This window comes from Burkholderia mayonis, assembly GCF_001523745.2.
In the GTDB taxonomy this organism is placed as follows: Bacteria; Pseudomonadota; Gammaproteobacteria; order Burkholderiales; family Burkholderiaceae; genus Burkholderia; species Burkholderia mayonis.
On record NZ_CP013387.1, the window covers coordinates 115,344 to 173,014 of the forward strand.

Consider the following 57,671-nt stretch of genomic DNA (forward strand, 5'->3'; position numbering starts at 1 on the left):
GCGGACGATACGCAGATTGTTCTCAACGGTAGTTCGGGCAACATTTATTTCCGGACGGGCGGCGTGAACGGCAACGTGTTGACGATGTCGAATGCGACCGGCGGCGTATTGCTCAGTGGCCTCGCTGCCGGTGTCAATTCGACTGATGCAGTCAACATGTCCCAGTTGACCTCGTTGTCGACTTCGACGGCAACCAGCATCGCTTCGATTTCGACGAGTCTTCTTTCAGTCGGTGTGGGCGTCGTGACACAAAATTCATCTACCGGGGAGATCGACGTCGGTGCAAATACGCCGGGCACGACGGTGAATTTCGCAGGTGGCCAGGGCGCGCGTACGCTGACGGGCGTTGCCGCTGGTGTCAACGATACCGACGCTGTCAACGTCGCGCAGCTCACGTCGCTGTCGACCGCCAGCTCGGCGCTGGTCACGTCGCTGTCGACGGTTACGTCGGCGAGGCTTTCCACCGCCGATAGCGGCATCGCGTCGTTGTCGACGTCGCTGGTCAGCACGGCGAGCGACCTGACGTCGCTGTCGACGGCCACGTCGGCGGGGCTTTCCACCGCCGATAGCGGCATCGCGTCGTTGTCGACATCGCTGCTCGGCACGGCGGACGACGTCACGTCGTTGTCGACGAGCCTCAGCACGGTCAATGCGAATCTGGACAGCCTGCAGACGTCGATGGGGAATGCCGTGTCCTACGACGATTCGTCGAAGTCGACGATCACCCTCGGCGGCATGGGCGCCACGACACCTGTCCTCCTGACGAACGTGGCAGCCGGTACGATTTCCGCAACCAGCACGGATGCAGTGAACGGTTCGCAACTCTACACACTCCAGCAGAATTTCGCGCAACAGTACGATCTGCTGACGTCGCAAGTCTCGTCGCTCAGCACGTCGGTGTCGGATCTGCAAGGCAGTGTCGCGGCAAGCGCGGGAACTGCATCGGGCGACAACAGCACCGCAAGCGGAAATAACGCGACCGCGTCGGGTACAAACAGCACGGCCACTGGCGACAACTCGTCGGCGACAGGCGATAACAGCACGGCGAGCGGCACGAACTCGACGGCGACCGGCGAGAACAGCACGGCGACCGGTACGGACTCCGCGGCGTCGGGCAACAACAGCACGGCGAACGGTGCGAACTCGACCGCGTCGGGCGATAACAGCACGGCGAGCGGCACGAACTCGACGGCGACCGGCGACAACAGCACGGCGAGCGGCACGAACTCGACGGCGACCGGCGAGAACAGCACGGCGACCGGTACGGACTCCGCGGCGTCGGGCAACAACAGCACGGCCAACGGTGCGAACTCGACCGCGTCGGGCGACAACAGCACGGCGAGCGGCACGAACTCGACGGCGACCGGCGAGAACAGCACGGCGACCGGTACGGACTCCGCAGCGTCGGGCAACAACAGCACGGCGAACGGTGCGAACTCGACCGCGTCGGGCGATAACAGCACGGCGAGCGGCACGAACTCGACGGCGACCGGCGACAACAGCACGGCGAGCGGTACGGACTCCGCAGCGTCGGGCAACAACAGCACGGCCAACGGTGCGAACTCGACCGCGTCGGGCGATAACAGCACGGCGAGCGGCACGAACTCGACGGCGACCGGCGACAACAGCACGGCGAGCGGCACGAACTCGACGGCGACCGGCGACAACAGCACGGCGAGCGGCACGAACTCGACGGCGACTGGCGAGAACAGCACGGCGACCGGTACGGACTCCGCAGCGTCGGGCAACAACAGCACGGCCAACGGTGCGAACTCGACCGCGTCGGGCGACAACAGCACGGCGAGCGGCACGAACTCGACGGCGACCGGCGAGAACAGCACGGCGACCGGTACGGACTCCGCAGCGTCGGGCAACAACAGCACGGCCAACGGTGCGAACTCGACCGCGTCGGGCGATAACAGCACGGCGAGCGGCACGAACTCGACGGCGACCGGCGAGAACAGCACGGCGACCGGTACGGACTCCGCAGCGTCGGGCAACAACAGCACGGCCAACGGTGCGAACTCGACCGCGTCGGGCGATAACAGCACGGCGAGCGGCACGAACTCGACGGCGACCGGCGAGAACAGCACGGCGACCGGTACGGACTCCGCAGCGTCGGGCAACAACAGCACGGCCAATGGTGCGAACTCGACCGCGTCGGGCACGGGCTCGACGGCGACGGGCGAAAACGCTGCCGCAACGGGTGACAGCTCGACGGCGATGGGCAACAACGCGTCGGCATCGGGCACGGACAGCACGGCGAACGGCGCGAACGCAACCGCGTCGGGCGACAACAGCACGGCGAACGGCGCAAACTCGACCGCATCCGGCACGGGTACCACGGCGACGGGCGAAAACGCTGCCGCAACGGGCGACAGCTCGACGGCGACGGGCAACAACGCGTCGGCGTCGGGCACGGACAGCACGGCCAACGGTGCGAACTCGACCGCATCCGGCACGGGCTCGACGGCGACGGGCGAAAACGCTGCCGCAACGGGTGATAGCTCGACGGCGATGGGTAACAACGCGTCGGCATCGGGCACGGACAGCACGGCGAACGGCGCGAACGCAACCGCGTCAGGCGAGAACAGCACGGCGAACGGCGCAAACTCGACCGCATCCGGCACGGGTACCACGGCGACGGGCGAAAACGCTGCCGCAACGGGCGACAGCTCGACGGCGACGGGCAACAACGCGTCGGCATCGGGCACGAGCAGCACGGCCAACGGTGCGAACGCAACCGCGTCGGGCACGAGCAGCACGGCCAACGGTGCGAACGCATCCGCCACCGGCGATTCGAGCACGGCGCTGGGCGGAAATGCGGTTGCATCGGGCACCGACAGCACCGCGACGGGTGTCGGCGCGGTCGCCTCCGGCACGAACAGCTCCGCGTATGGCGCGAGCTCGAGCGCGACGGGTAGCGGCAGTGTCGCCATCGGTCAGGGTGCGGTGGCGTCGGGATCGAATTCGGTCGCGCTGGGTACCGGTTCCGTCGCGTCGGAGGCCAACACGGTGTCGGTCGGTTCCGCAGGCAACGAGCGCAGAATCACTAACGTCGCGGCCGGCGTCAATGCGACGGATGCCGTCAACGTCGGCCAGTTGAACAGTGCCGTTTCGGGCATCCAGAATCAGATGACCGGCATGCAAGGCCAGATCGACTCGCTTGCGCGCGATGCCTATTCCGGTATCGCAGCCGCTACCGCGCTGACGATGATTCCGGACGTCGACCCGGGCAAGACGCTGGCGGTGGGCGTCGGCACGGCCAACTTCAAGGGCTACCAGGCGTCCGCGCTCGGCGCGACCGCCCGCATCACGCAGAACCTCAAGGTGAAGGCAGGCGTCAGCTACAGCGGCAGCAACTACGTGTGGGGCGCCGGCGCATCGTATCAGTGGTAATCGCATGACGACCCGCGGGCCGGTGCTTGACGCCTGGCTCGCCGGGTCTTGCTTGGTCACCGCATGCGGGGCGCGCGGTGACTTTTTTTGACGAGTTTCGTTGTTTCTCGTTTCAAGCGTAGCCGTCCACGTACGCGGCGTCGTTCGGGACCGGGCAGGCTGTACGAGCCGGCACGTGTCGGACGCCTTTGCTTGTCGAATTTGCAGATTTGCAGGCCGCTCGGAACGCGCCGCCATGCTCGCGGACCAGAGTACGTGTATCAATGAAGGATTTGACGCATGCATGAAATGCAGCAGTTGCGTATTGGTATTTCGATCGACACGCGCACGCAGGACATCTGGCAGAACGGCTTGTATCAGAACGCAGTCTTTCTTGCCGCGGCCTGCCTGCGTCTTCCCTTCGTCGACTTCGTCGAGTTGATCGACGTTGCTCCACATGCCGAGGCGACGATGCTCGAAACGTCCGTCGCCGGAGAACTCCGGATCATGCCGGCGCGCGAAGCGTGCCATACGGTGGACGTCATCATTGAGCTCTCGGGCGTATTCGAACGTTCGTGGCTCGAATTGATGCGGGCGCGCGGCAAGAAGCTGGTGCTATATCAGGCGCGCCAACCCTACGCGCAACTCGCGGAACCGCCGATCTTCGGCCGACGCGGCGAGAATCGCTGGGGCATCCAGTTCGACGAGATCTGGATGCCGGGCATCGTCTGGGACAGCGCGTTTGCGCCGATGCTACGCACGGCGTACCGCTGCGACGTGTTCGACGTGCCGTTCATCTGGCATCCTGAATTCGTGGACCAGCGTGCGGAGAGGCTTCGGAATCATGGGCTCAAGTACGGAAGCTTGGCGGATTCGGGCACGGTCGGCCATGGCGTCGCGGCGCGTGTTGCAGTATTCGAGCCGAACGCGTCCGTGGTCAGAAGCTGCATCGTCCCGATGCTGATCTGTGACGCGGCCTATCGCCGCGATCACACCGCGGTGCGACACATGCACGTGCTGAATACGCAGCACATGAAGGATCATCCGACGATGCTTCATTTTGCTGCTTCGCTCGACATCGTCAAGGATGGCGCGGCCTCGTTTCATGGCGTGCACGACGTCGTGAGCTTCATGCCGCAGTTTGCCGACTTCGTCGTCGCGCACGAATGGCGCAGCGCGCCCAACTACACGGCGCTCGATCTGCTGTACGGCGGCTATCCGCTGATTCATAACGCCGAATGGATGAGGCAGGCCGGTTACTACTATCCGGACGCCGACATCGAGGAAGGCGCCCGGCTCGTCGGTCGCGCGGTCGCGCATCACGCGGAATTCGTCGACGACTACGAATTCCACTCTCGCTCGATCTTTACCGCCGTCGATCCGTTGCGCCAAGACAACCTGGACGCATATGCCGAACGATTGAAGCGGCTGTGCGCGTCTTCTCGAGCACTGGGGTACAGATGAGCAACGTCACATCGAATTCGCTTCCGTCTCGCAAGCTGCGAGTCGGCGTCACGATACATGCGCAACAGGGCGAGCAATCGCTGTGGGACAACGGCATTTACCAGAACTGCATTTTTTTGGCCATGCTGCTGGCGCGTTCGCCCGTCGTCGCCGAAGTCTATCTCGTCGTCTGCGGTCCCAAAGGTCGCATGGAGCGGGCGAAGCACTTCCTTGCCGACTCTCCGGCGCCCCTGATGGACGTAGCGGACGCGCTCGTGAATCTCGACGTCCTGATCGAGATGAGCGCGCAGCTCGACCGGGACTGGAGCGTCGAGTTCCGGAGGCGTGAGGGCAAGATCGTATCGATGCGCGTCGGCAACGATTACGTCATCGATACTGAGCGCGCGACATTCGGCAAACCGAGCGGGATGCTCGTCACCGGCGCGCCGTATCACATGGTATGGACACTGCCGCAGTACGAAACAATCGGCTTGCCCTACTATCAGCACGCGCTGCGCGCGCCGGTGCGGTTATTGCCGCATCTATGGAGCCCTGTCGTGCTGGAACGCGAAATCGCACGCTTTCCCGCCGGCCTTTCGTTCGGGTATCGGCCGGGACGCCGGCGTTGGCGCGCTGGCATCTTCGAGCCCAACATGTGTGTCGTCAAAACGAGCTTCATCCCGATACTCTGTTGCGAAGGCGCGCACCGCGCATACCCGGACATGCTGGAAGCGGTCAAGGTTTACAACACGCTTCATCTGAAAGACGAGCCTGCCTTCGCGGACTTCGCTCGCGCACTCGATGTCGTCAAGCACGGCATCGCATCGTTCGAAGGCCGTTACCCGTTATGTCGCGTTGTCGCGTCCGACGTCGACGCGATCGTCACCCATCAATGGGAAAACGCGCAGAACTACGTCTATTACGAGGCGCTCTACGGCGATTACCCGCTGGTGCACAACTCGCATCTGATCGGCGACTGCGGATATCGGTATTACGACTTCGATTGCGAAGGCGGCGCTGCCGCGTTGCAGCGCGCTTACGCGCTTCACGACGCCCATCTCGGGCACTATCGACGAACTGCGCGCCGTTTCCTGCGCGGCCTCGCGCCGGACCACGAAGAAAACGTGCGCGCCTATACCGAGGCGATTGTTTCGCTATACGAAGGTCCGTGAGTGGAACGGGCTGCGTTCGAGCGTTGTCGGCCGCAGCGACGTGCGCCGAATCCGCGGACGAGAGCGGCGGGATTTCCTTCCGGGCGCCGCTCGTCCGCAACGCGAAAGTGGACGCGGAGACGCGCACCGGGTTGGCTGCGACCGGCCACGCGCGACACGGTTTCGCCGCGGGCCGGCTGGCGGAATGTCAGGGATGCAAAGCAAGGGATGCTTTGTCATGCCGGAGACGCACCGCCTGGGGCGCGCCGAGATCGTTCCGTTCAAAATTCTAACTTCTTTGATATTCGCTCGACGCGCCTTCGCATATAAATGGATATCGGCTGCAACAAGGCGGCCGCAAAAAAAAGCATGCGATGCATCCGATTAAGAAAATAGCGGCACGTTAATTCGGAGGCGACCGTCGATCGACAACGGGATGTCGGTGTCGGAGCAACAGTTCGGCAGCGGACGCCATTCCGCCGCACGCGCGTTCGAAGGTTCGGTCGCGAATCGTACCGGATTCGGATTCCAAAAGAGTCGCGAATATCGTACGCGCTTCCAGAAGCGCGCGCTTTCGTCGCGACGGGCTCGCAGACCGTTTTCCCGTGGAGGCAACCGACTTGGCGGTCGTCGATCGCCGCTCGATGCGTCTTCTTTCTTTGAAATTCTGTTATTTGCGCTGTCCGGATGCGCGTTCATCTTCGTGAAATCCAGGCGTGAAAATACATGAAATTTTAAATCATGTTAATTCTCGCTCGATTCGACGAGAAGGCGCATTTTTCTCTGGATCAGGATCGTGTTGGACAAGTTGCGCCGGTTGATTTTCGCGGCGCGGTCGATGGGAGAGTCATATGCTGGATCAGAGAGCGTCGATTGAGTGGGCGACTCACTCGCATGCGCGTTCCGAGGACACGTGGGACAGGATTTCCGTATGGCTTCTTTTTTTGATGCCTGTCGTTTTTATCGCGTTCTGCGTACTCTTGCTCTCGCTTTGGTACATCGATATTCTGAACGGATGGCTGATCGTGGCTTTCGCTTTGCTCATCGAAGCCATGTTGATCGGCATCGGTTTTTTCGTTTTCATGATGGCGGGAAGATCGCGCTGGCGGTGGTACGGACGCGACGCGAAAACTGCCTTATGCTGCACGGGGCAGCCGGCGGATGCGGACTCGCCGCTTCCGGTGGGATTCGACGGCGTGAAGACCGTTCACTGCATGTTCAAATCAGGGCAGATCGGCGCGTTTCGGGTAAGCTGTTACAACACGAATTGCCCGCTCATGCGTGAAGCAGAGGAAGCCGAACGGTGATCCCGGCACGCGAGGCTCACCCATTCGAACGGAACGCCGCCGTATGAAAAATGAAAGCGAATCGAAATATCGAATGCGTAGCGGACGCGCCCGTGATTTGAAGTCGATTCACGGCGTGAAGCGGCGAGCCGGACAAACGCCAATGTCGTGACTTCGAGCAAATCCTGCTCGAGAAGTATACGCAGGAAAGCAGGCAATCGTTATCGTTTTGCATGGAATGCGCATGACGGCGCGCCGGACATCTTCGGGCGCCGGGTCTGCGCCTTCCGCTTTTTTCGGAGCCGCCATGTCCAACGTTGCCCTGCAGACAAGAAGAGTCGTCGTAGCCGACGATCACCCGATCGTTCTCCGTGCGGTGACGGACTACGTAGACTCGCTGCCGGGGTTTCGGGTGGTGGCGTCGGTCTCGTCGGGGGATGCGCTGCTATCCACGATGCGGGAGCAGGAAGTCGATCTCGTCGTCACCGATTTCGCGATGCATCGAGCGGACGACGACAAGGACGGCTTGCGCCTGATATCGCATCTGATGAGGGCGTATGAACACACCCCGGTCATCGTGTTCACGATGCTGACCAATAGTGGCGTGATCAGCCAGCTGTGCCGCATGGGCGTGGCGGGGCTCGTCGGCAAGGAAGAGGAGATCGCCGAGCTCGGGCGGGTATGTCTCAACGTCGTGCGCGGCACCGGCCAATCGTTGTCTCCGGGCATGGCCCATCGGCTCGCCGTCGCCGGCAGTATCAAGCCCGGCGAGGCCGCGTTCAACGCATTGACGCCGAAGGAACTGGAGGTCGTGCGGCTGTTTACGGGCGGCATGTCGCTGACGGACATCGCCCGGACGCTGAATCGCTCGCTGGGGACGGTCTCGACGCAGAAGCGTTCGGCGATGCGCAAGCTCCACGTCGACACCAACGTCGATCTCATCAACTGCGCCCGAGAGCAAGGACTGCTTTGATGCAAAGACTTCTGCGAGAGCTCGACGGGTCGCCGCTCAGGAAATTCTATTCGCTCGAGTCCAATCTGAAGCGCGAGCGCCGCGTCTTCTCGATCGTCATCGTGCTGCTCGTCTCGGCGGCCCTCAGCGTCGCGGCCATGACCGTCACCGGATTGTTTCAGACCGCCTTCCGTCAGGAAGAGCAATCCGCGCGCATCCACGAAAAGGAAGTGGTCGATGTCTTCCTGCAGCGCCGCATGATGTTGACGACGGCGAGTCTCGTGCTGCAACTGCGGATGAACGGCGCGCCGTCGGCGCTGAACGTGCTGGCGCCGAATACGTGCACGCCGATGACCCACAACGCCCGCGACGACGCAATCCTGCGTGAGAGTTGCGATTACACGGTGCAACTGCTGACCAACTCGGGGCAGACGCCGAGCGTCGAGATGATTACGGCCGACGGTTCGGTCGGCTACGGGTATCTGTTTCCGACGGGCGACCTGGGTGCGCTTCGCTCCGGCACTCCGTCGGAAATCGTTTCGGCCGTGCTCGAGCGGTACAGGAAACGCGGCGTGGATCCGCTGGACGCCGCGCGCAAGAAGCCGATTCTCTGGTTCGCTGTTGGAAGCGGGGGCCGTGGCGAAGAGCTTCACATGATCGGCGCGTCCGTGGTGTTCAAGAACGACAAGCTTTATGCGCTCGTTCTGACGAGCGTGGACCTGTACAGCCTGGTTTCTCCTATCGAGCGCGCCGGCCGCGTTCAGCAGCCGGTCGTCGTGGATTCGGACGGCGTGCCGCTCGTGGAGGCGGACGACGCGGAAATGGTCCGGAAAGTCGACGAACGCCTCGTCGGGAAACAGGACGGCCTGTATCACTGGATTCCCGGCTTCGGATGGGCGCTTCGCCGTCCCGCGCTGTTCGCGGGTTTCGGGCACATGATGTATCTGCTTCCGCTCGGGCTGCAGCTTCGGTCCATGAGATACGAGCTGTGGCTCGTCGGCGGCGCCACGCTCGTCCTGATCGTGTTGTTGTTCGTCGCATTCCGATATTGGAACTATCGGTTTTTGACGCGAATCTATGCGGAGGCGTCGCGTGCGCTCGAAAGCGAGATGCTCAACCATCTGCTGGTTCATGCGACGCCGGTGGGGCTGTGCATCGTGCGGCGGGCGACGCTGGAAATCGTCGTCGCCAATCCGATCGCGCGTACGATGCTCGGCTTGCGGATTTCGGACAGGCATCTGCCGCAGGAACTTCAGAGCGCGTTCGAGTCGTCGCTGGCCGAGCAGGAAGCTCAATCGGACGATGCGCGCATTTTCCAGTTCCCGTTCTCGCTGTCGCGCACCGGACATTCGGCCGTCCACATCGAAATCACGTACGCGCCCGCGACGTTGAATGCGCAGGGCGTGTTCTTTTGCGCGATCACCGACATGACGGCGCACCATCAGGCGGAAATCCTGCTGCGCGAGGCGAAGTTGACGAGCGACGCGGCGGCCAAGGCGAAGGTGGCGTTCTTCGCATCGATGAGTCATGAGATCCGCACGCCCCTGTCGTCGCTCGTGGGCAACATCGAGCTGATCGCGCGCGGTCCGCTCGCGCCTGAGCAGCAGGCGCGAGTGAAGGCGATGGAGACGTCGGCCCGCGGATTGATGCAGGTCGTCAACGACGTCCTCGATTTCTCCAAGATCGACGTCGGCGAGCTGAGCCTGATGGAGGAGTGGTCGAACATCTCCGATCTGCTCGACCGGCTCGCGCTCTCGCATGCGCCGCTTGCGACGCAGCAGGGATTGAAGTTCTACATGGTGTTCGAGCGGAACCTGCCTGCGCGGCTTTACTTCGATCCGGTTCGGGTATCGCAGATCGTGAACAATCTGCTAAGCAACGCGCTGAAGTTCACGCCGTCGGGCAAGATCGTGCTGCGCGCCGGCTGGCACGCCGGCGAGCTCGAAATCAGCGTGACGGACTCTGGCATCGGCATCCCGGACGACCTGAAACACCGGCTGTTCCTGCCGTTTACGCAGGGGGACAGCAACCGGCTGAGGCAGGCGCGCGGCACCGGCCTGGGATTGTCGATCTGCGCGCGCCTTTGCGAGCTGATGAAGGGGCGCATCGATCTGGAAAGCACTGTCGGCGTGGGAACCCGCATCGCGGTGGTTTTGCCGCTCAACGCGTCGGAGGCCGATTCGAGCAGCGCGTGCTGGACGCTTCCCCATCGTCGTGTCGCCGTGCTCGGCCGGGCGCAGGAAAACCTCGAGTGGCTGGGTAATCTCTTCGACCCGGGCGTTACCGCCGTGACCGCTCTCGCGAATCCCGTCGACCCGATCGACGAACATACGCACGACTTCCTGATGGTCACGGACGAATTCGCGCCGGCCGAGGTGCTGTCATGGTGGAAAAGGCCGGATTCGATCGTGTGGGTCGGGCAGGCCGGGCCGCTCGTGCCGAGGCGGCGTGGCGACGGGGGCGTGGAAGTCAGCATATACAGCCTCGCCGGTCTGAAATCGGCGACGCAGATGCTTGCTGCCGGACGTACGGCGCGCGTCGATACCGGGCACGAGCCGCAAGGATCGGCGGCGGGAGTCACGGTGCTGATCGTCGAGGACAATCTTCTCAACCGCAGCCTTCTGTTCGATCAGCTGACGACGCTCGGCGTCCGGGTTATCGAGGCGAAGAATGGCGAGGAGGCGCTCGCGCTGCTGTCGAAGGAGCCGGTGGACGTCGTGATGACCGACATCGACATGCCGGTGATGGACGGCTTCCAGTTGCTTGCCGAGATGAGGAAGCTCGGCATGACGATACCGGCCTACGCTGTGAGCGCGAGCGCTCGTCCGGAAGACGTCGCGGACGGCCGGGCGCGCGGCTTCACGGACTACCTCGCGAAGCCGGTCCCGCTCGAAAGGCTCGAGACGGTCATTCGCGCGTGTTGCAGCGTGTACGAACGCGAGCTGGCCGAAGACGACGCGCACGACGTGCTTCCGGATGTCCCGGAAGTGCCGGCCGCGTACGCGCAGGTGTTCGTCGCGCAGGCGGGCCGGGAAATCGCGGAATTCGACGCGATCTTGGTCGAACGTGCGCTGTCGAAACTGAGGCGGTGGCTTCATGGCGTGTCGGGCGGCATCGCGGTCCTCGGGGCGTCCGCGCTGCACGAGCAATGTCAGGAGCTGCGGACCTACGTGCGCGAGTCCACTGAGTGGAATCACGAGATCGAGCTGCAGGCGTCGGCCATTCGGGATGCGCTTCAGCGGATGGTCGCGACCCTGAAGGGCGAATGACCGCCGGACGCGCGGCCGGCGCGGCGAGCCGGGCCGGCCCCGTCCCGGGGCGCGTTCCGCTGTCGATTCCGGTTAGGATTCGAAGATTTGTGATTCTCTCCGCTCGCGGCATGATTTAACGTTTCCTGAAGATTGGAGTCCGATTGGACCGACGGATGTCGGTCTCGCGAGGCGACGCCGCCTTCGGGCCGGCGCGAAGCCGCGACAGACGACGCCGTGCAGTGTCTTTGGGAGAGTGATATGGAAGCGGGCATCACGCGCTGTAGGGGTGCATTTTTTGCCCGAGAACACGAAATCGTACTTCCTTTGGGCGAGGCCGACCTCGAGCGGGCGCTTGAAGTCGGAGAATTCGTCATGGATTACCAGCCGATCGTTTCCGTCCGTTCGGGGGCCGTGACCGGCGCCGAAGCGACGATACGCTGGGACCACCCGCATTGGGGCGCGCTGTCCCAGCGCGCGGTGTACGCCGTCGCGGACCGGCTCGGCGCGTCATCGCGGATCGCCAGCCATGCCGTCGGCGAGGCCTGCCGCCAGCTTGCGCACTGGAAGCAGGACGGCGTCGGCGTGTCGGCGCTTTCGATGAGGCTCTCGGGCGCCCAGTTGAGTGCGGAGAGCGTGTTCGAACGGCTCGCGCAGTCGATCGCGAAATTCGACATATCGAGCAGCCAGTTGACGCTCGAGGTTCCGGAAATGTCGGCGCCGGAGGAATCGGCGAGCCTCATCGACCGCCTGAAGCGGTTGAGGCAGAAAGGATACGGCATCGTGCTCGGCGATTTCGGGGCGCACCATACGGCGATGTCGACGTTGATGGTGTTGCCCGTCACCGGCGTCAAATTTGGCGAATCGTTCACCGGGCGTCTGCTCGGTTCGCCGACCACCGAGGCGATATTGTCGAGCGTCTCGAGGCTCGCGCATGATCTGGGTTTCACGTTGACTGTGTCCGGCGTCGAAAACGGACGCCAACTGGAGTTGCTGCGTCGATATCGTGACATCGAGCTGCAAGGCGCCTATCTGTTCAAGCCGATGCGCGCGGAAGTTTGGCACGAGCACGTGAACCCGCGTGCTCTCTCGCAGTTGAATCTACGCGAGTCGTTGTTCTGACACGCCGACCTCGACTGCTACGGATTCACGGCGCCGATCACGATTGCGTGCGTCCACAGATCGACCGGAGGGCGTTGCGGATCCGGTCGCGAATCCGCAACGCGCGCGCTGACGCGATGACCGCAGTCAGGCGCGGCCGGCGCGATCCACGCCGCGCGCGGGCGCGCCGATGTCTGCGCGGATCGATGCGAACGACGCTCATGCCGCCGTCGCCCGGTCCGAAATCGCTTCCATCCGCTCGATCAGGAACGCCTGAAACGCGTAGACACTCTCTGCGCTCGCCAGTGCGGGAAGGCGCTCGGCGAGCAGCGTCCGGTATTCGTCTCTGAACGCCGCATCTCGCGCGTGGCGAGCGCAAAGATCGATCAGTTCGGCCTTGTCGCGCGCGACGAGTTGAGGGAAATCCAGATGCCGCATCAGCGCCGCGGCGTGACGCTGCCGCATGAACGATCCTTCGACACAGAGCACCACGGCGCCGCCGTGCAGCGCGTCGAGAACCGTGTTGTGGCCGGACCACGCCGGATTGTCGAGAAATAGATCGCCTGACGCGCACAATGCGATGAATTCGGGCTGCGAGAGGGGATCGCGCAAGCACGTCACATGCGCGTCGTACGACAGGCGATGGCGTGCAAACGCTCGTCGCATCCGATCTTCGAATATTCGGACACTCGACTCGTCCGAACGCGGGAAAAAGGCGAATCTGCACCGCGGGCCGACGCGCAGGGCGATCAGCGGATAGATATCGTCGTCCTCCGGAACGTACTTGAACGTCGACTGCGGCGAAACGAACACGATATCGTCGGGGGCGAACCCGAAGAACGCCCGTGTGACCGCCGCGGGCTTCGGATAGTCGAACGAATACGCGCATCCGAGACCGGGCAGCCGCAGCAGCGTCTCGCGGTAGAACGCGTCGGCGCCAGGAGACTCCATCGCCGACGGCGACACGACATAGTCGATCGCGGCAGAGCCGGACGTGTCGGGATGTCCGAGCAACTGCACCTGCAGCGGCGCGAGACGCAGGCATGTCAGGCAATAGGCGACGAAGTGCATGCCGACGTCGGGAAAAACGATCGCGTCGGGCGCATCGACCGTCAGCCGCTCGATGACTTCGTGGATCAGCGTGCTCGCAAAAAAGGCATCCGACAGCCGTCTGGCGTCATCCGTGAACCGGTCGCTGACGGTCCCGACGTGGTACGTGAAGATTTCGACGACGTCGCGGTCCAGATGTTCGTAGTACCCGACCGTCGGAATTTTCCAGATCGAATGTCCGTTGAAGAACGCCGATACGAACGCCAACCGGATCTTGCGCCCGCCCGCTTGACGCCGCCTCGTGCGCCAGGCGCGCGCGGCGCTTGCTTCGGCGGCGGGGAACGCGGATCGCATCAGGCGACCGAGTTGATCGCTGAACCGGCCGATCAGGTCGACATTGGATCGTCCGTTATATGTCAGGTAGAACAGCGCGTCGCACCAGACGTCCCGGAATGCGTCCGGCGAGACTGGCGACAGCGCGACGGCCCGGTCCACGTCGTCCGCCATGTCGTCCAGCGCGTCGCGCAGCTCGCTTCGAACCGCATCGATCTCGTCGCTCGAACGGTATGCTACCGGAAGACGAAACGCCACTTTCTGGACGATTCCCGCCACGCACTGGGAATCCAGCTCAACCGCGCGCATCGCGCGAGTCAGCGCGCGCTCGCGATCGCCGAGATGGAAATGAACGTAGCCGAGCTTTGCGTGAAGACCGGCGTCGGCCGGATGGTGCTCGAGCAAAGCAGCCAGGTGCTCCGCGGCGATTCGGCGGTAGTGCTCGGTTCCGAGGTTGAATGCCAGAAACGCGGCGTTGCGGACGACGTTCTTGTCGCGCGGCGCGCGCGCCGCCGCCATCGCGTAGCAGCGATAGGCGTCCTCGCGGCGGTTCCGTCGCTCGTAGCACACCCCGAGGTTGTTCAACGGTGCGTCCCATCGCGGCGCGAGTTCAGACGCGCGCAGGAACAACCGCATCGCGCGCTCGAAATTGCCCGCGCGCAGCTCCACGTTCCCGGCGAGGTAGTACATGTCCGGGTCTGACGCGGCGTCGAGCAGTTCGGACGTGAGTATGTTTCCGAGCCTGTCGGCGAGCCCGCCGGCAATGGACACGCGCAACAGCGCAACCAGCGAACGTTTGATGAGATCAGCGCTCATTTTTCCTGTCCCTGCGTTCGGTTGAGCGACAGACTCGCGTCTGCCGCAGTCGGGTGTTTCGGCCGAAGGCCGGGCTTGCGTTCGAGCCGCAGTCTTCGCCAACGCATCGCCTGCCTGCGTGCCTATGCAGCCGGGGCGAGCCGTGTCGGCGGATCTCGACGGAAGCAGGATCGCGACCGACCGCCGCCGCGCGCCGGCGGCATCGCATGATGCATGCGCGGCCGGCGACATCGAGCGCGTTTCCCGCCGCCGGACGCATACGACGTCGCGCAACGAGCGGCAGCCGCGCCGAGAGCGAACGCGTGAATCAGACATTGCCTTGCTTTTTTTCCGGCGGGAATCGCAATTGTTAGAGACACGGCCCTCGGGCCGCCGCACGCTCGCGATTCCGTCGTCCGTCGTCCGTCGTGGCGTTGACCTGCGTCAGGCGAGCGCATCGCACCGACGGGACGGAGCCGAATTTTCTAAGAACTTTGATTCAACGGCGGACTGGCAATCTGTACAGTCGAATGCAGATCGGCGAGGTGGACGCGGAATGCGATTTTGCCGCTTATCGCGACGGTATTCGCGTTCAAGGCGGGTGCCGACGATTGCGTTGGGGAATGTCGAGCCAGGACTCGCGTGATCGCGCCAAGTCCGGTTCATCGGCGATGAGGGAGGGCAGCATGTCGGTTACGGCGGATGATTGGGTCGGCTTCCAAGGCGCGTTGGGGATGCCTTCGCTGTCCGCGCTGACGTTGCTGAACTGTCGCGATTGGGCGTTGCGTCCGGCTGGAGAACGGTCGCGGACCCGGCGGAACGGCTTTCCTGCGGCGATGCATCGGGCTCGGTTCGTGCCGGGGATGAGCCACTGGAAGCCGCGATATTTCCCGAAGGTGCCGAGGCTGTCGATGCCGGCGCCGTCGATCCGTTCGCGCGGCAAAGCGGACGCCGAGCCATGCGGGATGGCAGCCGCCGACGCGAGCCTGCAGGTTTCGCGTCGCAGGTCGGCGCCGAAGGCGATCGGCCCCGGCGTCGCGGGCGGCGCAATCGTCGTGTGGGCGTGGTCGGTTGCGCTTCGCCGCGCCGGCGAACGAGCAGCCTCGTGCCGATAGCGTGCATCGCCCGAGCGCGCAAATCGATCGGCAACGCCCGGTTGCTCGGCATCTCACGTTTGATTGACACCAGACTCGCAACGCGGACAGCCTCATATCGTCGACACAGCCGGCTGATCTGCCGCTTGCCGAGCTGCAGCCGGTCGGCCGCCTGACCCCGCCTCGGACGGCCGGCGATGGCTGTCGCGATGGTCTCGCCCGCTCGAGTTCACGCATGCTTGCCGTGATCAGTTCACGTCCGTTCATGTCGGGTTCCCGCCGACGCCAGCGTGGCATGCGCTCAGGACGCCTTCAACGAATGACTTTCTCGTTCACGACACGATATCTCGCTGGTTTTGACCGGCGCACAGGAGAGCACATGCCGTCAGCAGCGGCCGCATACGCAAACACTGCCGTCAGCGGTTACGGCGGCCGTTCCGCGACCGGCCGCGTCGTTATCGCGGCGAGTGGCGATTGCAATTCCGCGACGAGAAGAAACCGCGCGCGGCGACGATCGTTCTTGGCGACAGGCGGCTCGGCTCAGGAGCTCGATGCGAACTCGAAATGGAATATCACGATCGATGGAGGATCGACGTTTGGCCCGCTGTCGGCGGCAACGGCGCCGGCATTGGCGTTCGACCACGCGGCGCCCGTTTCCCGCGAGGCGGGCGGCGGCGCGGCGTCCGGTTCCGGTTCGAATCCGTTGCGTCGACGGTGGCGCACCCGGCACGGTCACAAGGGCCGTCGCGACGAGCGCGCCCCCATTGAGCCCGATGGCGCCCGCCGATGGCGGGACATGTCGTCAGCCCGAACTGAGGAACAGCGATGCCCGCCATTCTGATTGTCGATGACCATCCCGCCATTGGGCTGGCCATCCGTACCGTGCTGTCCAGAGGCCGGGATTTTGGGCAGTTCTACGAAGCAGCCAACGCAGCCGACGCCCTGGCACTCCTGCGCGAGCACCCCATCGAATTGGCCATTCTCGATATCGAGATCCCGGGCGGCGACGGTCTCCGTTTGCTGAGTCGGATCCGTGCGGAAGGACTGAAAACCAAAATTCTGATTTTTTCCGCGATGGACGAAAAAATCTATTCGGTGCGAGCCAGCCAGGCTGGAGCCAATGGCTTTCTTAGCAAGCGAAACGACATGGACCAGATCCTCAACGCAGTGAAGACCATCCTGTCGGGCTATTTGTTCTTCCCGGCTGAAGCCGTCTCGGCGCTTTATCTCGATCGCGCCGAAAGGGCGGCAAACAGAATCGGAGGACTGACGGATCGCGAACTGACGGTGCTGCGCGGACTCGCGCGAGGCTCGTCGAACAGGCAGATCGGCGAGGATCTGTGCATCAGCAACAAGACGGTCAGCACGTACAAGTCCAACATATTCGAGAAGCTTGGGGTGTCGTCGGTCGTGGGCTTGGCCGATTACGCAAAGAAGAACGGTCTGATCTGAAAATGACTCGCGGCGAGCCGCACCGCCGATCGACGGCGAGCCGCATCGATAAGAACAAGATGCCATCCTGCATTTGGTCGAGGTCGCGCCACGCTGGGCGCCGCAATGCGGTCAAATTATTGGCCGCTGCATGCTTCGTATCGGTTGACGCCGACGCGGTTGCGTCGAAGCCGGAAAACCCGCCGCGCAAACTGCAACTGCATAGCAGCGCGGATGCCTATCAACGGCTGCCTGCGAAGCTCGAGCATCGGAGCCAAGCGCATTCGCCCAGAACGGTGCGGGTAGCGGTAGCGCGCGACGGCGGCGTCCCATTCAACCTGTATCGCGATCGCGACCTGTACGAAGGCATGACCGCAGATTACCTCTACGTTATCCAGCAGGCCGGCGAGCTCCGCTTCGAGATCTGGATGTTCGACACGCGTGTACAGGCTCGCGCCGCATTGATAAGCGGCGCGGTCGATCTGATCGGCGGCGTCTCGCTGGATGCCGACCGGCATTTACTCCGATCGCTGCCCTACTTCAAGGATCGGCAGGTCGAAGTGCGCCTGCTCGGAGCAAAAGGCAGGGTGGAAGCCGCGCCGGCGCCGCCGGAAAACTACGCCGTGACGGCGGACGAGTTCGGCAACGCGGCTTTTCGCACCCGGTACCGGCACGAAAAGATCACCGCCTACCCTACGACGCTCGGTGCGCTGCAATCGGTGGCCTACGGCACAGCCGACGCATTCATCGGCTCGGCCACCGAAGCGAACTACTTGATCGATCAATTGCAGTTGCCGCTGTCGATCACCAATTTCGCCGGCTCCGACGCGCCGCCGTCCGTGTTCGTCGCCCGCGTCACCGACACGAACCTGATCAACCGCATCAATGCGACGCTGCAAGCCATTCCGATCCGCATGGCCGGGGAAATTCAGCGACGCTGGTTCGGCTCGGCGAGTCATTTCAAGATCCGTCGAGATCTGGTGCTGACCGACGAAGAGCGCACGTACGTCAGGACGCATCCCGTCATTCGCTATGCCACCGCGATCGACCTGCCGCCCTATATATTCGTCGAGAGCAGCCGCGGAGACGTCACGGGCCTGGGCGTCGACGTCATGGACCTGATCAGCGAACGCACCGGTCTGACGTTCCAGCCCGTGTCCGTTGGCACCCGGCGAGAATTCTTCGGGGCGCTGACCGACGGCAGGGTCGACTTGCTGCCGAACATTGCGATCGGCGACGTGCTCCAGCACCGGATGTCGCCGACCGCGCCGTACGCGCAGACTCTGTGGGCCGTCCTCGTCCGGGCCGGTGACAGCTCCGTCACCAGCACCGCGCATCTCGGCGGCAAGCGCGTCGGCATCATGGCGGAGACGCGCGAGTTCCAGCAGTTCAATCCGGAGCCTGTCGCGGGCAAGCCGCAGCTCATCGAGGCGCGCGACATCCCGACGCTGTTCCGCATGCTCCTCGACGGCAGCGTCGATGCGATTTCCCTGCCGGGCGCCACCGCCAACTACTTCATCGCGCAGTACGACCTCACCAAACTGGTCAAGGTCGTGACGACGGTCAACGAGTCGGTCACCAGCATCGCGATGGCCGTACGGCCCGACAACGAGCTGTTGCTGGCCATCATCAACAAGGTGCTGCAGGGCGTGCCACCGGAGGATCTCGACGCTTTGCGGCGCGACTGGATGCGCTACCATTCGACCAGCGTGATTGCAGGTTGGTCCACGCTGCAGCGGCAGCGGATAGTCAAGGCGCTCGCGGCGCTGTCCGCCGTGCTAAGCGTGAGCGCGGGCGCGCTCGGCGTGATTCGCTACCGTCAGCGACGTCGCGCGCGCGGCTTGCGCGAGAGGATCGCGTTGCAGGACGCGCTGATCAACGCGCTGCCGTTTGCGGTTTTTCTGCGCCAGGCGGATGGGCGCGTCGTTAGTTGCAACGCATCCTTCGCCGAGGCATACGGGCTGCCGCGGGACGCGCTCGTCGGTGCTGACGTGCTGCCCACGCCCGCCAGCAGGCAACAAGCGTTGAACGCGATGCTCGAGGAACTGTACCAGGCCACGCTGACGGAGCGCGAGGCGCAATTCGCCGACAGAACCTTGCCGGATGGCGGCGGTGATTCGGATCTGTTCATCTGGACGATTCCACTCAGGTGTCCGAGTTCGGGCGCCAGCGCCGTACTGGGCGGCTGGATCGACATCACGCTTCGCAAGCAGACCGAACGCGCGCTGAAGCAGGCCATGCTCGATGCGGAGGCCGCGAACCGGGCCAAGAGTACGTTTCTCGCGACAATCAGCCACGAGATTCGCACGCCGATGAACGCGATCCTCGGCTTGCTCGAACTGGAGCTCGGCGCTTCTGGCGCGCCAAACCGGGACACCATCCGGATGGTGCGCGAAACCGCGAAATCACTCTTGCGTCTGATCAACGACCTGCTCGACACGTCCAGGGCCGAGGCGGGGCAGCTTCAGCTCGATCCCGGCCCGTCTGACGTGTCGAGCTGCGTCGAGCGGCTATTGTTGATATATCGGCCGCTCTGCGCGGAAAAAGGCCTGACGCTCAAGGCCGCAATTGACCCCGGCGTGCCGCAGACACTGCAGATGGATAGCCTGCGGATACGCCAGGTCGTCGGCAACCTGCTGGGCAATGCGCTGAAGTTCACCGACAGCGGCAGCATCAGCCTGAGCCTGCGATGGCAATCGCGCGGCGATTCGCATGGGACGCTCGAGATCGCGGTGCGCGACACCGGGATCGGAATACACGCAGAAGACCAAGCCCGGCTGTTCCAGCCATTTGAACAGGTCGCCGGTGCCGGAGCCGACTTCGGCGGGTCCGGCCTCGGGCTCTGGATCTGCCGCTCACTGGTTGCTCAAATGCGCGGCCAGATCGTGCTGGATAGCCAGTTCGGCGAAGGCACGGAGGTGCGCGTCTCGGTTCCGCTGTTGCGGGCTTCGTCGGTCGATGCAATGCCGGGGGCACTGCCGATACCGCGAGATTGGGTGCAGAAGCTGCGCGTGCTCGTGGTCGACGACCACTCACCGAATCGCATGCTGCTGGTGCGCCAGCTACACGCGCTCGGCTTCGAGGAAACGATCGAGGCCGGCGACGGGGAAGAGGCGTTTGCACTGCTGGAACGGGAAACGGTGGATGCGATCCTGACGGATTGCTCGATGCCGCGCATGAGCGGTTATGCGTTCGCCGCCGCGGTGCGAGCGGACGAGCGATGGCGCGATCTGCCGATCTTCGGATGCAGCGCCGACGCGCGCGCAGAAGCGCACGAGCAGGCGCTGTCCGCCGGCATGACTGTCTTTCTGACCAAGCCGGTCAGCCTGTCGGATCTGGCGCATGCATTCAACGTCCATCTGCGCGGCGCGACTTCCGTCGACCGCAGCACCGGGGACACGGCGGGAGATCCGGCGTCCGATACGATGGCGCTTGCCGCAGGTCCCACGCTGGCGGCGATCGCCGGTGACGACGTCGACGCCCGCAACGCGCTGATTACAGCCCTGGTGCAGAGCAATGACGCAGATGTCCAGGCTTTGCAACAAGCAATGAACAGCGGCGGCATCGAAACCGCGATCCGGATCGCGCACCGCATCAAGGGCAGTTGCCAGATCGTGGGCGCCGCGGAGCTCGAGCACGCCTGCATCCAGCTGGAGCGGCATTTGCAGGAAGGCGACATGACGGGCTCAAAGCGCCAGGCGAGGCGCGTCATCGCGCTGTGTGCCACCTTGCACGCGCATCTGCACACGTTGCAGCGGGAAGCGGTCGCGTGAGCGAGCGTGACCCGAGCAGGCTGCTGACGTGAAGCCGCCGCGGCGGCCAGCGGCTTGACGCCGCGCGGCGTGCCGTTTGCCGTGTGCGGCACGTCCCGTGCCGTCGCGCTTCGGCAGCGAAACTGCAAGCACCTCGTTCCGTTCCTCGTGTCTTGCATCGAATACCCGCAAGAGCATGCATCCCGCCAACGCGACGAGGTTGCCGCGAAAGCATCTGCGCGGGACCGGCGCGACGCGCCGCCGCGCCCGGCGGAACGGGACCGCGTTCGACCCGATTCGATCCGGCCGGCGTCACGACACGTCGCGGCGGATGCACCGGCGCCCGGCGCGATCGGGAATTCGTCGCGCCCCGCGCGCAGTCTTGCCGCGAACGTCGCAAGCCCGTCATCCCGACCTCTGCCGCCAGGCGCGGAAATGAAGTCGGACAGGTTGCTCCGTGCGACGACAATCGACTTCGACTTCGACATCGACCGCCGCCGACCGGCGATCCGCAAACCGGACAGGCCCGAAGGATTCCGTCGAGTCGATCCGGCATAGCCGCCTCGACCGGCGCCGCGCGACACCCAGGAAAATTCCGATGCCATTCTCGGAAAAACGCTGCCGGGTTTTCTGACGCCGCTTATCGCGCGCGAACGGCCTGACGAGAAAAATACAACGTTCAAGCGGTCCAGCACCTGCGCCCGGCGTGAACGGGCCACGCGGGACAGTGGCTCATTTCGTGCCCGGCTCGTATTGGCGGTGCGACTCACACGTTCATTCATCTGGATCTCACATGGCAAGCATCACGTTATCGATCGCCGACGATCATCCGATCGTCCTGCATTCGATCAAGCTGGTCGTCGAACGCCAGCCGTTGCTGCAATTGCGACATGTGTGCGACAGCGGGCGCGAACTTCTTTCCGCCTTGACTCGTGAGCCGACCGATCTGGTGCTGACCGATCTCACCATGCCCGCGCAAGGCGGTTCATACGACGGCCTGGCGCTGCTGCGCGCAGTGCGCGCGGCAGCGCCGCGCAGCAGGGTGATCGTCCTGACCGCGCAAAGCAATGTCGCGATGCTGACGAAAGCGATGCAACTCGGCGCGCTCGCGCTGGTCGGCAAGTCCGATCCGGCTAAGGAAATCATTCGGGCCTGTATGCATGTCTACGCAGGCGCGACTCACCATCTGTCGCCGGCGATGCGCAAGAACATGGAAGACGACCGGTCGGCGCACACGCGGGATTGCAACCTGACTCAAAAGGAACTCGACGTCGTGCGCCTGACGGCGATGGGACTCTCGTTGTCGGAAATCGCCATGCAATACCGGCGTTCGGTAAGTACGGTCGCGTCGCAGAAATCTACCGCGATGCGCAAGCTCGGCGTCCATTCCACGGCGGATCTGATCCGCTATGCCACCGAGAACGGATTGGCATGAAAGCGACCCTGAACATCGCGATGGCGCAACGCGAAGCATCGGCATTCGAAAGAATGGATGGATTGCGATTTTCGCCACGGGCGTCGACGTTCAAACTGCATGCCTCGAACGCCGCCGAAACGGGCATGAGCATGAGCGTCGCTGGCGCTCCACGCCCGCGACGCAGAAGCTCATGGACGCTGCTGTGGTTCGCGTTCGTCGCACTGGCGCCGGCGGCGCACGCAACGACATTGGCGCAGGCGGTGGCGACGGCGCGCACGTTCGACTCCGCGATCTCCGCCGCGCGTCACAGCGAGCGTGCGGGCGCGCAGAAGCGCTGGCAAGGATTGGCCGGACTGCTGCCGAAGGTGCAGCTCGAAGGTTCGTACACGCGCCAGGATCAGCCGAGCGCGACGTATGCGGCCGGCGTGCGACGCCACTACTATGCGGTCACGTTGACGCAGCCGCTGTTCGACCTCAGCCGCTATGCCGACTACCAGCGTGGTGTCGCGCAGGCTAGCGGCGCAGAGGTGGAGCTCGCCAGTGCGCAGCAGCAACTCGTGAGCAACGTCTCCGATGCGTTCTTCGAGATCCTGTACCAGCGCGAAGTGCTGCAGGCCGCGCGCGCGGCCAAGGAGACCTTCGGGCAGGAACTCGGGCAGGCGCGTCTGGCGCTGAAAATCGGCGAAGGAACCCGGACCGACGTCGACGAGGCGCAGGCCAATTACGACGACGCGCAAGCGCGCGAGATCGGCGCGGTCAACGATCTCGAAGTCGCCGGCGGCGCCTATGAGCGCCTGACCGGATTGCGGGCGGCCGACATCGATCCGCTCGCCGGCACGTGCCGGCCGCCGCCCCCGATGGCCGAGCTGGAGCAAACCCTCGCGCGCGCGGAAGCGGACAACCTCGAAGTCCGCGCGGCCACGTTCCAGCTCGACGAGGCGCAGGCCGATATCTCGACGGCGCGCGCGGGACATTTGCCGGTAGTGAACTTGCAAGGCAGCTACGGCAGCAACTGGAGTCGCGCGCAGAACAGTAACGCACTCGACGAACTGTTCGGCACGACCTCGAAGACGCGAACGTCGATGATCGGCATCACGGTGACGATCCCGCTGTTTTCCGGCGGCGCCGGAGTGGCGACGTCGCGCGAAGCGTACAGCCGCCGCGCGCAGCGCCGCGACCTGCTCGAGGACGCACGCCGGCGCGCACGTCAGGATGCGCGGGCCGCGTTCCTCGGCATCGTCAACGGCGCGGCCAAGCTCAAGGCGCAGCAACGAGCGGCGGAGTCCGCGCACAGCCGCGTCCAGTCCACGCATTACGGTCGCGAGGTCGGGCTGCGCACCAATGTCGACGAACTGACGGCACAGCAGAAGTATTTCGAGGCGGTGCGGGACCTTGCCGACGCGCGTTTCCGCTATATCACCGCGCGGCTGAAATTGTCGGCCGTGCTGGGCACGATCGCTCAGGACGACCTGAGCGAATTTGGATGTTTGACTGTTGACTAGGCGCATGCCGCCGAGGGTCTCATTGATGGATTGTTATGTCTGACTCGCTGTTTCGCCCCGAGGCGCTGGAAGCCGGCAAGGGCAAGCTGATTGGCACGGTTGCGCTGTACTCGCCGCCTTACCGCTGGCTGCTCATCGCCATCGTGGCCGTGATCACCGTTTCCATCGCGGCCTTCATGGTGCTCGGTTCTTATACCAAGCGCGAACGCGTGATGGGGCAGCTCGTGCCCATCGCCGGCGTACTCAATGTCAGCCCGCCGGTTTCCGGCACGGTGGAAAAGATCGATGTCCGCGAAGGCCAGCGCGTGCACGCAGGCGATCCGCTCATGACGGTGTCCGCCGAAGTTGCGACCTCGTTGGGCGATGCTCGCGAGATGGTGCGCGCGCAACTCGAGACGCAACGCGAGCGTCTCCAGAGCGATCTGGGCGGCCAGACGGTGCTGGCCGAGGAAGCGATTCGCGGCCTGAAGGAACGAGCGGCGACATTGGAAGGCCAGCTACGCGAACTTCAACTGCAGCACGCGCACCGCGTGCGCCAGGTGGAGCTCGCCCGAAGCCAGCTCGAGAAGCTGTCGATGATGCGCACCCAAGGCTATGCCTCGAACTCGCAGGTCGATCAGCAGGAAACCAATGTCCTCGATGCGGAGGCTCGCCTGCAGGATTCCGTGCGCGCCCAGCTCGACGTGCGGGGCCAGTTGATCCAGGTGCGCCAGCAATTGCGCGAGCAGCCGCTGAATGCGCGTCAGCAGCGCAACGAGACGGGACGCAAGCTGGCGGAAACCGAACAGGCCATCGTCGAGAACGAAGCGCGCCGCTCCGTCGTGCTGCGCGCGCCGACCGACGGTGTGGTGGGTGCGATGCTGTTCAAGGCCGGGCAGAACGTCAACGCAGGACAGACCGCGGTGTCGGTGCTGCCTGCCGACGGCATGCTGGAAGCGCAGCTCATGGTGCCGAGCCGAGCCATCGGGTTCATTCATCCGGGACAGACCGTGGTGCTGCGTTACGAGGCTTACCCCTACCAGAAGTTCGGTCAGCAATTTGGCCGGGTGTCGGGAATTTCGCGCAGCGCGCTGTCGCCGCAGGAAGTCGCGGCGTTGACCGGCCAGCCCAATGTGCAGGAGCAGCATTACCGGCTGACCGTCGCGCTGGATCGCCAGGACATCGCCGTCTACGACCGCACGGAGCGCTTGCGGCCCGGTATGGCACTGGATGCCGATCTTCTGCTCGACCGGCGCACGCTGATCGAGTGGGTGCTGGAACCGATCTATGCGCTTGGCCGTCGGGCCAGCGCCTGAAATCGAACTGTTACGAATTACCGGCTTGCCGTCTGCGGCGTGCATGCCGGCACTGAAATCTGAACGATGAGTATTTTGAATGCCTTACGCTTTGGCTGGGGACGTCGGCTACCGGTGATCCTGCAAACGCAAGCGGCCGAATGCGGTCTCGCTTGCGTTGGCATGGTGGCGGGATTCTTCGGCCACGACATCGACATGATGCATCTGCGCCAGCGCTTCACCACCTCGCTCAAGGGCACCACCCTCGGCGACGTGATGCGTATAGCCCAGCGTCTGGGGCTGGCGTCGCGCGCGCTGCGACTCGAGCTGGACGAACTCGGCCAACTGCGCCGTCCCTGTATCCTGCATTGGGAGATGAGCCACTTCGTGGTGCTCAAGCGGGTCGAGCGCGATCACATCGTCATCCACGATCCCGCGCGCGGCGCGCGCAAGGTGCCGATGGACGAAGTCTCGCGCTGCTTCACCGGCGTCGCGCTGGAATTGCTTCCGACCGCCGCGTTCGAGCGCAAGAGCGAGCGCGAATCGATTTCGATGCTGCGGCTGATCGGCAGCGTACTCGGCGTCCGCTCGGCCTTCGTCCAGGTGCTGACCCTGTCGGTGGCGCTGGAATTGTTCGGCATCCTGACGCCGTTCTACATGCAATGGGTGATGGATCATGTGCTGGTTTCGTCCGACCGTGATCTGCTGACGCTGCTGGGCATCGGCTTCGCGATGGTGGCGCTGTTCCAGACCGCCGTCACGGCGCTGCGCTCGTGGGTCGTGACGTGGTTTTCCAGCCTGCTGAGTGTGCAATGGAGCGCCAATGTCTGCGCGCATCTGCTGCGGCTCCCCATGGCTTATTTCGAGCAGCGCCATATCGGCGACGTGGTGTCGCGCTTCGGCGCGGTGGGCACGATCCAGAACACGCTGACGTCGCGTTTCGTCGGCACTTTGCTCGACGGTGTGATGGCCGTCGTCACGCTGGGCATGCTTTTCTTCTACAACCGCACGCTGACCTGGCTCGTGATCGCGCTGTTCGTCGCGTACGCGCTGCTGCGCGCGGTTGCCTACCGTCCGTTCCGGCAAGCCAACGAGGACCAGATCGTCTACGCGGCACGGACCGAGACCCAACTGCTGGAGTCGATTCGCGGCGTCCAGGCGATCAAGCTCGCCAACAAGCAGGATGAGCGCGTGGCGGTCTACGCCAACACCATGGTCGAGACCACCAACAAGGGAATCGCGATACAGCGCTTGTCCATCGGCTTCTCCACCGTCCACGGACTGGTTTCCGGCATGGGTCGGGTTGCGCTCATCTGGCTCGCTGCGCAGCAAGTCATCGACGGCAGTTTTTCCGCCGGTATGCTGATCGCCTACATCAGCTTCGCGGATCAATTCATCGGGCGCGGTTCCGGCCTGATCGACGCGCTGATTGAGTTCCGCATGCTGCGGCTGTACGGCGAACGCCTGGCCGATATCGTGCTGACGGAAGTCGAGGCCGACATGGAAGGGACCGTGGCATACGTGCCGAGCGCACAACGGGATGTACCGCCCGCCATCTCCGTGCGCAATTTGCGCTATCGCTATGCCGAAGGCGAACCCTGGGTGCTCGACGGCTGCTCGTTCGATATCGCCTCCGGCGAATCGGTCGCCATCATCGGCCCCTCGGGGCAGGGAAAGACCACGCTGGCCAAGCTGCTGCTGGGGTTGCTCGATCCTCAGGAAGGCACGATTGCCGTGGACGGGGTCGATATTCGCCATGTCGGTTTGCAGCACTACCGCGACCGCATCGGCTGCGTGATGCAGGACGACATCCTTTTCGCGGGATCGATCGCGGACAACATCTGCTTCTTCGATCTCGACCCGGACCAGGCGAGGATCGAGGAGGCGGCACGGCTGGCGCAGATTCACGACGACATCGCCGCGATGCCCATGGGCTACCAGAGCCTCGTGGGGGACATGGGTTCGTCCCTGTCGGGCGGCCAGTGTCAGCGTGTGTTGCTGGCGCGCGCACTGTATCGGCGTCCGGACATTCTGGTGCTGGACGAGGCCACGAGCCATCTCGACGTAGCGCGCGAACTCGCGATCAACGAGGCCGTCGGCGCAATGCCGATCACGCGCATTCTGATCGCCCATCGCCCCGAAACCATCCGTAGCGCGGAGCGGGCCTTGCTGCTGGAAAACGGGTGCGCCACGTTCGTGCCGCTGCCGGTTGCAACGCAGTGAGGCGCGTGTCGCGCATCGGCGCGAGGCGACGAGACCGATGACGATTCAAGCCGTCGGCGAACCGGCTTTCTTCGTTCGCCAATCAACTATTTCAAAGGAGTAATTCAATGCGTGAACTGACCATGATGGAACTGGAACACGTCGCCGGTGCCGGCTTTTGGTCGAGCCTGGGCGCCAGCATTCTCGGCGGGCTTACGGGCTTCGCTACCGGGTTCTTCAAGGGCGGTGTGACCGGTGGCAGCACGGGCGGCATCGTGGGCGCCGGCATCATTTCGGCGGGTGTCGGCGCAATCGCCGGTGCGATCGTCGGCCTCGTAGGCGGTGCCATTTACGGTCTGATGAACGACTGGGACTCGACGGCTTCGTGGTTCAACCAGAACATGAACAGCCTGCTCGATCCGACCTATCCGGCACTGACGTAAATCCGATGGCCGCCTCGTTCCGCACGGCGCGACCGCAGCACGCCAAGCGCCCGGGACGGCGCGGCTTTGTTTAACAATGTCGGAGTCCAGACGATCCGACGTTAATGAAGGAGCTGAAAATGCGTGAACTCAACCGCATGGAAACGGGGAAGGTCGCCGGCGCCTGGAGCTGGTCGGATATCACGACCAGCTCGATCATGTCGATGTTCCGTCCGGCGTCGTCCGCCGAACTCACCGTGAGAGAAGCGCCGGAGCTGACCGGCGGCGCGGTCGGCTTGGGCGACACCTTCGGCAAGGTCGCCGCGGCGCTGCTGGTCGGCGGCGTGTTGCTCGCCAGCGGTATCGGCGCGGGCCTGCTGTCGTTGGTACGTCGTTGATCCACCTGACCGGTCTGTATTGACCGTTCCCCTCGCGCCACGGCATGTGAGCGCGAGGGGCATGGCGCCACCGCCATTGCCAGTTTCACCACTTCGAATTTGGACGTTTTGCGATTTAAGGATTCCGAATGATAGGCCAGAATGAATCGTTGTCCGCAGTGTCGTTGCATGGCGAGACAACAATCAACACCTGTTCAATCAACCTGAAAACGTGAATCAAATGAACCAGAAAATCGCATTCGGCATTCTCTCCGCCGCACTCGCACTGCCCATGGCCGCTCACGCATCGGACGGCACCATCACGTTCAACGGCGCAATCGAAGCACAGACCTGCACGATCAGCGTGAACGGCGGCAATCAGGATGCTACCGTCCAGCTCCCGACGGTCGCGGCAAGCACGCTGAGCACGAAGGGCAGTACCGCTGGCGCCACCAATTTCACCATCGCGCTGAGCGAATGCTCTGGCGACGCCACGCAGGTCCGCGCTTTCTTTGAGGCAGGCCCGAACGTCGACGCCACGAGCGGCAACCTGAACAACAACGGTTCCGCAACGCAAGTGCAGGTTCAGCTTCTGAACGAAGACGGCGTCGTGCTGCAAGCCGGCGACGAGTCGCAGCGCAGCAACGCAGCTTCGACGCTGACGGATGGCGCGGCAACGCTCGTCTACGGTGCACAGTACTATGCAACTGGCGCTGCCACCGCGGGTGACGTTCAAACTTCGGTGACCTACTCGATCGACTATCTGTAAGCACCGTCGGCAAGGCTCCATCATTTGCATGGAGCCGTTTTGCGACAAGGAGGGCTTATTCCAGTCCTCCTTCGTAGGCTGGAATCCACTATGCTCTCATTCAGAACGCCGAAGCGCGGTCGCTCGCGGCCGCATCTCTTCGTCCTCGTCCTTGCTCTCGTCGTCAGCACTCACGCGGCAGCCAATATCGTTCTGTTCGGCACGCGCGTGATTTATCCCGAGGGGCAGCGTGAAGTGTCCGTGCGCATGAACAATCGGGGTGAACAGCCCGGACTGGTTCAGGCATGGGTCGATCGCGGCGACACGAAAGCGACGCCGGACAAGGCCGACGCGCCGTTCGTCATCACGCCGCCGATTTCCCGCGTCGAGCCCGGCAAGGGGCAGACGTTGCGGCTTTCCTTTCTCGGCGACAACGTGCCGGAGAACAAAGAGTCGCTGTACTGGCTGAACGTGCTCGATATTCCGCCCAGGCCGAAAGCTGCCGAAGGCGAAAACCTAATCCAGCTCGCGATCCGCACGCGCGTCAAGATATTCCTGCGTCCGGCAGCGCTGACCGACGAGGGAGCGCTGGCCGCCCCGCAACAAGTGCAATGGCAGGTGCAGCGTGATGGCAATGGCCGCGTTCAGGGCGTCCTGGCGAGCAATCCCAGCGCTTACTACGTCAATATCGCGGCGGTCGAGGTCGGTCCCGAAGGCAAAGCCGTACCTGCCAGCGACGGGGCGATGATCGCTCCGGGCGAGACCCATCTGTTCCGCTTCGCTTCGCCGCTTCCGGCACAGCTCGAGAAAGCGCGCGTGGCGTTTGGATATATCACCGACTACGGCGGCATTGCTCGCGGCGAAAGCACGCTCGGCACGCCCTGACCACTCCCGGTTCCGCTCCGAGCCGCGACCCGCCCCGTAGTCGGCGGCGGTTCCAGGTGCGGCGCACTTCAACCTTCAGCCACCATGGAAATCAATCACTCGGCCCGTCCGAGGGCGGTGCGCGCTCGCGCGCGTCAGCCGGTTCTCAGACCTCTCCCCGCGGCGGTGTTATTGGCCAGCATGAGCGTGGCCCAGTATGCGTCGGCCGCGAACGATAGCGCATCCGCTCCCGCGCCGGGCCGCCAGCCGACCACGACGCTGGCCAGCGCGGACTTCGACCAGAGCTTCCTCCGGTCCGGTTCGGGCGAGACCGTCGATTTGTCCCGATTCGCCAACGGTAACCCGCTGCTGCCTGGCGAATACCGTGCGGATGTCTATGTGGCGGATCGCTTCATCGGCCGAGAATCCGTCACTGTCAAGTCGGGCGATGGTCCCAACAGCGCCGCGCGCATCTGCGTGTCGCGCACGCTGTTTGATCGTCTGGCCATCGATCCCGCACAGGTGCCCGCGGACTTGCTCGCGCGGCTTGCCGACCCGGCGGGTTGCGTCACCATCGAGGCGCTGTCCGACGACGCGCACGCCAGCCTCGACACCGCGGAGCTTCGGCTCGATGTCAGTCTGCCGCAGGCATTGATGCGTCGCCACGCCCGAGGTTACGTCGACCCGGCGCTGTGGGATTCGGGTATCACGGCGGGCATGCTGGGCTACAACGCCACTTTTTACCGAAGTGAGTCCGGCAACCTGACGCAGCAGTCGGCCTACGTCGGCATCAATGCCGGCTTTAACGTCGGCGGCTGGATGTTCCGCCATAGCGGCTCCTACCAGTGGCGCGAACGTGAACCTTCGCGCTACAGCTCGATCCGGACTTATGTGCAGCGTGACATCACGCCGATGAAGGCGCGCGTGACGTTGGGCGAATCCAACACCAGCGGCGAGATCTTCGACACCTTTGCATTCCGCGGCGTACAGCTCGCCACCGATGACCAGATGTGGCCGGAGTCGATGCGCGGGTACGCGCCGGTGGTCCGCGGCATCGCGCAAACGCATGCTCGCGTGACGGTGCGTCAGGGCGACGCCGTGCTGTACGAAACCTCGGTTGCGCCGGGCGAATTCGTGATCGACGATCTGTACCCGACCGGGTACGGCGGCGACCTCAATGTCACGGTGACGGAGGCCGACGGCCGCGTCCAGGAGTACAAGGTGCCCTACGCGTCGGTCGCACAGCTGCTGCGGCCCGGCAGGACGCGCTACAGCGTGGTCGCCGGCATGGTGCGATACAGCGGGTTGAGCTACTTGCCGAGGGTGATCCAGGCAACCGTGCAGCGAGGCCTGTCCAACAGCTTCACCGCGTACGCGGGGGCCCAGGTCACGAATGACTACGGCGCCGTGCTCGCGGGCGGAGCGTTCAGCACCCCAGTGGGTGCGTTCGCGCTCGACGTGACCAAATCGTGGGTGTCGTCCGCGGGTCTCAGACGCAACGGCACCAGCGTGCGTGCGACGTACAGCAAGCTGATCACGTCGACCAGCAGCAATCTGTCGGTGGCGGCGTACCGTTTCTCGTCGTCGGGCTACATGGACCTGCAGAACGCGCTGCAGTACAGCGACCAGGCGCGGCGCGGCACGCTGAGCGATAACTCCTGGACGACGAGCCGGCCGCGCAACCGGCTGTCGGTAACGGCAAGCCAGGGCTTCGGCCGGCGCGGCGGCAATCTCTACATTAGCGGCTACAGCCAGAACTTCTGGGACCGTTCGGGCAGCGACACCCAATTCCAGATCGGTTACAGCAACAATTTCCGTTCGCTTGGCTATACGGTCTCGATCAGCCGCAGCCGTACTTCGCTGGGGCAGATGGAAAACATCTACATGCTGTCGCTGTCAGTGCCGCTGGGGGGCAGGTCGCACGCGCCGACACTCAACATGGCCGTGACCAACGGGGCGGATGGCACCAGCGTGCGCTCCACCGTCAACGGTACGGCGCTGAATGACAACGCGCTCGACTACAGCATCGGCGTGACGCGCAATGCGAACCGCGACGTCGGCGCCAACGGGTCGGTGTTGTACCGCTCGCACTACAGCGCGTTGCAGGGCAGCTTCGATGTGGCCGACCGCTATCGTGCGATGTCCGCGGGCGCCAGCGGCATGCTGGTCGCCGACGGCGGCGGCGTCACGGCTTCGCCGTACAGCGCGCAGTCGATCGCGATCGTGGAAGCGCCCGCGGCCGCCGGTGCGCGCGTGCTTGGGTATTCGGCCATCGTGCTCGACCGCAACGGCCGTGCGGTGGTGCCGTACCTGAATCCGTACCGGCTCAACGAAGTGTCCATCGATCCCAACGGGCTGTCTGACGACGTCGAGCTTCTCACGACGCGGCAGCAGGTTGCGCCCCGGAGCGGCGCAATCGTCAAGGTTCGCTACGGCACCGTGGTCGGACGGCCGGTCCTGGTGCGGGGGACGCTGCCTGGCGGCAACGTGCTGCCGTTCGGGGCCTCCGTGGTCGATCCGGAAGGCAATGCGATCGGCATCGTCGGTCAGAACGGGCAGTTGTACGCGCGCCTCGCCGATGGGCTCGAGAAGCTGATCGTCAAGTGGGGCGAGCACGAACGCAATACCTGCATGCTCACATTGCCCGAGCAGGCGCCGGACACCGCTGACGGCAAGAAGGGGCCTCTCAAGCACCTGCAACGTTTCGACGCGATGTGCCAGCCGCTCGCGTCGGAAGCGAACCAAGCCGCGTCGATGCGGCCGCGCAGAGTGATGCAGACATCCGGTTGAGCATGCGTTCCCACCACCGCGATCGCCACCTGCGTGGCGATTTCCCCTGATGATGAAAGGACGATTGTGATCAAGGAATACATACTGAAGCTCGGGCGCTCGTCGGTTCGGCGTCTTCTGCCCTGGGTGGCGCTGAGCCTGCTTTGCACCGGGACGGCGCATGCGACGCTGAACTGTTCGGTGGGTAGCGGCGAAAGCGTCGTGCTGCTTGACTTGACCCAGAAAATCCTGGTGCCGGAGGATGCACCGATCGGAACGGTGCTGATGAGCGCCCATGGCGTCAGCCGTACCGCTCAATGCATGCTGAATGTCACGTATCCGTTGACGAGCGAGTATGCGTATGTGCGCCGTCCCGACCTGACCACCAGCAACCGGATCGGCAGCGGCTTGGCGATCTACGTGACTTACAACGGCGATCGCGGCAATTCGGCGGCCAGTTGGAAAACCGACGTGCTGGTCGACTCGGCGGTCAAGAGCGTTTCCGTACCGTTCACGGTGGACATCGAGCTGGTCAAGGTCGGGGAGACGCCCACGAGCTCCGATATCAAGTTGCCGAGCAACTATGTTCACGTGCTCAGTGTGGCGGACCCGAATCAGAATTTGCTGGTTCAGGGTGGAAACGCGATGTATTTCATTAGAGGCCTGCAAGATGTCGTGGTGTTTACCAAGAGCACTTGCTCGGTCGTCGGAGACGCCAATCCCGTGGTCAATCTCGGCACGTTTGCGGCCAATGGCCAATCGGGCCTCGGTTCTGGCATCGGTTCGACCTCGCCGTCGCGGGATTTCACGCTGGAACTTGATTGCAAACAGGGCAATACCGGCGCGTTCTCCGTCGCGCTGACACTGGACGGCCAGACGGCATCCGGTTATGACAGCGCCGGCGTGCTGGCGCTGTCGTCGCAGACCGGCGCGGCGACCGGCGTCGGCGTGCAGGTCCTGAAAGGCGATGCCGGTTCGCAGACGGCCGTGCAATTCGGCTCGGCATGGGACGTCACGTCGCGATGGCAGTCGGATGGACGCATACAGCTTCCGTTCTCGGCCCGCTATTACCAGACCGCCGACACCGTCACCCCTGGGCCGGCCAACGCTACGGCCACCTATACCATCAGCTACATGTAGCGTCCCCGTGCTTCGGGGCGGTAGTCGGCGCCGCGGCCGGATGACCGCGCCGGCTGCTCGCATGCCGCCTGTGCGGCGTCGTGGACGGCATGGAATCAGACTCGCCGCGACGGAAACTTCCGTTGCGGCGAGTCCGTTTTCGGCGCGAACCTTGACTCTGGTGCTGCGCGCCTGATTACCCACGCGGGGGATGGCATCGCGCCAGTGCTGTGCTGGTTATTGGCCTGGCCATCAGGGATAGCGAGGATAGCCACGCCCATCACGCCCGCCGGCTCCGCCTTTCGCGGTGTCTCCACAAAAGCGAACAAACTTGTTCCGATTATTTCGCTTTCTGCGGATCGTTTCCTCCACTTACCCTTGCTGCACCCGATCGCGCGCCGTCGCCCGCCGCTGGCATGCACACGGGCAATGGAGACAATCGAAACCGGAGACATCACGTGTCGCAAGCCCGCCCCCTTGCAACTGCCCCCTATTCCCAGCAGGCCGGGACCTTCGCCCGCCTTCGTTCCATTTTCAGCGGATCGGTCGGCAATCTGATCGAGTACTACGACTGGTACGTGTATTCGGCCTTTTCGCTGTACTTCGCCAAAGTTTTCTTTCCGGCCGGCAGTCAGACCGTGCAGCTGCTCAACACTGCGGCCATCTTCGCCGTCGGTTTCGTCATGCGGCCCATCGGCGGCTGGCTGGTCGGCCAGTACGCGGATCGCAAGGGGCGCAAGGCGGCCTTGCTGATCTCGGTGCTGGCGATGTGCTTCGGCTCGTTGATCATCGGCCTGACGCCGGGCTACAACAGCATCGGCATAGCGGCTCCCATTCTGTTGGTCGTCGCGCGGCTGCTGCAGGGGTTGAGCCTCGGGGGCGAGTACGCCAGTTCGGCCACTTATCTGAGCGAAATGGCCGACAAGACGAATCGCGGCTTCTATTCCAGCTTCCTGTTCGCCACGCTGTCGCTCGGCCAGTTGCTCGCAATGGCGGTGTTGGTGGTGCTTCAGCAGTGTTTCCTGAGCGCCGCGCAACTGGAAAGCTGGGGCTGGCGCATGCCCTTCCTGATCGGGTCGCTGGCGGCGGGCGTCGCGATCTTTCTGCGCCGCAATATGGAAGAAACGGAATCGTTCGAGCAGCACCGGCAGGGCAAGCGCAGCCGCACGTCCGTTACGGAGCTGTTCAGGCACAAGCGCGAATGTCTGATCGTGGCGGGCCTGACGCTCGGCGGGACGGTCGCGTTCTACGCCTACACGACGTACATGCAGAAATTCCTGGTCAACAGCGCGGGGATGAGCAAGGCGGATGCCTCCATGGTGTCTGTCATCAGCCTGATTGCCTTCGTGTTGATGCAACCGGTGTTCGGCAGCCTGTCGGATCGCGTCGGCCGTCGTCCGCTGCTGATCGCCTTCGGCGTGCTGGGAACGGTATGCACCGTTCCGATCTTCAATGAGCTGAAGATGGTCCGAAGCATGGGCGGCGCGCTTGTGCTGATCTCGGCTGCGCTGCTGATCGTCAGCCTGTATTCGTCCGTCAGCGCGGTGGCCAAGGCCGAGCTGTTTCCGGTCGGAATACGCGCGTTGGGCGTGGGCTTGCCTTATGCGATCACGGTGTCGCTGTTTGGCGGCACGGCCGAGTACATCGCGCTGTGGACCAAGAGCATCGGGCACGAATCCTGGTTCTTCTGGTACGTATCTGCGTGCGTTCTGGTGTCGCTGCTGTGCTATCTCTGGATGCCCGATCCGAAGCAGGTGTCCTGCATCGATCAGGATTGAATCCGGTTGACGGCATGTGAAGCGCGAGCGCAATGAATGCTGGCGCCATCGGCGGCCATTGACGCAACATGCGATTTCCACGCGCGCCGCACGGAGAATCGCGAGGCGCCCGACCGGAACGAGCAAGTGAAAAGTCGCGCAGCACGGAACAGGCGCGCTCGACGACTCGGCAACCTGTCGCGCAGGTACGGCGGTCTCCGTCTTATTTGCGCAGGGATTTTCTTACGCAACAAGGACGCAGCGATGATCGAACTCTCCCGCTTTCCAACCGCCTCCATGTGCGCGGCGCCGCTGCCGAATATCGAGCCGCCGAGTTTCAGGATTCCTCACGGCGCGGTCGACACGCATGCCCATGTCGTTTCGGCCGACCTTGCGTACCGGATGGTTGAGGACCGCAGCTACACGCCGCCGCCGGCACCGGAAGAGAAGTATCTCGCGATGCTCGACGCAACCGGGATGACGTATGGCGTATTGGTGCAGATCAGTGTCTACGGAACCGACAACCGCTACATGCTCGAAGTGCTCGACCGCAATCCGCAGCGATTGCGCGGTGTCGCCGTGGTCGCGCCCGACGTGTCCGATCGCGAGCTGGAGGCAATGCATGCCGCCGGCGTGCGCGGCCTGCGCATCAACGTGCTGTTCGGCGGCGGCATAGGCTTCGCGGCCATGGAGACGCTCGCCAGCCGCGTGAAGGATCTGGGCTGGCATCTGCAATTCCTCATGGACGTCAAGGCCCTGCCCGAACTGATGCCGCGCATGATGAAGCTGCCGGTGACAGGCGTGATCGATCACATGGGTCACACGCCCGTGGCCGAAGGCCTCTCGGCTCCGGGCTTCGTTGCGTTGCGTCATCTCGTGTCCGCGCACGGCTATTGGGTCAAGCTCTCCGGCGCGTATCGCATCAGCGACAGATTCCCTACCTTCGAAGACGCGACGCCCTTTGCGCGAACGCTGATCGACGACGCGCCCGAGCGCATGGTCTGGGGCAGCGATTGGCCGCATGTGTCGCTTACGCCGGAGCGCATGCCGAACACCGGCGGCCTGCTCAATCTCGTTGCCGACTGGGCGCCCGACGAGGCCACTCGCCACAGGATCCTCGTGAGCAATCCGGCCCGCCTGTACGGCTTTGAGTGAAGCCGCCCGACAGCCCGGGCTGCGTGGCGCCATTCGCGCCCAATGACAAACGAGGAGACACGAAATGAACAGCAATAGTCAGATGTCGGCGACCGAAAAGCCGAACTGGTACAAGCAAATGACGGTGACCGAGAAGCGGACGTTCATGGCCGCGTTCGGCGGTTGGGCGCTCGATGCACTCGATTTCATGGTGTTCACGTTCGTCATCACGACCCTGATCTCGGTGTTTCACATCGACAAGGCCCAGGCCGGCATGCTGGCCACGATCACGCTGCTGTTCTCGGCGATCGGCGGGTGGCTGGCCGGCATCCTTGCCGACCGTTTCGGTCGCGTTCGCGTGCTGCAGTTCACGATTCTCTGGTTTTCCGTGTGCACGGCGTTGATCGGTTTCGCGCAGAACTTCGAGCAGATCTTTGTCCTGCGTGCGCTTCAGGGGCTCGGCTTCGGGGGCGAATGGGCGGTCGGTTCCGTGCTGATGGGCGAGATCGTGCGAACCGAATATCGCGGCCGAGCGGTCGGCACGGTGCAAAGCGGCTGGGCGATCGGTTGGGCAGTCGCTGCGATCCTGTACACCTTGTCGTTTTCCGTGCTGCCCGAAGACTACGCGTGGCGCGCGCTGTTCTGGGCAGGCGTCGTGCCGGCGCTGCTCGTCGTATTCATACGCAGGAAGGTGCCGGAACCGGAACTGTTCCAGCGCACGCGCAAGCGCGAAGACGCCAGCGCCAACCCGATGTCGACCTTGGCGATCTTCTCACCTGCACTGATCCGGACGACCGCCCTGAGCGCGTTGCTCTGCACGGGCGTCCAGGGCGGCTACTATGCGGTGACGACGTGGTTGCCGACCTTCCTGAAGACCGAACGCCACCTGTCGGTGATCGGCACGGGCGGTTATCTGCTCGTCATCATCGTCGGTTCGCTCGCCGGATACCTGGTTGGCGCTTACCTGACCGATCGCCTCGGCCGCCGCGCGAACCTGCTCGTGTTTTCCGTGCTGTCCGGCGCGTGTGTCTTCGTCTACACGCAGCTTCAACTGTCGAACCAGCAGATGCTGTTCCTCGGTTTTCCGCTCGGTTTCGCGGCATCGGGGATCTTCAGCGGCATGGGCGCGTACCTGACCGAACTTTTCCCGTCTGCGGTGCGAGCCAGCGGACAGGGGTTCGCTTACAACTTCGGACGCGGAATCGGTGCGCTGTTTCCGAGTCTGGTCGGTTATCTTGCGAAGACGAGCGGCCTCGGCACGGCCATCGGCATGTTCGCGGGTGGCGCCTATCTCATCGTGTTGATCGCCGCGCTGCTGCTGCCTGAAACGAAAGGGCGCGAAATAGCCTGACGCGCGCCGGACGCCGAGTCAGCGAAAATCCGCATGCTGCCGCACGAGCGCCAGCATTGACGGAATCAACCCGCGCATGTCGCCGCGCCGCCACTGGAACGCATAGTGGAGAGGCGACAACGAGGGCTCGCTCGTCAACTGCACGAGGCCGCCGCCCGTTCGCGCAGCGGCCCAATCGGCGGGCAGGAAACCGATGCCGACGCCTTCGCGCAGCATGCCGGCCACCGCGCCCCAGTTGTTGCAGGTGATCCTTCGAGGATGGTCGATGCCGCACGCCAGCAGCCATTCGTCGAGGATGCGCGTGACACCCGAGCCGGCAGGCAAGATGACGAGCGTTTGGCTCGCGATCAGCGCCGGCGTCAACGTGCGCTCGCGGCCGACCAGTTTCTCCGCCGCCATCCACGCGAAGCGGGCCTCCGTCACCGGCTGCGACAGGATGCTGCCGCGCGACGAACGGCCCGCGACGACCGCAAAATCCAGCTCTCCCGCATCCACCTTGTCTTCGAGCGCCGCGCCGACGTCGACATACGGCTCCAGGATCAATTGCGGATGCAGTTTCTGGACGGCTGCGACGAAACGGGGCAGCCAGGTCAGCGCCGACAGTTCGCCTACGCCAAAGCGCAGACGGCCGGTCAATCCCTTGTCTTCAGCAAACGCGTCCTGCAGCGCCGCCACGGACTCCAGAACCCGAACCGCGGCTGGCAGCAGCGTTTCGCCGTCCTCGGTCAACACCGCCCGGTGACCGCTACGGTCGAACAGCGTACGCCCCATGACCTGTTCCAGTTCGTTGATCCGTTTGGATAACGAAGAGATGGACAGATGAAGCCGCTGCGCCGCGGTCGAGAAATTGGCGCATGTCGCCGCCCAGTAGAAGGCGTCCAGTTGCTTGAGCGTCGGAGTTGCCATGGTTCTTCGCTTTTATCGAACGATTTTATTTGAAGATTATCGCTTTTTATCGACACTTCGGCTGCATAGAATGGCGTCGTCGCTTCAGGAAAGCCCATAGATGACCACTGTTACCTCCCCGATCGTCGAAGAGAGCCGGCCCGTGGCCAGCCTCGGCAAGCCGCCGCGCGTTCTGCAAGACGTACTGAGTCTGCACGACTTCGAGGCCAAGGCGCGTCGTGTGTTGCCGCGTCCGATCTTCGGTTACGTCAGCGGCGCGGCGGAAGACAATCGCACCCGTGACGACAACCGCGCCGTGTTCGATGAATACGGCTTTGTGACCCGTGTGCTGTGCGACGTTTCCCAGCGGCAGCAGGCAGTCGAATTGTTCGGTCAGCGCTTTGCGTCGCCGTTCGGCATCGCGCCGATGGGCATCAACGCGCTGTCGGTCTATCGCGGCGATGTGGTGCTGGCGCGCGCCGCGCAGCGCGCGGGGATCGTCTCCATCATGAGCGGCTCCTCGCTCATTCCGCTGGAAGATGTGGCCGCCGCTGCACCGGGGACGTGGTTCCAGGCGTACCTGCCGGGAGACGCGAGCCGCATTCGCGCGCTGCTCGAGCGCGTCGCGCGCGCCGGCTACAGAACGCTCGTGATCACCGTCGACATTCCGGTGTCCGCGAACCGTGAAAACAACGTGCGCACGGGTTTTTCCACGCCGCTGCGTCCCAGCCTGCGCCTTTTCTGGGACGGACTGACGCGGCCGAGCTGGCTGTTGGGCACCTTCGCACGCACGCTGCTCAAGCACGGCATGCCTCACTTCGAGAATTCCTTTGCGACACGCGGCGCGCCGATCCTTTCCGCCAACGTACTGCGGGATTTCTCCGCGCGCGACCACCTCGACTGGACGCACGTGCGAGAAATCCGCAGGCAATGGACGGGCGAGCTGGTGATCAAGGGCATTCTCAGCGTCGAGGACGCCGTCGTTGCGCGCGAGGCGGGCGCCGACGGCATCCTCCTTTCGAACCATGGCGGCCGCCAGCTGGACGGCGCTTCGTCGCCGATGCGGATCCTGCGGGACGTGGTGCAGACAGTGGGCGACGATTATCCGGTGATGATCGACAGCGGCTTTCGCCGAGGATCGGACGTGCTGAAGGCGCTGGCGCTGGGCGCGCGCATGGTGTTCGTCGGGCGACCCTTCAACTATGCGGCGGCCGTGGCGGGAGAGGCCGGCGTGGCGCATGCGATTCGCCTGTTGCAGGAAGAAGTGGACCGCAACATGGCTATGCTGGGGGCGAACGGCTGCGGCCAGCTCACCCCGGACATGCTGATCCGCAAGCGTTAACCGCATTAGCCAACCTCACGCGCGCTCGATCGCGTCAACGCCGCATTGCCGCCGCATTTGCGCCGGACGCCGCAGCAAAGGCTGCAACGAAGGGCAGTCGTCCGTGTTCCGCCGATCCACTCGTTACCGCCGCAGTGGCGTTTCGGGCGTCGGGATCGGGCCACAATTCAGTGTCGTGCGCGTATCAATTGCAGCGTGATCGATTCGCGACCCGACGGCCGCGGATGCGGCGCCGGATCGCATCGTTTGTCGATCGCGACCGTGTCGCCGCCGATCATGCGGCCGACCGCAAATTTCGGAACGTAAGACGAATCGACCGGCGGATATCGAGACGGCGCATCTGATGCTTCCGCGTTGGCGGGACGGCGATGCCGAAGCATGGGCGATGTCGAATTCGGATTCCGAAGTCATCGCGCGGCTCGGGCGGCGTAGTCCCACGACGCTGGCCGAGGCGCGTGACGACATACACCGCTTCGATGCGCATTTCGATGCGCACGGCTTCGGCCCGCAGGCTGTCTAAACGCGAGCCGATGGCACGCTGATCGACCCTTGCGGGTTTCGATGCGTGCTCGCGGACGATCATCCGATGACGCCGTGTGTGGAGATCGCGTGGCGGCGCGGCTACATGACGGAAGCCGTGCGTGCGGCGCTCATCGACGGTTTCGACAGTATTCAGCCAAACGAAGCATTCGCGTGGACGGCCGCAGAGAATCTTCCTTCGGTCGCAACGCATCATGTGCAGGATCGGCGTGCAGCGAACGGCTTCGCGCGATTTCGATCATCCCGCGCTTGCGGACGGGCATCCGCTGCGCCGACACGTCGTGGATTCGATTCGGCGGCAAACGTCGCGCTGCTCGAGCCGCGGAGCATCCCGACGTTTGCGTGCGGCGCGCCGATCGTCGCAGCTTGCGACATACGAGACCCACGCGCTCGCAGGCCGCGCGAAGCACATCACACCCTCAACGCAACTGCACGGCCGCGAGAAACAGCACCATGCCGCCGATCGCGCCATCGAGCACGCGCCATGCAAGCGCGCGCTTGAACCACGGCGCGAGCAAACGCGCGCCATATCCGAGCGTGACGAACCAGATCGCGCTGACCGTCATCGCACCGATTGCGAATGCGCTGCGCGCGCCTTCCGGCTCGCGCGCGCCGGCCGTGCCGATCAACAGGAACGTGTCGAGATACACGTGCGGATTGAGCCACGTGAACGCGAGCGTCATCAGCACGATCGGCCATGCGCGCTGCACGGGCGGCGCGACGGCGGCGCCCGTCGCGTCGAACGTCTCGTGGCCGGGCTTGAACGCGCGGCGCAGCGCGCTCAGGCCGAACCACGCGAGATAAGCGAGGCCGACGTACAGCACCGCGTGAACGAAGGTCGGGTAGCGTTCGACGAGCACCGACGCGCCGCCGACGCCCGCGCCGATCAGGATCATGTCCGACAGCGTACAGAGCAGAATGATCTTGCCGACATGCGAGCGCATGATTCCCTGCCGAAGGATGAACGCGTTTTGCGCGCCGATGGTGACGATGAGCGATGCGCACAGCATCGCGCCGTGAGAAAAAGCGATCCAGTTCATGTTCGTTGTTGCTTCAGGCGATGGACTAACGGAGCGAGAGGCGCTAGTCTGCGATGATCGCTTGAGTAAGAAAAGCTAAATAATCTAATGCTGATTAAGGAAAACTGATGCTCGACTACGCGTTGCTCGATGCGCTCGCCGAAGTGATCCGTCACGGCTCGTTCGAACGGGCGGCGAAAGCGCTCAACGTGTCGCCTTCCGCAGTGTCGCAGCGCGTGAAGCTGCTGGAGGAGCGAGTGGGGAGCGTGCTCGTCAAGCGCGGGCAGCCGTGCGTCGCGACGACATCGGGCGCGCTGTTGTGCCGCCACACCGAGCGCGTGCGGATGCTGGAAGCCGAACTGTCCGGACACATGCCAGGATTCGCCGGCGTGGAGACGGGCGCATGGCCGATACTGCGCGTCGCCGTCAACGACGACAGCGTCGCGACCTGGTTCGTCGACGCAGTCGGCCCGTTCTGCGCGGAAAGCGGCACGCTGCTCGATCTCGTGATCGACGATCAGGACTACACGGCGGAACGGATTCGCGACGGCAGCGTGCAGGGCGCGGTGACGGCGCTCGCCGAGCCGATCCAGGGCTGCCGCTCGACGCGCCTCGGCCGGATGCGCTATCACGCGGTGTGCTCGCCCGCGTTCCACGCGCGCTATTTCGGCAACGGCATCAACCGCGACGCGCTGCGGCGCGCGCCGTGCGTGATGTTCAATCCGAAGGATGGCCTGCAGGCACGTTTCATCCGGCGCGTGACGCGAGTGGATCTCGATCCGCCGCAGCACTGGATTCCGCACGTCGCCGGCTATCTGCGCGCGTGCGAGGCGGGGCTGGGCTGGGGAATGTGTCCGGAGCGGATGATCGAGCGTCAGATCGCCGCGGGCGAACTCGTTGATTTGTCAGAAGGAAAGAGCATCGACGTCGAACTCTACTGGCAGAGCTGGCGATTGTCGATCGGCTGGCTCGATGAGTTCAGCGCGGCGCTCAAGAAGCGTGCCGCGCAGTTTCTCGATTGATTCGATGTGATGCGATGAAAAAAACGAGCCGCGCGGGTTTACAGGCGATGGAGGCCGTCGAAATCGACGATGCGGACCACCCGGCCCTGCATCTCGATCAGCCCGCGCTTGTGGAATTTCGACAGCGTGCGGCTGACGGTTTCGAGCGTCATGCCGAGATAGCTGCCGATGTCTTCGCGCGTCATCCGCAGGTTGAATTCGTTAGGCGAATAGCCGCGCTTCATGTAGCGCGACGACACGTCGAGCAGGAACGCCGCGACGCGCTCCTCAGCGTTCAGCGAGCCGAGCACCATTGTCTGCGACGTCTCGCGGACGATCTGCTCGCTCATCAGCTTGTGCATTCGCAATTGCATCGTGCCGGCTTCCGAGCACAGCGTCTTCAGCGCGCTGTACGGAATCACGCAGACCGAACTGTCTTCGAGCGCGACCGCGGTGCGCGGATGCGCGTCGTCGCAGATGCCGTCGAGGCCGAGTGCTTCGCCCGCGAGATGCAGGCCGGTAACCTGCTCGCGGCCGTCGTGGCGTGTGGCGATGGTCTTCAGCGATCCGGAGCGAACCGCGTACAGGTTGTCGAAATTGTCGCCTTCGCGGAACAGCGTTTCGCCGCGCCGGACCGGGCGTGCGGTGCAGATCACGGATTCGAGACGCGCGAGCGCCTCGGGTGCGAGCCCTTGGGGCATGCAGAGATGGCGCATCGCGCACGTCGAGCAGTGTGCGGCCTGACGCGGTGCCCACGTGCTGGAGGCATGGACGGGAGCGGCGGCGGCGGGTCGGGCGACGGGCGTAAGCATGATGGATGGCTCTGAGGTTGAATCAACAGGGCCATTGTCCCATCGTGGGCAAAGCCTGTTTAGCGACAAAACGCCGCGACGCTCCGTGCGATTTCCTTGTTCGGCCGCAACGCGCGGTTGCGGCGAAACATCGCATCCATTGCGTTCGGTCAGCTTTCCTGATCTTCCGGATGGGCGGCGGACGGGATCAGCAGCACGGGCAGCGCCGAGTGACGCACGCACTGTTCAGCGACGCTGCCGAGCACGAGTCGTTTGAAACCGCGGCGGCCGTGCGTGCCGAGCACGAGCAGATCGGCGCCGAACGCCTTGGCGCCGTCGACGATGAGCGACGGCACGTCGGCGAGCGACGACGCTTCGCCGATTTTCATCGCGCCCGTCACGCCGGCTTCCTGCATCTTCCGCGCAAATTCCTTCGCCAGATCGTTGCCCTGCTGAAGCAGTTGCGTGCGCAGGATCGACGGATCGTAGCCGGGCACGTTGTAGTAGATCGCAGCATTTTCCACGACGTAGAAGGGCTGCAGTTGCGCGCCGCTCGTCTTCGCGATGTCGAGCGCCGCGTCGAATGCGTGGCGTGCCGTTTCGCTGCCGTCGACTGCAACAAGAATGCGCTGGTACATGATGTCTCCGTGGTGCGGTTGAGAAAAGATCGGCCGTTCGGCCGATCGAGTTTGACGATGTCTTTTTACAAGGTAAACGATTACTGACTACGGTGCAGCCAACTGACGCAGCCGAGTAAACGCGGCGCCCGACTTTTCCGGTTTCGATCGAATGCGGCGTTTTTTTGCGCGCGATTTGCGTGTCGACCGGGTCGGCTCATGCCGCGTTCCTCAATGCCGTAATAGACTTGACCGGATCTCGGGCTTGCTCGCCTGCCGACGCGAGCCGATGCTGATTTGAAACACATCGGGCGATACCGTTCCCGGTGTTTCGTGCGGCGTTCGATGGAGGACGGCCGGCGCTGGCGTCGGAGATGCGTGCCGATGGGCGTAGCCGCTGCGCCCGCTTGTTCGTTTCGTTCAACCGGAAAAGGAGGAGACCAATGCCGTATGTCACGCTCGAACTGCTGACCGAAGACGCAGACCGGTACTCGCTGCCGGACCTGATCGGCGTGGACAGCGCGTCGCCCGATATGCCGCACGTCTGCGAAATGCTGCTCGCGGACGCTCAATGGCCGACGATTCAGGCTTATCTCGATCGGCAGGAATTGCCGTACAAGTTCGCGCGGCCGAGCACGGCGCGGCGGGTGCCGAGGAATAATCCGCGTTGGTAGCGGTGTTGGGGGCCGGCGATTCGGACATCGAGCCGGTTCAGCGCCGTCGCGGAATCGCGAGTGCTCGCGCGGCTTGTGCGTTTCCCAGCGCAGACCCGAGTGCGCGCGTTGTCTGCGAATGGCTGGAAAAGCGCGAGCTCACGCTGTTGTCGACGGGTATCGCACTTCGTGCGAACCGACCACGACCGACTCGAACTGCTCGATACGGTGCAACGCTTCGGGATTGATGAAGGCGCGCCGCGCGTGTCGTGGATATTTCGAAGCAAGACTCATCGTGAATTCTTGCAGTCGATGCAACGGCGCCGCCGCCGCGTCGCTCGCATGTCTTTCATCTTGCGCCGAGCAAGGGATCTCATCGGAGGCGCTTGCCATGCGTCGTCAAGGGCCTGTTCGAGCCTCCGTCCATCGCGGTTGCGGCGCGCCGCGCCCACGTGTCGACCGATCACGGAACAGGGCCTGCGCGTGACGTATCCGGCGCTCGTGCGGGTGTTCGCCGCCGCGCTCGCCGATTCGAGCGACACGGCGCGTCGCTCGCTCTGGCAGGATAATGCGATTCGCGTATGCCGGATCGGCGCGTCCGATCGAGTCGCTCCGATTCGTCCGATTCGCCCGCATGACCCGATTCGCCCAATTCATCCGCAGGCGGCGCGCGTCGCGACGCGCGCCCGTCCACGGCAGATTTTTCAATCCGGAGGAAGCATGCAGATCACTGGGGAGATGTTGATTGGCGCGGCCGCGGTGCGCGGCACCGAAGGCACGATGCGCGCATACGATCCAGCGCAGGGCGTCGAGCTCGAGCCGGCGTTCGGCGCGGGCGGCGCGGCCGACGTCGACCGCGCGTGCCGGCTCGCGAGCGCCGCATTCGACACGTTCCGCCAAGCGCCGCTCGAGGCGCGCGCGCGTTTTCTCGAAGCGGTCGCCGAGCGCATCGCCGGGCTCGGCGATCAATTGATCGAGCGCGCGCATGCGGAATCGGCGCTGCCCGTCGCGCGCCTCGAAGGCGAGCGCGCGCGCACGGTCGGCCAACTGCGGCTGTTCGCGTCGATCGTGCGCGACGGCCGCTGGCTCGACGCGACGCTCGATTCCGCGCAGCCCGAACGCAAGCCGCTGCCGCGCGCCGACCTGCGCTTGCAGAAGATCCCGGTCGGCCCCGTCGCGGTGTTCGGCGCGAGCAACTTCCCGCTCGCGTTCTCGGTCGCGGGCGGCGACACTGCATCGGCGTTCGCGGCCGGTTGCCCAGTCGTCGCGAAGGCGCACCCCGCGCATCTCGGCACGTCGGAGCTCGTCGGACGCGCGATCCGGCAGGCGGTGGCCGATTGCGGATTGCCCGAAGGCGTGTTCTCGCTCGTCGTCGGCGCGGGCAACGCGATCGGCGAGGCGCTCGTCGCGCATCCGGCGATCAAGGCGGTCGGCTTCACCGGCTCGCGCGCGGGCGGCGTCGCGCTGATGGGCGTCGCCGCGCGGCGGCGCGAGCCGATTCCGGTCTTCGCCGAAATGAGCAGCATCAATCCGTTCTTCGTGCTGCCGGGTGCGCTGCGCACGCGCGGCGCGAAGATCGCGCAAGGCTTCGTCGATTCGCTGACGCTCGGTGTCGGACAGTTCTGCACGAACCCGGGGCTCGTCGTCGCGCTCGACGGGCCGGACCTGAAGGCGTTCGTCGACGCGGCCGCGCAGGCGCTCGCGCAAAAGGGCGCGCAGACGATGCTGACGGCGGGCATCGCGTCGTCGTACGAGAGCGCGATCGCGGCGCGTCGCGCGACGGCCGGCGTGAGCGAAGTTGCGCAAGGCACGCGCCGCGACGCGCGGAACGCTGCGCTGCCCGCGCTTTTCACGACGACGCACACGCAGTTCGTCCAGGACCCGCAACTCGCAGGCGAGATCTTCGGGCCGACGTCGCTCGTCGTCGTGTGCCGCGACGTCGACGATATGATCGTGCTTGCCGAGCACGTCGAAGGGCAGTTGACCGCGACGCTCCATCTCGAAGACGACGATGTCGATCTGGCACGCAAACTGTTGCCGACGCTCGAGCGCAGGGCGGGCCGCATCGTCGCGAACGGCTATCCGACGGGCGTCGAGGTCGCGCATGCGATGGTGCACGGCGGGCCGTTTCCGGCGACGTCGGACCCGCGCAGCACGTCGGTCGGCGCGCTCGCGATCGAGCGTTTCCTGCGGCCCGTCTGCTATCAGGACCTGCCCGCGGCGCTGTTGCCGGCCGCGCTCGCCGACGCGAATCCGCTCGGTCTCTGGCGCTTGCGCGACGGCCAGCTCGGCAAGGCGTGAGCGCGATGGACGCAATCGATTCCCGGCGCTATCCGGATCCGGCCGTCCGCGTGCTCGATCCGCGCTTCGATTCGCTGCGCATCCGGTCCGCTTCCGTCGAATGCCTGTATCAGGGCGCGCGCTGGTCCGAAGGCCCGGTGTGGTTCGGCGACGGCCGCTATCTGCTGTGGAGCGACATCCCGAACAACCGGATTTTGCGTTGGGATGAACAGAGCGGCGCGGTCGGCGTATTCCGGCAGCCGTCGAACAACGCGAACGGCAACACGCGCGATCGTGCGGGATGCCTCGTCACGTGCGAGCATCTGACGCGCCGCGTCACGCGCACCGAATACGACGGGGCGATCACCGTGCTCGCCGAGCGTTTCGAAGGCAAGCGCTTCAATTCGCCGAACGACGTGGTCGTGAAGTCCGACGGCTCGATCTGGTTCAGCGATCCGGACTTCGGCATCCAGAGCTTTTACGAAGGCGAGAAGCAGGAATCGGAGATGCCGGAGCGCGTCTACCGTATCGATCCGCACACAGGCGCGGTCGAGCCTGTCGTCGACGGCGTGCCGGGGCCGAACGGCCTCGCGTTTTCGCCGGACGAATCGGTTCTGTACGTCGTCGAATCGAAGGGGCGGCCGCGCACGATCCGCGCATACGACGTTGCGAGCGACGGCAAGTCGGTGCGCAACGGACGCGTGCTGATCGACGCGGGGCAGGGCACGCCGGACGGCTTTCGCGTCGACGCGCGCGGCAACCTGTGGTGCGGCTGGGGGATGGGCACCGACGAACTCGACGGCGTGCGCGTGTTCACGCCCGGAGGAGACGCGATCGGGCACATCGCGCTGCCCGAGCGTTGCGCGAACGTGTGCTTCGGCGGACGGCATCGGAACCGGCTGTTCATGGCGGCGAGCCATGGGTTGTATTCGCTGTATGTGAATACGCAGGGGGCGATGGGCGGTTGAGTGCCGGCGCGCCGCGCTGCACGTGGCTCGCGTTGCGGCTCGGCTCGGTGTGCCTGGTGTGCTTGAGGGCGCGGCGTATGAGTTGCATCGCGATGCAATGCGCCGCGTCGATGCGCATCGCTTGCGCGCGGATTCGGATGCGCATCCGTTGGCGCGGCGGTCGCTGTCGATGCTGGGACCGGCGCTATTGCCGCTTCTCGGGGCGAGCGCGCATCGATATCGGCGCTGGTACGGTACCGATTTCGCGGATATAGCGCGAAGACCCACGGCGTTGCATCGACGCGGGCGCCAAAAGAGAATTCGAACGCGCGTTTCATGATGCGCGCCGAAGCAGCGCTGCATCGATCATCATGAACCGCGAACCGCGAACCGCGAACCGCGAACCGCGAACCGCGAACCGCGAACCGCGAACCGCGAACCGCGAACCGCGAACCGCGAACCGCGAACCGCGCGAGCTCGACATCTTCCATGCGTGCCGCGTTCATTTCGAGACAACGTTACGACCGACGACCGACGACCGACAAAACGCGACGCTCGCTGGGCGCGCACATTCAAACGCCCGAATCAAACAGCGGATCGGATTCGACGCGCGGACGCGTGAACGCGTCGACGTAAAAATGTTACCAAGGCCCTGCTGCGCGACGACCGCGCAGCGACAGCAATCACACCATGCGCGAACCGGCCTCGCACCGGCACGCACACGGCGATGGCGCCGACACCGACATCAACGTGGAATCGGCGCGAACTCGATGATGCGCCCCGGCCGCCGCGGCGGATGATACGGAGACGGAAGCTCGCCGTCCGCGTGCGCGCCGCCCGATGCGGCGGCGTCGAACCCCTTGTCGACGACCGTGTAGCCGGCTCGCGGCGCGAACTGCGGATGATTGCCGCCGGGCCGGCTGTCGAAGCCGGCAAAGCCATCGGGCGTTTCGGGCATCGCATTGACGAGCGACGCATTGCTCGTCGTGATCTGGTCAGGAGAAATCGGTTCGCCGTTCGCGATGCGGGCGGCCTCGCGATTCTTACCGTCCGTGTCGACAGTGCTGTCGTGTGTCGCGTCGTTGTACAACTCGACGCTGCGCGGATGCGCGTGGCCGGCGTCGGCGGGCGTCTTGCGTTCGAACGGATTCATCGCGGTCATCCCAGCGGCGCGATGCCCGGAGCATTGCAAGACCCGTTCCGGGCACGACGGGAAAAGGCGCGCGTGCGAGCGCCGCTGCCGCGCCGCGTGCCACGCTTTCCAAGTAATTATTTCAGCTAGAAGACGCGTTTTCTACAGAGTATGATTCTTTTCCGACGAAGCGGTGCGCGACATTCGGCGCACCCGCTTCCGCCCGCACCGGGCGCCGCAGCATCCTTAACGGACGGTAGCGAAGAAGAAGGTAAAGGGGGACTTAAGGTGGGCGGACTTATGCACTCTACGACAACTGCATTCACGCATCGCGGGTATCTGCTGAATTGCGCGCCGGCGCGCGCGAGCGATGGCTCGTTCCAACCGTATGTCGTCATCTCCCGATCGAGCGACGGCGAACTGGTCGCCAATCGTTTCTTTCCCTCCGATCTGCATTTCAACGACGAAGATGCGGCGATCGCGCATGCGCGCGATTGGGCCGTCCGATGGATCGACGCGAGCAGTCTCACCATTTAGGACGGCGCGACGACACGTCCGGCGGCCCGCGTTCTGCTGACGCGGCAAAAACGCGGTAATCTTGCGGAACCCGTCACTTTTATCAGACGGCCGTGCGACGAAGCGCGGCCGTGTGTTTTTGCCTATGTCGAAATCCGCTCGAAACTGGGGCCTCGAACAGATCGTCAACGAGCTGCGCGAATCGCGCGAGAAGCTGCATCGCACGCGCCATCCGCGCGGCATTCGTGAGCTGCCGTCGCGCGACGCGATCTGCACGATCGTCTCGGGCCTGCGCGCCTCGTTGTTCCCGACGCATTACGGCGCGCCCGATCTGACCGACGAAACCGTCGACTACTACGTCGGCCACACGCTCGAAAGCACGCTGCGCCTGCTCGCCGAGCAGATCCGCCGCGCGCTGCCGTTCCTGCCCGAGCACGCGGAGACGCCGTCCGCCGCGCTCGGCGAACGCGCGTTCGAGATCGCGCGCGAGTTCGGCACGCAACTTCCCGGCATCCGCGCGCTCCTCGTCAGCGACATCCAGGCCGCCTACTCCGGCGACCCGGCCGCGCAGCACATCACCGAAATCCTGCTCTGCTATCCGGGCGTACTCGCGGTGATGCACCATCGGCTTGCGCATGCGCTGTATCAGCTCGGCGTGCCGCTTCTCGCGCGCTTCATCAACGAGATCGCGCACTCGGCAACGGGCATCGACATCCACCCGGGCGCGCGGATCGGCCCGAGCTTCTTCATCGACCACGGCACGGGCGTGGTGATCGGCGAGACCGCGATCATCGGCGAGCGCGTGCGGCTCTATCAGGCGGTCACGCTCGGCGCGAAGAGCTTCCCCGCCGACGGAGAAGGGATGCTCGTCAAGGGCAACGCGCGGCATCCGATCGTCGAGGACGACGTCGTGATCTACGCAGGTGCGACGATCCTCGGCCGGGTGACGATCGGCAAGGGCTCGGTGATCGGCGGCAACGTGTGGCTCACGCATAGCGTGCCGCCCGGCAGCAGCGTCGCACAGGGGAAGATCCGCGAGGGCGAGAAAGAGAACGCCGAGAAGGATTGAGCGGGCATCGAGCAGGCGGCGCGGCTGCCGTTGGCCCGCGCCGCGCTTGTCGCTTGCTCCGGTTGCTGGCTGCCGCTGTTGCCGCTTTCGCTCAGTGCTTGCCGGCGGGCGACCGGTGCTTGTACAGCACGTCCTGATCGACGCGGATCAGGTTCTGTCCCGCATCGACGACGAAGTCCGCGCCGTTGTATGCGGGCCCCGTCAGCAGCAGGATCGCGTCCGCGACGTCGTTCGGCCCGGCGATCCGCGCAAGCGGCGTCGATGCGCGGCTCGCGTGCTCGAAGTCGGCCGGCGTCTGGTCGTCGCTCGGCAGCATCAACCCCGGAAACACCGCGTTCACGCGCAGCACCGGGCTCGCCGACAGCGCGAGCATCTGCGTGAGATTGCCGAGCGCCGCCTTTGCGACCGTGTAGCTGAAATGGTCGCGATGGAAGTTTTCCTTGATCTTCTGGTCGACGACGTTGATCACGACGCCCTGCGCGCCTGCCGCCTTCGCGCGCTCGTAGTACGCGCGCGTCAGCAGGATCGGCGCGCGGCAGTTGATCGCCCACGCGTTGTCGAATGCCGCGAGATCGAAGCTCGGCAGGTGGTCCTGCCAGAACACCGACGCATTGTTCACGAGCACGTCGAGACGGCCGAAACGCGCGTAGACCGCATCGACGAGATGCGCGATGGCGTCCGCATGGGCAAGATCGGCTTGCAGCGCGACGGCTTCGCCGCCCGCCGCTTCGATCTCTCGCACGAGCGCGTGCGCGGCGTCGGCCGACCGGTCGTAATGCACGGCGACGCGATAGCCGCGCGAGGCGAAGCGCAACGCGAACGCGCGGCCTGCACGGCGCGCGGCGCCCGTCACGAGTACGACGGGTGCGATGGCTGGTTTCATGCTCGACTGCATTTACGTATTCGTCAGATTGACCGAGGACGGATTTGCGACGATCGACAGGAATTCGCGACGCGTTGCCGGATCGGTGCGGAACGTGCCGAGCATCCGCGACGTCACCATCTCGACGCCGGGCTTGTGGATGCCGCGCGTCGAGATGCACTGGTGCGCGGCTTCGAGGATCACGCCGACGCCCTTCGGTTGCAGCACGTCGAACAGCGTGTCGGCGATCTGCACGGTCATCTTTTCCTGGATCTGCAGGCGCTTCGCGAATGCGTCGACGAGGCGCGCGAGCTTCGAGATGCCGACGACGCGATGGTGCGGCAGATAAGCGACGTGCGCGCGGCCGATGATCGGCACCATGTGGTGCTCGCAATAGCTTTCGAAGCGGATGTCCTTCAGCACGATCATCTCGTCGTAGCCGTCGACTTCGCTGAACGTGCGCGCGAGGATGTCGCGCGGTTCGAGCGCGTAGCCCGAGAAGAATTCTTCGTACGCGCGCACGACGCGCGCCGGCGTATCGACGAGGCCTTCGCGGCCGGGATCGTCGCCCGCCCAGCGCAGCAGCACACGCACGGCCGATTCGGCTTCGTCGCGGCTCGGCCGGTTCGCGGGCACGGGGGCGGGCGAGGGCGCGGCGGCGCGAGTCGTCTGCTTGCTTGCCGTTTTGTTCGTTGCCTTGCTCGCCGCCTTGTGCGCGGTCGGGGCCGCTGTGTTGCTTGCGGTCTTTCCTTTAGCCATATGCTCTGAACTCCGTAAGGACCGCTGACGTCGCGGCCGGTCGATCATTGTTTCATGCTTTCGCATCGAGCGTGCGCCGTGGTGCGCATTCGCGAATGCCGGGCGTGCGCTGGCGCCCGCGTAACGGGCAGGCGTCACTTCGGCCATTCGTCCAGCGCGTCGTTGAACAGATCGGCGACGACGCTGCGCAGCCACGCGACGCTCGCGTCGTTGTGGAACTTGCGGTGCCAGTGCTGCTTCAGGTCGAAGCGCGGCAACGGCAGCGGCGGCTCGACGAGCATGATCGACGCGTGCTCGGTCGCATACGCATAGCCGATCGCGTGCGGAACCGTCGCGATCAGATCGGTGCGACTGAGGATGAACGGCAGGCTCATGAAGTGCGGCGTCTCGAGCACTGCGCGGCGCGCGAGCCGCCGCTTCGCCAGATATTGCTCGAGCACTTCCTGGCTGCGGCCTTCCGCGCGCACGACCGCGTGGCCGCACGCGAGGAACTGCTCGAGCGTGAGCGGCTGCGAGGCGAGCGGATGGCCGCGCCGAAGCAGGCAAATGAAACGGTGCGTGAAGAGCCGCTGCTGGAAGAAGTTGGTGCCGCCGAGATCCGGAAAGTAGCCGACCGCGAGATCGACGCCGCCGTCCTCGAGTGCGCGCCCGACCTCCGCATGCGAGAGCGATACCGAACGCAGATTCGCATGCGGCGCGCGTTCCGCGAACGCCTGGAGCAGCCGTGGCAGGAACACGATCTCGCCGACGTCCGACAACGCGATCGCGAACGTGCGCGTGCTCTTTGCCGGGTCGAAATCGTGCGGCGCGACGAGGCCGCGCTCGATGCTCGCGAGCGCGTCGCGCGCGGCCGGAATCAGCGCGAGCGCGCGCGGCGTCGGCTCCATTCCGCGCGACGTCCGCACGAAGAGCGGATCGCCGAAATGCTCGCGCAGCCGCCCGAGCGCGGCGCTCACGCGCGGCTGGCTGACGCCGAGCAGATCGCCCGCGCGGCTCACGTTGCGCGTCTCGTTGAGCGCGACCAGGTACGGAATCAGGTTCAGATCGAGTTCGGGCATCGGATCGGTACTATTGGATATCCGTATACAACTTATCTTCTAAATCGCATTGCCGCATAGTCGGGATAGCGCTGACAATCGATTCACTATTCGAATCAATGATCACATTGCATGGGACCGTTGTAAGCGCTAAAGCGCTAACTCCGGTCGACACAGGAGACGAACAATGCGCACGCAAATCGCGATCATCGGCGCCGGTCCGTCCGGGCTGCTTCTTTCCCATCTGCTCCGCCTGCAAGGCGTCGAATCGGTCGTGCTCGAGGCGCGCTCGCGCGAATACTGCGAGAACCGGATTCGCGCCGGCGTGCTCGAGCAGGGCACCGTCGACACGCTGAACGAAGCCGGCCTGGGCGCGCGGATGCGACGCGAGGGCCTTGCCCACCGCGGCATCGAGCTGCTGTTCGATGGCCGCCGCCACCGGATCGACTTCGGTGAGCTGACGCCCGGCCGCGCGATCATTGTCTACAGCCAGCACGAAGTGGTGCGCGATCTGATCGCGGCCGCGCTCGAACACGGCCAGTCGATCCATTTCGACGTGCGCGATGTCGAGCTGCACGACGTCGCGACCGAGCGGCCATCGGTGACGTTCACGCACGCGAACGGACGCACCGAGCGGCTCGACTGCGACTACGTCGCCGGCTGCGACGGCTTCCACGGGGCCGCGCGCCAGACGATTCCCGCCGAGCGGCTGCACACGTTCGAGCGCGTGTATCCGTACGCGTGGCTCGGGATTCTCGCCGATGCGGCGCCGTCGCTCGACGAGCTGGTTTATGCGCATCACGCGCGCGGCTTCGCGCTGTTCTCGATGCGCTCGCCGACCGTTACCCGACTGTACCTGCAATGCCGGCCCGACGAGAACCTGGCCGAATGGCCGGATGCGCGGATCTGGGAAGAACTGCGCACGCGCTTTGAAAACGACAGCGGCTGGACGCCGAACGAAGGCCGCATCACGCAGAAGAGCGTGACGCCGATGCGTAGCTTCGTGTCCGAGACGATGCAGTATGGGCGGCTGTTCCTTGCGGGCGACGCCGCGCACATCGTGCCGCCGACGGGCGCGAAGGGGATGAATCTCGCGGTCGCCGACGTTCGGGCGCTGTCGTGCGCGCTCGGCGCGCACTATCGCGAAGGTCGCGACGAATTGCTCGATGCGTATTCGTCAACCTGTCTGGAACGGGTATGGCGCGCCGAGCACTTTTCGTATTGCATGACGAATATGCTGCACCCGTCCATCGACGACTCGCCGTTCGTCAACCGGCTGAAGCTCGCCGAGCTCAGGTACGTGACGCGCTCGCGCGCGGCCGCGCAGTCGCTCGCGGAGAACTACGTCGGCTTGCCGTTCGACGATGCGGCAGGCGTCGCGTCATTCGACACGGCCGCCGCCGCGTGGGCACACGGCGGGGCAATAGCGGGCGCGACCGCAGTCGCAGACACGGCGTCGCCTTGACAATCCTGCGCGCGCGCCTCTATGATCGACGCATCGTTCGCTAATCGAATCTGAGTTCGAATTTCGAACAAATCGGATCGTTTAGCGAGGCGCGCAGCCATGCGCGAACGTGTGTCGCAGCGGGCGGCACGCGCGGATTCGCATAGGAAGAGACATGGTCAACAAGATTTTCGATTCCCTCCAGTCGGCGGTGGCCGACGTTCACGACGGCGCGACGATCATGATCGGCGGCTTCGGCACGGCCGGGATGCCGTCCGAACTGATCGACGCGCTGATCGCGCAAGGCGCGCGCGACCTGACGATCGTCAACAACAACGCCGGCAACGGCGAGACGGGCCTCGCCGCGCTCCTGAAGGCGAAGCGCGTGCGCAAGATCATCTGCTCGTTCCCGCGCCAGGCCGATTCGCAAGTGTTCGACGCGTTGTATCGCGCGGGCGAGATCGAACTCGAGCTGGTGCCGCAAGGCAATCTCGCCGAGCGGATTCGTGCGGCGGGCGCGGGCATCGGCGGCTTCTTCACGCCGACGGGCTTCGGCACGAGGCTCGCCGAAGGCAAGGAGACGCGCTTGATCGACGGCAAGCAGTACGTGTTCGAGACGCCGATCCATGCGGATTTCGCGCTCGTGAAGGCGCTCAAGGGCGACCGCTGGGGCAACCTCGTTTATCGGAAGACCGCGCGCAACTTCGGCCCGGTGATGGCGATGGCCGCGAAGACGTCGATCGTGCAAGTGTCGGAAGTCGTGCCGCTTGGCGCGCTGAATCCCGAGCACATCGTGACGCCCGGCATCTTCGTGCAGCGAATCGTCGGAGTGCCGCAGGCCGCGCATGCGGCCGAGCTGGCTGCCGAACGCGCCGCGAGCGCCGCCTGACCCCCGAGGAGAACACGATGAAACGACTGACCCGCGACGAAATGGCGAAGCGCGTCGCGCAAGACATTCCTGAAGGCGCTTACGTGAACCTCGGGATCGGCGTGCCGACGTTCGTGGCGAACCATCTCGATCCGAACAAGGAAATCTTCCTGCACAGCGAGAACGGCCTGCTCGGCATGGGCCCCGCGCCCGCTCCGGGCGAAGAGGACGACGAACTGATCAACGCCGGCAAGCAGCACGTGACGCTGCTCACGGGCGGCGCGTACTTCCATCACGCGGATTCGTTCGCGATGATGCGCGGCGGCCATCTCGACTATTGCGTGCTCGGCGCGTTCCAGGTGTCCGCGCAAGGCGACCTCGCGAACTGGCACACGGGCGCGCCCGATGCGATTCCCGCGGTCGGCGGTGCGATGGATCTCGCGATCGGCGCGAAGCAGGTGTTCGTGATGATGGAGCACCTGACGAAGCAGGGCGAAAGCAAGATCACCGCGGAATGCTCGTATCCGGTGACGGGCGTGCGTTGCGTCGATCGCATCTACACCGATCTCGCGATGCTCGACGTGACGAGCGACGGGCTCGCGGTGCGCGAGATCTTCACCGACATCTCGTTCGACGCGTTGCAGAAGCTGACGGGCGTGCCGCTCATCGACGCGACGCAGAAGGCCGCGGCGTGACGCGGCGGCGCGCGCCGTTCGCGTCGTGCGGCCGCACGGCGTATCGCCGCGGTTGCCCGAACGGACGAGTGCGCAGCGTCCGATGCTTCGGTGGACAATAAGCGCATTCCGTCTTTCCAATCGATCCCATGCTCGAAGACAGCGCCCGCCTGACTTCCCTCATCTGCGGCAGCGAGCCGCTCAACCGGATCTGGTCGCCGCGCGCGACGCTGCAGCGGATGCTCGACGTCGAAGCCGCGCTCGCGCGCGCGCTCGCCGCGCACGGCGTGATTCCGGCGAGCGCGGTGCCGCCGATCGAGGCGACGTGCGTGGCCGACGCACTCGACGCGGAAGCGCTCGCGCGCGACGCGGCGCTCGGCGGCAACCTTGCGATTCCGCTCGTCAAGCAGCTGACCGCGCGCGTGAAGGCGCGCGACGCCGAAGCGGCGAAGTACCTGCATTGGGGCGCGACGAGCCAGGACATCATCGATACGGCGACGGTGCTGCAATTGCGCGATACGTTCGATTGGCTCGAGCCGTTGCTGCGCGATACGTGCGCGACGCTCGCGTCGCTCGCCGCCGCGCATCGCGCGACGCCGATGATCGGCCGCACATGGCTGCAGCAGGCGCTGCCGATCACGCTCGGATTGAAGTTCGCGCAATGGCTCGATGCGCTGCTCCGTCATCGCGAGCGTCTCGCCGCGCTGCGCGCGCGCGCGCTCGCGTTGCAGTTCGGCGGCGCGGCGGGCACGCTCGCGAGCTTGCGCGACGCGGCGCCTGCCGTCGCGCGTTCGTTCGCCGACGACTTGCAACTCACGCTGCCCGCCGTACCGTGGCACACGCAGCGCGACCGTATCGCCGAGACCGCCGCCTGTTTCGGGATGCTGATCGGCACGCTCGGCAAGATCGCACGCGACATTTCGCTGTCGATGCAGACCGAAGTCGGCGAGCTGGCCGAGCCGGCCGCGGCCGGCAAGGGCGGCTCGTCGACGATGCCGCACAAGCGCAATCCGGTCGGCTGCGCGGCCGTGCTGACCGCGGCCGTGCGCGCGCCGGGGCTCGTCTCGACCGTGTTCGCCGGAATGGTGCAAGAACACGAGCGCGCGCTTGGCGGCTGGCAGGCTGAATGGGACGCGCTGCCCGAACTCGCGCGGCTCGCGGGCGGCGCGCTCGCGCAGATCGCGCAGATCGTCGCGGGCTTGAACGTCGACGTCGCGCGCCTTGCCGAAAACCTCGACGCGACGCACGGCCTCGTGCTCGGCGAAGCGGTGATGCTCGCGCTCGG

Annotated in this window: 46 protein-coding genes (2 of these 46 cut by a window edge); 34 read left to right on the forward strand and 12 right to left on the reverse strand. The window is 64.7% G+C overall.

All coding sequences use genetic code 11. The features are described 5' to 3' along the window. The 7 genes from WS70_RS19200 to WS70_RS19230 all read left to right on the forward strand — a co-directional run. A protein-coding gene (locus WS70_RS19200; protein ID WP_108034017.1) for a YadA-like family protein crosses the window boundary here: on the forward strand, nt 1-3,399 show its 3' portion. The gene continues 357 nt to the left of window position 1, outside the view; 3,399 of the gene's 3,756 nt are visible here — the last part of the coding sequence; the start codon falls outside the window, past its left edge; it ends in the stop codon at nt 3,397-3,399. Between the two features lie 279 nt (nt 3,400-3,678). After that, on the forward strand, nt 3,679-4,842 hold the full coding sequence (locus tag WS70_RS19205; RefSeq protein WP_226382919.1) for a DUF2827 family protein: 1,164 nt from the start codon (nt 3,679-3,681) through the stop codon (nt 4,840-4,842). Next, nucleotides 4,839-5,993: a DUF2827 domain-containing protein gene (locus WS70_RS19210; RefSeq protein WP_059598094.1), complete on the forward strand. Its 1,155-nt coding sequence runs from the start codon at nt 4,839-4,841 to the stop codon at nt 5,991-5,993. The genes WS70_RS19205 and WS70_RS19210 overlap by 4 nt, the downstream gene beginning before the upstream one ends. A 926-nt stretch (nt 5,994-6,919) precedes the next feature. Next, nucleotides 6,920-7,279 (forward strand): hypothetical protein, encoded by a 360-nt coding sequence (locus WS70_RS19215; RefSeq protein ID WP_059598153.1) that lies wholly within the window; start codon nt 6,920-6,922, stop codon nt 7,277-7,279. 286 nt (nt 7,280-7,565) lie between these two features. Then, nucleotides 7,566-8,231 (forward strand): response regulator, encoded by a 666-nt coding sequence (locus WS70_RS19220; RefSeq protein ID WP_059598154.1) that lies wholly within the window; start codon nt 7,566-7,568, stop codon nt 8,229-8,231. Continuing rightward, nucleotides 8,231-11,479: a hybrid sensor histidine kinase/response regulator gene (locus WS70_RS19225; protein WP_059598095.1), complete on the forward strand. Its 3,249-nt coding sequence runs from the start codon at nt 8,231-8,233 to the stop codon at nt 11,477-11,479. The genes WS70_RS19220 and WS70_RS19225 overlap by 1 nt, the downstream gene beginning before the upstream one ends. Nucleotides 11,480-11,833: 354 nt before the next feature. Beyond that, nucleotides 11,834-12,580, forward strand: a complete 747-nt coding sequence (locus tag WS70_RS19230) for an EAL domain-containing protein (RefSeq protein WP_059598155.1) — start codon at nt 11,834-11,836, stop codon at nt 12,578-12,580. A gap of 198 nt (nt 12,581-12,778) precedes the next feature. On the opposite strand, the gene WS70_RS19235 is transcribed toward WS70_RS19230, so the two are convergent. Continuing rightward, nucleotides 12,779-15,136: an O-linked N-acetylglucosamine transferase family protein gene (locus WS70_RS19235; protein WP_159082926.1), complete on the reverse strand. Its 2,358-nt coding sequence runs from the start codon at nt 15,134-15,136 to the stop codon at nt 12,779-12,781. A 193-nt stretch (nt 15,137-15,329) separates the two neighbouring features. Next, complete coding sequence (locus WS70_RS31675; RefSeq protein WP_159082927.1) at nt 15,330-15,680, reverse strand: hypothetical protein; 351 nt, start codon at nt 15,678-15,680, stop codon at nt 15,330-15,332. Between the two features lie 386 nt (nt 15,681-16,066). On the opposite strand from WS70_RS31675, the gene WS70_RS31680 reads away from it, so the two are divergent. The 16 genes from WS70_RS31680 to WS70_RS19325 all read left to right on the forward strand — a co-directional run bounded on the left by WS70_RS31680 (nt 16,067) and on the right by WS70_RS19325 (nt 37,950). Beyond that, on the forward strand, nt 16,067-16,672 hold the full coding sequence (locus WS70_RS31680; RefSeq protein WP_159082928.1) for a hypothetical protein: 606 nt from the start codon (nt 16,067-16,069) through the stop codon (nt 16,670-16,672). Then, nucleotides 16,657-17,283, forward strand: coding sequence for a response regulator (locus tag WS70_RS19250; protein ID WP_059598098.1), 627 nt, complete (start codon nt 16,657-16,659; stop codon nt 17,281-17,283). Before WS70_RS31680 ends, WS70_RS19250 begins: the two co-directional genes overlap by 16 nt. 2 nt (nt 17,284-17,285) lie before the next feature. Next, a complete protein-coding gene (locus tag WS70_RS19255; protein ID WP_082722402.1) occupies nt 17,286-21,035 on the forward strand; it encodes an ATP-binding protein in 3,750 nt (1,249 codons plus the stop codon). A gap of 772 nt (nt 21,036-21,807) precedes the next feature. Next, nucleotides 21,808-22,449, forward strand: coding sequence for a response regulator (locus tag WS70_RS19265; protein WP_059598101.1), 642 nt, complete (start codon nt 21,808-21,810; stop codon nt 22,447-22,449). Nucleotides 22,450-22,580: 131 nt separating this feature from the next. Beyond that, nucleotides 22,581-23,933: a TolC family outer membrane protein gene (locus tag WS70_RS19270; RefSeq protein ID WP_082722405.1), complete on the forward strand. Its 1,353-nt coding sequence runs from the start codon at nt 22,581-22,583 to the stop codon at nt 23,931-23,933. A 35-nt stretch (nt 23,934-23,968) separates the two neighbouring features. Continuing rightward, nucleotides 23,969-25,228, forward strand: coding sequence for an HlyD family secretion protein (locus WS70_RS19275; RefSeq protein WP_059598102.1), 1,260 nt, complete (start codon nt 23,969-23,971; stop codon nt 25,226-25,228). 66 nt (nt 25,229-25,294) lie between these two features. Continuing rightward, entirely contained in the window at nt 25,295-27,430 is a 2,136-nt protein-coding gene (locus WS70_RS19280; RefSeq protein ID WP_059598103.1) for a peptidase domain-containing ABC transporter, read from the forward strand. Between the two features lie 107 nt (nt 27,431-27,537). After that, on the forward strand, nt 27,538-27,852 hold the full coding sequence (locus WS70_RS19285; protein WP_059598104.1) for a hypothetical protein: 315 nt from the start codon (nt 27,538-27,540) through the stop codon (nt 27,850-27,852). Nucleotides 27,853-27,956: 104 nt separating this feature from the next. After that, complete coding sequence (locus WS70_RS19290) at nt 27,957-28,229, forward strand: hypothetical protein (protein ID WP_059598105.1); 273 nt, start codon at nt 27,957-27,959, stop codon at nt 28,227-28,229. Nucleotides 28,230-28,449: 220 nt separating this feature from the next. Further along, the gene (locus tag WS70_RS19295) at nt 28,450-28,977 is read left to right on the forward strand and encodes a fimbrial protein (RefSeq protein ID WP_059470301.1); all 528 of its coding nucleotides are present in this window, start codon (nt 28,450-28,452) and stop codon (nt 28,975-28,977) included. 90 nt (nt 28,978-29,067) lie between these two features. After that, nucleotides 29,068-29,841, forward strand: coding sequence for a fimbrial biogenesis chaperone (locus tag WS70_RS19300; protein WP_059470300.1), 774 nt, complete (start codon nt 29,068-29,070; stop codon nt 29,839-29,841). 84 nt (nt 29,842-29,925) lie between these two features. Then, complete coding sequence (locus tag WS70_RS19305; protein ID WP_226382920.1) at nt 29,926-32,610, forward strand: fimbria/pilus outer membrane usher protein; 2,685 nt, start codon at nt 29,926-29,928, stop codon at nt 32,608-32,610. Between the two features lie 33 nt (nt 32,611-32,643). Beyond that, the gene (locus WS70_RS19310) at nt 32,644-33,729 is read left to right on the forward strand and encodes a fimbrial protein (RefSeq protein ID WP_059598106.1); all 1,086 of its coding nucleotides are present in this window, start codon (nt 32,644-32,646) and stop codon (nt 33,727-33,729) included. 437 nt (nt 33,730-34,166) lie between these two features. After that, nucleotides 34,167-35,486 (forward strand): MFS transporter, encoded by a 1,320-nt coding sequence (locus WS70_RS19315; RefSeq protein ID WP_059598107.1) that lies wholly within the window; start codon nt 34,167-34,169, stop codon nt 35,484-35,486. A 243-nt stretch (nt 35,487-35,729) separates the two neighbouring features. Continuing rightward, entirely contained in the window at nt 35,730-36,620 is an 891-nt protein-coding gene (locus WS70_RS19320; RefSeq protein WP_059598108.1) for an amidohydrolase family protein, read from the forward strand. A gap of 64 nt (nt 36,621-36,684) precedes the next feature. Continuing rightward, nucleotides 36,685-37,950, forward strand: a complete 1,266-nt coding sequence (locus tag WS70_RS19325; protein ID WP_082716046.1) for an MFS transporter — start codon at nt 36,685-36,687, stop codon at nt 37,948-37,950. 18 nt (nt 37,951-37,968) lie between these two features. Here WS70_RS19325 and WS70_RS19330 read toward each other — a convergent pair whose 3' ends face one another. Continuing rightward, complete coding sequence (locus tag WS70_RS19330) at nt 37,969-38,856, reverse strand: LysR family transcriptional regulator (protein WP_059470296.1); 888 nt, start codon at nt 38,854-38,856, stop codon at nt 37,969-37,971. 100 nt (nt 38,857-38,956) lie between these two features. Here WS70_RS19330 and WS70_RS19335 point away from each other — a divergent pair, with 100 nt between their 5' ends. Then, entirely contained in the window at nt 38,957-40,177 is a 1,221-nt protein-coding gene (locus tag WS70_RS19335; RefSeq protein ID WP_059598109.1) for an alpha-hydroxy acid oxidase, read from the forward strand. 274 nt (nt 40,178-40,451) lie between these two features. Here WS70_RS19335 and WS70_RS31685 read toward each other — a convergent pair whose 3' ends face one another. Beyond that, complete coding sequence (locus WS70_RS31685) at nt 40,452-40,913, reverse strand: hypothetical protein (RefSeq protein WP_159082929.1); 462 nt, start codon at nt 40,911-40,913, stop codon at nt 40,452-40,454. A 223-nt stretch (nt 40,914-41,136) separates the two neighbouring features. Then, entirely contained in the window at nt 41,137-41,757 is a 621-nt protein-coding gene (locus WS70_RS19345; RefSeq protein WP_059470294.1) for a LysE/ArgO family amino acid transporter, read from the reverse strand. A 107-nt stretch (nt 41,758-41,864) separates the two neighbouring features. Here WS70_RS19345 and WS70_RS19350 point away from each other — a divergent pair, with 107 nt between their 5' ends. After that, nucleotides 41,865-42,758 carry a LysR family transcriptional regulator ArgP gene (locus WS70_RS19350; protein WP_059598110.1) on the forward strand — a complete coding sequence of 298 codons (894 nt, stop codon included), beginning with the start codon at nt 41,865-41,867 and terminating at the stop codon, nt 42,756-42,758. Between the two features lie 38 nt (nt 42,759-42,796). Here WS70_RS19350 and fnr read toward each other — a convergent pair whose 3' ends face one another. After that, a complete protein-coding gene (gene fnr, locus WS70_RS19355; protein WP_059470292.1) occupies nt 42,797-43,549 on the reverse strand; it encodes a fumarate/nitrate reduction transcriptional regulator Fnr in 753 nt (250 codons plus the stop codon). A 149-nt stretch (nt 43,550-43,698) separates the two neighbouring features. Continuing rightward, the gene (locus WS70_RS19360) at nt 43,699-44,166 is read right to left on the reverse strand and encodes a universal stress protein (protein ID WP_059598111.1); all 468 of its coding nucleotides are present in this window, start codon (nt 44,164-44,166) and stop codon (nt 43,699-43,701) included. A 422-nt stretch (nt 44,167-44,588) separates the two neighbouring features. Here WS70_RS19360 and WS70_RS19365 point away from each other — a divergent pair, with 422 nt between their 5' ends. Beyond that, the gene (locus WS70_RS19365) at nt 44,589-44,819 is read left to right on the forward strand and encodes a hypothetical protein (protein WP_059470290.1); all 231 of its coding nucleotides are present in this window, start codon (nt 44,589-44,591) and stop codon (nt 44,817-44,819) included. Nucleotides 44,820-44,957: 138 nt separating this feature from the next. Here WS70_RS19365 and WS70_RS31690 read toward each other — a convergent pair whose 3' ends face one another. Continuing rightward, on the reverse strand, nt 44,958-45,191 hold the full coding sequence (locus WS70_RS31690) for a hypothetical protein (RefSeq protein ID WP_156438010.1): 234 nt from the start codon (nt 45,189-45,191) through the stop codon (nt 44,958-44,960). Between the two features lie 327 nt (nt 45,192-45,518). Here WS70_RS31690 and WS70_RS19370 point away from each other — a divergent pair, with 327 nt between their 5' ends. Both WS70_RS19370 and WS70_RS19375 read left to right on the forward strand, forming a co-directional pair. Beyond that, nucleotides 45,519-47,099: an aldehyde dehydrogenase (NADP(+)) gene (locus WS70_RS19370; RefSeq protein WP_059598158.1), complete on the forward strand. Its 1,581-nt coding sequence runs from the start codon at nt 45,519-45,521 to the stop codon at nt 47,097-47,099. 5 nt (nt 47,100-47,104) lie between these two features. Continuing rightward, nucleotides 47,105-48,046: an SMP-30/gluconolactonase/LRE family protein gene (locus tag WS70_RS19375; protein WP_059598112.1), complete on the forward strand. Its 942-nt coding sequence runs from the start codon at nt 47,105-47,107 to the stop codon at nt 48,044-48,046. Between the two features lie 724 nt (nt 48,047-48,770). Here the strand turns inward: WS70_RS19375 and WS70_RS19380 are convergent. Next, the gene (locus tag WS70_RS19380; protein ID WP_059470288.1) at nt 48,771-49,187 is read right to left on the reverse strand and encodes a DUF3005 domain-containing protein; all 417 of its coding nucleotides are present in this window, start codon (nt 49,185-49,187) and stop codon (nt 48,771-48,773) included. 270 nt (nt 49,188-49,457) lie between these two features. On the opposite strand from WS70_RS19380, the gene WS70_RS19390 reads away from it, so the two are divergent. Next, the gene (locus tag WS70_RS19390; RefSeq protein WP_009914080.1) at nt 49,458-49,694 is read left to right on the forward strand and encodes an HlyU family transcriptional regulator; all 237 of its coding nucleotides are present in this window, start codon (nt 49,458-49,460) and stop codon (nt 49,692-49,694) included. A 124-nt stretch (nt 49,695-49,818) separates the two neighbouring features. Further along, on the forward strand, nt 49,819-50,742 hold the full coding sequence (epsC, locus tag WS70_RS19395) for a serine O-acetyltransferase EpsC (protein ID WP_059470287.1): 924 nt from the start codon (nt 49,819-49,821) through the stop codon (nt 50,740-50,742). A 91-nt stretch (nt 50,743-50,833) separates the two neighbouring features. Here the strand turns inward: epsC and WS70_RS19400 are convergent, their stop codons facing one another. From WS70_RS19400 to WS70_RS19410, 3 genes are all read right to left on the reverse strand, one after another. Next, the gene (locus tag WS70_RS19400) at nt 50,834-51,637 is read right to left on the reverse strand and encodes an SDR family oxidoreductase (protein WP_059470286.1); all 804 of its coding nucleotides are present in this window, start codon (nt 51,635-51,637) and stop codon (nt 50,834-50,836) included. Further along, a complete protein-coding gene (gene folE, locus WS70_RS19405) occupies nt 51,638-52,363 on the reverse strand; it encodes a GTP cyclohydrolase I FolE (protein WP_059598113.1) in 726 nt (241 codons plus the stop codon). 134 nt (nt 52,364-52,497) lie between these two features. Next, nucleotides 52,498-53,421: a LysR family transcriptional regulator gene (locus WS70_RS19410; RefSeq protein WP_059598114.1), complete on the reverse strand. Its 924-nt coding sequence runs from the start codon at nt 53,419-53,421 to the stop codon at nt 52,498-52,500. A 166-nt stretch (nt 53,422-53,587) separates the two neighbouring features. On the opposite strand from WS70_RS19410, the gene WS70_RS19415 reads away from it, so the two are divergent. From WS70_RS19415 to WS70_RS19430, 4 genes are all read left to right on the forward strand, one after another. Next, nucleotides 53,588-54,865: a 4-hydroxybenzoate 3-monooxygenase gene (locus WS70_RS19415; protein ID WP_059598115.1), complete on the forward strand. Its 1,278-nt coding sequence runs from the start codon at nt 53,588-53,590 to the stop codon at nt 54,863-54,865. A 154-nt stretch (nt 54,866-55,019) separates the two neighbouring features. Further along, nucleotides 55,020-55,733, forward strand: a complete 714-nt coding sequence (locus WS70_RS19420; protein WP_059598116.1) for a 3-oxoacid CoA-transferase subunit A — start codon at nt 55,020-55,022, stop codon at nt 55,731-55,733. Between the two features lie 17 nt (nt 55,734-55,750). Next, nucleotides 55,751-56,407, forward strand: a complete 657-nt coding sequence (locus WS70_RS19425) for a CoA transferase subunit B (protein ID WP_059598117.1) — start codon at nt 55,751-55,753, stop codon at nt 56,405-56,407. A gap of 128 nt (nt 56,408-56,535) precedes the next feature. Continuing rightward, on the forward strand, nt 56,536-57,671 hold the 5' portion of the coding sequence (locus tag WS70_RS19430) for a 3-carboxy-cis,cis-muconate cycloisomerase (protein WP_059598118.1). The gene runs 223 nt beyond the window's last position; only the first 1,136 of its 1,359 coding nucleotides appear in the window; the start codon lies at nt 56,536-56,538; the stop codon falls past the right edge of the window.

Bases quoted from the DNA above. Each gene is read 5' to 3' on its own strand.
- WS70_RS19205 (WP_226382919.1), top strand. From the start codon at position 3,679: ATGCATGAAATGCAGCAGTTGCGTATTGGTATTTCGATCGACACGCGC.
- WS70_RS19210 (WP_059598094.1), top strand. From the start codon at position 4,839: ATGAGCAACGTCACATCGAATTCGCTTCCGTCTCGCAAGCTGCGAGTC.
- WS70_RS19215 (WP_059598153.1), top strand. From the start codon at position 6,920: ATGCCTGTCGTTTTTATCGCGTTCTGCGTACTCTTGCTCTCGCTTTGG.
- WS70_RS19220 (WP_059598154.1), top strand. From the start codon at position 7,566: ATGTCCAACGTTGCCCTGCAGACAAGAAGAGTCGTCGTAGCCGACGAT.
- WS70_RS19225 (WP_059598095.1), top strand. From the start codon at position 8,231: ATGCAAAGACTTCTGCGAGAGCTCGACGGGTCGCCGCTCAGGAAATTC.
- WS70_RS19230 (WP_059598155.1), top strand. From the start codon at position 11,834: ATGGATTACCAGCCGATCGTTTCCGTCCGTTCGGGGGCCGTGACCGGC.
- WS70_RS31680 (WP_159082928.1), top strand. From the start codon at position 16,067: ATGCTTGCCGTGATCAGTTCACGTCCGTTCATGTCGGGTTCCCGCCGA.
- WS70_RS19250 (WP_059598098.1), top strand. From the start codon at position 16,657: ATGCCCGCCATTCTGATTGTCGATGACCATCCCGCCATTGGGCTGGCC.
- WS70_RS19255 (WP_082722402.1), top strand. From the start codon at position 17,286: ATGACTCGCGGCGAGCCGCACCGCCGATCGACGGCGAGCCGCATCGAT.
- WS70_RS19265 (WP_059598101.1), top strand. From the start codon at position 21,808: ATGGCAAGCATCACGTTATCGATCGCCGACGATCATCCGATCGTCCTG.
- WS70_RS19270 (WP_082722405.1), top strand. From the start codon at position 22,581: ATGAGCGTCGCTGGCGCTCCACGCCCGCGACGCAGAAGCTCATGGACG.
- WS70_RS19275 (WP_059598102.1), top strand. From the start codon at position 23,969: ATGTCTGACTCGCTGTTTCGCCCCGAGGCGCTGGAAGCCGGCAAGGGC.
- WS70_RS19280 (WP_059598103.1), top strand. From the start codon at position 25,295: ATGAGTATTTTGAATGCCTTACGCTTTGGCTGGGGACGTCGGCTACCG.
- WS70_RS19285 (WP_059598104.1), top strand. From the start codon at position 27,538: ATGCGTGAACTGACCATGATGGAACTGGAACACGTCGCCGGTGCCGGC.
- WS70_RS19290 (WP_059598105.1), top strand. From the start codon at position 27,957: ATGAAGGAGCTGAAAATGCGTGAACTCAACCGCATGGAAACGGGGAAG.
- WS70_RS19295 (WP_059470301.1), top strand. From the start codon at position 28,450: ATGAACCAGAAAATCGCATTCGGCATTCTCTCCGCCGCACTCGCACTG.
- WS70_RS19300 (WP_059470300.1), top strand. From the start codon at position 29,068: ATGCTCTCATTCAGAACGCCGAAGCGCGGTCGCTCGCGGCCGCATCTC.
- WS70_RS19305 (WP_226382920.1), top strand. From the start codon at position 29,926: ATGGAAATCAATCACTCGGCCCGTCCGAGGGCGGTGCGCGCTCGCGCG.
- WS70_RS19320 (WP_059598108.1), top strand. From the start codon at position 35,730: ATGATCGAACTCTCCCGCTTTCCAACCGCCTCCATGTGCGCGGCGCCG.
- WS70_RS19325 (WP_082716046.1), top strand. From the start codon at position 36,685: ATGAACAGCAATAGTCAGATGTCGGCGACCGAAAAGCCGAACTGGTAC.
- WS70_RS19330 (WP_059470296.1), bottom strand. From the start codon at position 38,856: ATGGCAACTCCGACGCTCAAGCAACTGGACGCCTTCTACTGGGCGGCG.
- WS70_RS19335 (WP_059598109.1), top strand. From the start codon at position 38,957: ATGACCACTGTTACCTCCCCGATCGTCGAAGAGAGCCGGCCCGTGGCC.
- WS70_RS31685 (WP_159082929.1), bottom strand. From the start codon at position 40,913: ATGATGCGTTGCGACCGAAGGAAGATTCTCTGCGGCCGTCCACGCGAA.
- WS70_RS19345 (WP_059470294.1), bottom strand. From the start codon at position 41,757: ATGAACTGGATCGCTTTTTCTCACGGCGCGATGCTGTGCGCATCGCTC.
- WS70_RS19350 (WP_059598110.1), top strand. From the start codon at position 41,865: ATGCTCGACTACGCGTTGCTCGATGCGCTCGCCGAAGTGATCCGTCAC.
- fnr (WP_059470292.1), bottom strand. From the start codon at position 43,549: ATGCTTACGCCCGTCGCCCGACCCGCCGCCGCCGCTCCCGTCCATGCC.
- WS70_RS19360 (WP_059598111.1), bottom strand. From the start codon at position 44,166: ATGTACCAGCGCATTCTTGTTGCAGTCGACGGCAGCGAAACGGCACGC.
- WS70_RS19365 (WP_059470290.1), top strand. From the start codon at position 44,589: ATGCCGTATGTCACGCTCGAACTGCTGACCGAAGACGCAGACCGGTAC.
- WS70_RS31690 (WP_156438010.1), bottom strand. From the start codon at position 45,191: ATGGCAAGCGCCTCCGATGAGATCCCTTGCTCGGCGCAAGATGAAAGA.
- WS70_RS19370 (WP_059598158.1), top strand. From the start codon at position 45,519: ATGCAGATCACTGGGGAGATGTTGATTGGCGCGGCCGCGGTGCGCGGC.
- WS70_RS19375 (WP_059598112.1), top strand. From the start codon at position 47,105: ATGGACGCAATCGATTCCCGGCGCTATCCGGATCCGGCCGTCCGCGTG.
- WS70_RS19380 (WP_059470288.1), bottom strand. From the start codon at position 49,187: ATGACCGCGATGAATCCGTTCGAACGCAAGACGCCCGCCGACGCCGGC.
- WS70_RS19390 (WP_009914080.1), top strand. From the start codon at position 49,458: ATGCACTCTACGACAACTGCATTCACGCATCGCGGGTATCTGCTGAAT.
- epsC (WP_059470287.1), top strand. From the start codon at position 49,819: ATGTCGAAATCCGCTCGAAACTGGGGCCTCGAACAGATCGTCAACGAG.
- WS70_RS19400 (WP_059470286.1), bottom strand. From the start codon at position 51,637: ATGCAGTCGAGCATGAAACCAGCCATCGCACCCGTCGTACTCGTGACG.
- folE (WP_059598113.1), bottom strand. From the start codon at position 52,363: ATGGCTAAAGGAAAGACCGCAAGCAACACAGCGGCCCCGACCGCGCAC.
- WS70_RS19410 (WP_059598114.1), bottom strand. From the start codon at position 53,421: ATGCCCGAACTCGATCTGAACCTGATTCCGTACCTGGTCGCGCTCAAC.
- WS70_RS19415 (WP_059598115.1), top strand. From the start codon at position 53,588: ATGCGCACGCAAATCGCGATCATCGGCGCCGGTCCGTCCGGGCTGCTT.
- WS70_RS19420 (WP_059598116.1), top strand. From the start codon at position 55,020: ATGGTCAACAAGATTTTCGATTCCCTCCAGTCGGCGGTGGCCGACGTT.
- WS70_RS19425 (WP_059598117.1), top strand. From the start codon at position 55,751: ATGAAACGACTGACCCGCGACGAAATGGCGAAGCGCGTCGCGCAAGAC.